Raw genomic sequence first — 57,671 nt, 5'->3', positions numbered from 1 at the left:
CCGACTTCTCGCGCGCCCTGAAGCTGCTGGCCAAGGAGCTGGAGGTCCCGGTGGTGGCGCTGAGCCAGCTCAACCGTGGACCCGAGATGCGCAACGACAAGAAGCCCATGCTCTCCGACCTGCGTGAGTCGGGATCCATCGAGCAGGATGCCGACGTGGTCTTTCTGGTCCACCGGCCGGACTTCTACGACAAGGAGGACCGCCCGGGGGAGGCCGATATCATCCTGGCTAAGCACCGCAACGGTCCCACCCAAACCTTCAAGCTGGCCTTCGTAGGCGAGAAGTCCAAGTTCAAGGACATGCCCCAGGACTACCAGCAGGGAGGGGTCTGAGATCATGCGTTCCACGGATTCCAAGGCGCAGCCTGCCGATCAGCCTGGTCGTCCTCGTCGGCCGTGGCGCTCCCTCCTGGCCCTTCTGGTCGGCAAGGCGGTGCGCCTCGTTTCGCGTCTATCCCATCACGGCGGTTCGGCCCTGCCCGGCAAGGTGGTGGAGCGGATCGATCCGGGCTTCCTGGCCAGGACTCTATCGGGGCTGCCCCGTGGAGTGGTTCTGGTCTCAGGGACCAACGGCAAGACCACCACCACCCGGATGGTGGCCTCCATGCTGGAGTCCTTGGGCCTCAAGGTCTTCACCAATCCAACCGGGTCCAACTTCACCCGCGGCGTGGTCTCGGCCTTGGTCTCTACACTGGGGCTGTCCGGTCGGCTGAATGCCGATATTGCCGTCCTGGAGCTGGACGAGGCCTATGCGGTCCACTTCGTGCGACAGGTCAAGCCCCGCTACGCCCTCCTGCTCAATGTCATGCGTGACCAGCTGGACCGGTTTGGGGAAATAGACACCACCGCCCGGCTGCTGGGTCAGGTGGCCCAGGCCACCACGGGTACGGTGGTCCTCAACCGTGAGGACCCGCGCATCGCCAGCCTGGCCGCCCAGACCCCGGCCCAGACCGGTGTGGCCTACTTCGGGCTGTCAGATGACCTGCTGACCTATTTCCCCACTGATGACGACATGCATGCCTCGGATCAGGATGCCGATGGTGCCGCTACGGCCAGCGCTTCCCGCCCGGTTCGCCCAGGTCACCGGCTGCCAGCCGAGGTGACCCTGGAACGGGTCATGGACCACAGGGCCGCCTTCCGCCTGGACGGTCGGCTTTTGGAGACCGATCTGCGTCTGGAGGGCGTCTACAACCTCTACAACGCCGCTGCTGCTCTGGCGCTGGTCAGGGTCGTTCTAGAGGACAGGGAGCCTGGTGATGCAGCGCTCATGGATGCCCTGTCCAAGGTGACTCCCGCCTTCGGCCGTGGGGAGGTCATTACCTACCAGGGCGCGCCGGTTGAGCTGGTCCTGGTCAAGAATCCCATGGGCTTCCGACTGGCCCTGTCCTCTTTCGACCCTGCCGGACAGGACACCATGATCGCCATCCGCGACGAGTATGCGGACGGGCGTGACATGAGCTGGCTCTGGGATGTGGACTTCACCTCGCTCAGGGATACCGGCGTGGCCATGGTATCCGGCACCCGGGCCTATGACATGGCCCTGCGCCTGGCCTATGATCAGGTGCCCACGGAGGCGATCGAGACCGACCTGGATCGGGCGCTGACAACTTTCCTTGAGGTGCATCCCGGCCGACCCAAGCGAATCTACTGCACTTACACCTCCATGCTTCGGCTCCGGTCTGCCTTGGGCAGGCTCACGAGCGTGGATGATGCTGGGGTGGGCGCATGAGCGAGCAAACCAGAAGGAGCGCAGGAATGCCGCAGACGCAGGATAAGGCCAAGGTCAAGGCCGTGGGAGACTATCCGCCGCTGCAGATCCTCTCCCTCTATCACCGAGACATGAACATTTATGGGGATTCGGGCAACATTCTCAGCGTGACCCGCCGAGCTGAATTGTACGGGTTCCGTCCCATGATCCGCTATTACGATCCCGGCGATGCCTGGCCGGAGCGGATTGATATGATTCTGGGTGGCGGCGGCCAGGACCATGGCCAGGAACGAATCATCGACGACCTGCTGGAGCGGGGCGGGCTTCTGCGCGATCTGGCCGACCAGGATGTGCCCATGCTGATGATTTGCGGGCTCTATCAGCTTTTCGGCCATTATTTTGAGACCTCAGACCATGAGCGCCTGGAGGGGGTCGGCATCCTTGACGTGCATACCATAGCCAAGTCTGAGCGGATGATCGGCAACCTGGTGGAGCAGGCAGAGGACTTTGGCAGGGTGGTCGGCTACGAGAACCACTCGGGCCTGACCTACCTGGGGGAGGGGGCCCAACCCCTGGGCAGGGTGGACGAAGACGGTCGCGGCAACAACGGCAAGGACCACACCGAGGGGGCCCGATGGAAGAAGGTCATCGGCACCTACATGCATGGGTCGCTGTTGCCGAAGAACCCGGCCGTCACGGACTTCCTTATCGAAGGTGCAGCCGAGAGGCGGTACGGCCAGGGTACTTTCGCCCAGATGAAGGAAGCCATGGACCAGAAGAGCCGGAGCGAGTTGGAGCGTCTGGACTCCCTGGCCGATCAGGCCAGCCGTATCGCTGCCTCCAGGCCCAGATGAAGAGGAACCTACGGTTCCGTCTGCGGGTCCTGCACAGATTTTGATGAGTAATGCCAGGGGAAAGATGTTGCGGTTCCTCTTGCCACGGTGTCGAATCGGATTGGTCAATGATAACCAGCTAGACTGTAAACAGAGACGGCCGCTCGTCTCTTGGCGGTCTAAAGGGCCCGGTACTTCAAGGGCGTATGAATGCTGGGAGGCATATCATGTCGGATTTGCATATTGGTGATGGATTGCACAAGGTGCTTCTGGCTGGCATCGGAGCGCTGGCCACAGGCGTGGAGAAGGGCCAGGAGGTCATTGACAACCTGGTCAAGAAGGGCGAGCTGACGGTCGAGCAAGGGAAGATTCTTAATACTGAGCTCAAGCGCAACAAGCAAAACCGTCCCGCTCCAGCACCCGCACCTGCTCCTGCTGACAATGCACCTGCTGCTCAGGCCCCGGCTGCTGGCGCGCCCAGGTCTGCGACTCATGTTGCTCCTGCTCCCCGCCGTCCCGACCATGAGCCCCTGGCGCCAATGCCGGATCGTCGGTCCGGGTCCATCCCCATCACTTCCAATGATCCCATCGCAGGTCAGCAGGGCTGAAAGCAGTCAATTACTGTCAGCGTCGGTCGTTTGCGCCGGAATGTCTGCCGCTGGTCGGCCATGCGGATAAAGGACACAGGTGAGTGGTGAGTATGGATGCCATGAACGGACATGATGCCCCGGTACAGACCATTGGCCTCTTCGGAGTCGGCACGGGAGAGCGGCAGGGGGCAGCAGGAAGGATTCGTCACAGGCGTGGGAGGGCTCGCCGACTGGCCGAGATGATCCGCATCGCCAACCGGTTCGACATCATCCACGGCCTGACCCCGGTCACCATGCGCCGCATGTTTGAGGCGCTCGGGCCCACTTTCGTCAAGGTGGGCCAGATTCTCTCCATGCGTTCGGAAATTCTGCCGGAGGCCTTCTGCCGTGAGCTCTCCAAGCTGCGCGCCGACGCGGATCCCATCCCTTATTCTGTGGTGACCGGAACCCTGGCCGCCGAGTATGGCCGTCCGCTCGACCAGATCTTCTCCTCCATAGACCCTGTTCCGCTGGGGTCGGCTTCCCTGGCACAGGTACACCGGGCCCGCCTGGTCAGCGGTGAGGACGTGGCCGTCAAGGTCCAGCGTCCAGGGATTCAAGAGACCATGGCCCAGGATATTGACATTATGCGCAGCATGGTCAAGTGGGCCTCCCGGTTCATCCGCAGCACCCAGGTGATTGACATTCGCGGGGTGGTCGAGGAGCTCTGGGAGACCTTCCAATCCGAAGTCGACTTCCAGCAGGAGGCTGAGAATCTGGCGGAGTTCAAGGATTTCTGTGACTCATACGCCTACATCGACTGCCCGAAGCCCTATCCCGAACTGTGCACCAGGCATGTGGTGGTGATGGAGTACATCGACGGGATATCCCTCTCACGGCCTGCCCAGTTGGTGGCCAAGGGCTATGACCTGAAGGAGATCGGCACCAAGCTGGTCGACAACTATGCCACCCAGATCATGGATCAGGGCTTCTTTCACGCCGATCCTCACCCCGGCAACATCATCATCCGCGATGGCTGCATAGTCCTGATCGACCTGGGGATGGTCGGTCGCCTGGACAAGGTGACCAAATCGGCCTTGAAGGATATGATTTTCGCAGTAGGCCGCGAGGATTCACCAGCCCTGGCCCAGGGGCTGCTCCGCTTTGCCGGTACGGGAGAGGCTCGGGCCGAGGATTACCCCTATCTCCTGGCCGACCTGGATGCGGTCGTCCAGCGGTTCGGCAAGCTGGACCTGGCCGATCTGGACATCGCCGAATACGTCAATGCCGTGATGAAGCTGGCTGCCCGGCATGGCATCAAGGTACCGGGGTCGGTGACCATGGTGGCGCGGTGCCTGGTCACCCTTGAAGGACTCTTGGATGAGTTCCTGCCTGAGGCCAACATCGTGCAGATCATCACCGATCATGTCGTCTATAGCTTGGGCACGGGATCCATCCTCAAGGAGGAGACCCGGAAGCTTGGCATCCAGAGTGACCTGGCCCTGCATGGCCTTTTGGGCGCCCTGGCTGAGTCCCAGACCGCAACCAAGATGCTGACACGGGGGCAGCTTCGGGCCAATGTACAGCTGGTAGGCTCCGAGGAGCCCTTGCAGCAGCTGTCGGACATGGTCAACAGGCTGACCATGGCCCTGATCGTCGTCGGCCTCTATGTGGGCTCTTCAATCGTCTACTTCGCCCGCATCAAGCCGGTGGTCTTCGGTATCCCGGTGGTCAGCATGCTGGGCTATGTGGTGGCTTTCATTCTTTCGGTCTGGATAGTCCTGGACATCCTGATCAAGCACCGGGTCCTCAAGCGTCGGCGACGCAACGGCGAAGCCTAGACTGAGAGCCCGTCCATCCTGCACAGATATGGATATAGAACTGTCTGATGCTGAATCAGCCGGCGAAGTCCTCCACGGTTTCAGGTGATTCGTGGTTCATGAAGGCGGATTTGCCGGTGTCCATGGACCGCAACCGGTCCATCTCCTGGTCGCTGAGCTGGAAGTCCCAGATGTCGAGGTTCTCACGCATGCGCTCGCGGTGGGTGGTCTTAGGGATGACGATGACCCCGTCCTGAACCAGGAAGCGCAGGGCCACCTGGGCCGTGGTCCGGCCGTGAGCCTGCCCGATCTCGGTCAATGTCGGGTTGGTGAACATCCCCTGACGTCCCTCGGCGAAGGGCCCCCAGGATTCGATCCGGGTGCCGTACTTGTCCATGTAGGCGCGTTCCTGGGGGCGCTGGTGGAAGACATGGGTCTCCAGCTGGTTGACGGCAGGGACGATTCTGTTGAACTTGACCAGGTCCACATAGCGGTCGGCATAGAAGTTCGAGACTCCGATGGCCCGCAGAACACCCTGGTCATAGAGATCCTCAAGGGCGTGCCAGGCTGCGTAGTAGTCGTTGAAGGGCTGGTGGAGGAGGACCAGGTCCAGGTGGTCCGTGCCAAGCTTCTTCATGGACTCCTCGACCGAGGCCTTGGTCTTGTCGTATCCGTAGTTGGTGATCCAGACCTTGGTGGTCAGGAAGACCTGGTCGCGGTCGAGGCCGCTCTGGGCCAGGGCATCTCCGACGGCTTGCTCGTTTCCATAGATTTGGGCCGTGTCGATGGCCCGGTACCCGGTCTCCAGGGCATCCAGCACCGAGCGGCGGCACTCGTCCAGGTCGACGATCTGGTAGACGCCGAAGCCTTCCATGGGCATGAGGACGCCATTGTTGAGCTTGACGGACGGGACAGTGGTGGAAGAATCATTCTGCATGGTTTCTTGCTTCTTTCTTGACAGATTGCTTGATTGGGCTGGCTGAAGGGCAAAGCATGCCTCTATGTTCTGCCGGTTCAAGGATAGGAACTTGAAGCAGCTTGAAGTCAAGCCAGCAAAGCGCGTTCGGTCCCCTGCGATGCTAGCGTGGACAGTGAAGTAGCTGATGGCTGGAGGCGATGATGGGGTCCAAGGCACGATTGGCCGGCAAGGTCGCACTGGGTCTGGGATTGGGGGTTTTGGGGGCCTGGAGCTGGGCTCTGGCCCCCGGCCTTTCGGTGGTTGCGGGCCGAAGAAAGCCTGTAGGCCTGTCGCTGCATCCATATGCTCATAGGGGTCTGCACGATGCTGGCTCGGGGATGGAGACGACCAATCCTAACACTGAACAGACCGCCTACTTGCACCGTATTCATGATTGCCTGAAGGTTGCGTCTGTTAAACCCCTAGGTAGGCACGCTTCGGCTCCGGCCAACCCCCATCGGGTGGTAGCGCCCGAAAATTCGCTGGCTGCCTTCGAAGCGGCCTGTAGGTCCGGCTATGGGATCGAGCTGGATGTCCATCTGAGCCGGGATGGCCAGGTGGTGGTCATTCACGATGGAGACCTGCAGCGGGTCGCTGGCGTCAATCGAGCAGTGGCTGATCTGACTTACGATCAGCTGCGGAGAATCCCTTTGTGCCCAAGCCCAGCCCAGGTTCTCGAGTCCGGGGAAGAGATTCCGGGCTCTGTCGACCACGATGGCGGTCCCGAAACGGAGGGCGAGGACGGGATCGTCAACGATCCTGAATTGCAGCATGTGCCTCTTCTGTCCGAGGTGCTCGCTCTGGTGGATGGCCGGGTACCTCTGGTCGTCGAAATCAAGATGGACCGAGGCTTGGATCGGGAGCTTATGCGTCGGACCGATGCCCTCCTGTCTAAATACCAGGGCCCCTATGTAATTGAATCATTCAACGTCCTGGCCCTTGCCTGGTATCGGGTTCACCACCCAGGCGTCACCAGGGGGCAACTGGTCGCCCCCTATCACGGCCGAGTGGATACCTGCTCCTCGGCTCTGCGCTGGATGGCCGGGTCCCTCCTCTTCAATTGGCTTGGGCGGCCGGACTTCGTGGCCTGCGAGTGGCACAGCGGGCACTCACTGCCCATGCGTCTCTACCGCTTCCTGGGCGGCACTCCCATCGCCTGGACCGTCCGCTCAGAGCGTGCGCAAAAGGCGGCCAGCCCGGACTTCGACGGGATCATCTTCGAGTCGTATCTGCCCGAGAGCTGAACCAGCTGTACAGCCCGGAGGCTGCAGCGGCCAGGCCTATCGCCCAGAGTGCCATGATCAGGAAGTAGCCGTAGGGGAGGGGCACGACGCTCATGTCTATCTGGCCGGACAACTGGTGGAAGATGACGGCCAGCACCCCCGCCATGGCCAGGGCTGAAAGAAGGATGGCCGAAAGAGCATCGATCACTGACTCCCAAATCGAGGAGCAGACCAGAGTTCCACGTGAAACACCGGCGGCCTGCATTCTACGATTCTCCTGACGACGCTCATTGACCGCGATGGCGCATGCCTGGATCAGAAATATGGCCGTCAGGACGATGGCCCCGCTCGCCATCTGGGGCATGGCTCGCTGCGTCTCCTGTGACCTTTGGATGTCGGAACGAATGTACTCCTTCTTGGTGCAGGCCTTGATGCCCTTGCTGTCCCATGAAGCGTTGAGCTTCCTGATCAAATCGTTTGTCTGGACTCGGGGAGCGGTCCTGACCAGGGTGGTCAACCCCCTGTTGTCGGGAGCCAGTTGTGACAGGCTGTCATCCATGATCAGGTAGTCGCCGCTTGTCTGCCCTGTCGGTGTCATGTCAACAATGGCGGTGATGGTCAGCGTGTGACGCTTTTCGTTTTTGTCGATTAAGGTCAGCGTGCGTCCGAGGGGATTCTTTTCCTGACTGTGGCCTTTCGATGTGACGGCGACCTTACCTGGTCCCAGGTCTGCAGCCGAGCCTGTGATGAAAGCAGGACTGATCGTGTCAAGCGCCTTGCCGCTTTTGTTGATGTGCATGGCGCTTATGAAAGGTGCATCGCTTTTGCTGTCTGTGTTGCCCGCTCTTCTCCAAGATTCTTTGCTGTAGGTGACGGCGGATCCTACATCTGCGGACGAGCGAAGTTGCCGGTCCAAATCCCTGGTGTCTTTGGTATCTGTTGTGACCATGACTTCGGCAGCAACCGGCTTGGTTCGGCTGAGGGATAATTGCGCCCAGCTGGACCGTCCCAGGGCTATCAATCCGGTCACGATGACCAGCATCAGTATGATCGGCACCGCGATGGCAGTGGAGCTCCGATTTTCCTTCCGCGCCCTTTGCCGCGCCAGGAGACCTGCACCTCGGAAAGCCAGTTGGAAGGGGATGCCGATCAGATTGGCGCAGGCCGGAACCAGGACAGGGGCCAGGGCACCGATGATGACCAGCAGACAGCCGGTCGTGGCCAGGATCTGGATTTCAATGTCCATGCCATTGAAGCGGTGATAGACCATGGCCAGTCCTCCAGCCAGGCCAACCAGGGCGATTATCAGGCGAAGAGGGCCGATTGATTTGGTTCCCGACCGATTTTCTGAGTCCTGCAAAGCCTCGATGGGAGAGATGGCGGTAATCCTTCTGGCGGCGAACCAGGTTCCTAAGAGGCCTGCCAGGAGTATCCCAGCGAAGGCGAAGATAATTCCCATGGGGTGGGGATGCGCATTCATTTGCAGTGCTTCAAGACCTGAGTTGATCAGGGATTTGGCAAATGCGGGTACCAGCAGGCATCCCGCCGAACTGCCCAAGAGGGCGGCCAAACCCACCGGAATCATGAATTCCAACAGGGAGATGAATCTAACCGTCCTGGGAGAGGCGCCTGAAAGCCGCATCATGGCATACTCGCGACGACGGCGCTCGATCAGGAACCCCACAGAAGTGATGACGAGGAAGATGGAGACGAATCCGCATATGCAGGCGTACATTATGGATATTTGTGAAGCGCCGTCTTGTAAGGACAGGGTCATAGCACGGTCATAGGAATTCATTCCGCCTGTATCCGGCATCCCGTCGCCCTTCCGAGCGGCTATGGCTACCTGGGTCCAGGCGCTGGTAAGAACCGAAGCGGCCATGACCGCCAGGACCATGACCGTGTAGGAGGACCGATGCTCATGCAGAAAGGATCGCACCAGGGAGGCCAGGCCAGGAGTGCGTGCCTTGGTCCGACCTGCGGTGTGCGAGCCACCCCCACCCATCGGTCCTGAGGCCCCGGTTCCTGCCAGTGATCCACCTAGGGAAAGGGACTTGCCCTCCATGGTGTGCTCCTTTCTCGCCCTTGAATGCTGCTGCTGTTCTTATTGCAACACCGGGAGATAGCCCACTCAGGGTGTTTTCAGGGTCAGACCAGGGGAGAACCAGGGTGGCAATGAGTGATTGTGTGCTTGACAGGGGGGGGCGAGAGGGCAGGAGGAGCACGGACGGAGTGGCCACCCTGCCAAGTGCCGTTAGCAAGTGCTGTCATAGAAGGCTATTGAAAAAAGGACCCGAACTGTGCAAAGTTCGGATCCTCGGCAGATTTGGGGTTTGTGCCCCAGTCGATTTAGTGGCTCAGTCGATGACGCCGTAAAGGCGGTCGCCGGCATCGCCCAGGCCTGGCACGATGTAGGCGTGCTCGTTCAGCTTCTGATCGACTGCGCAGACCACCACCTTGAGGTTGATTGAGGGGTCCATCTCCTCCTTGAGGCGGTTCAGGCCCTCGGGAGCGGCCAGAATGTTGATGGAGGTCACGTCCTTGGCGCCGCGCTCGGCCAGGTATTTGGTGGCGGCGATCAGGGTTCCACCGGTGGCCAGCATGGGATCCAGCAGGAAGCACTGACGGCCGGAGAGGTCCTCCGGCAGGCGGTTGGCGTAGGTGATGATGTCCAGGGTGTTCTCGTCGCGCTTGAGACCAAGGAATCCGACCTCGGCCGTGGGCAGCAGCCGGGTCATGCCGTCAAGCATGCCCAGTCCGGCGCGCAGGATGGGGACCACCATGGGGCGCGGGGAGCAGAGCTTCTTGCCCACCATGGGAGCGACCGGGGTCTCGATGGGATGATCCTCGATGTCCAGATTGCGGGTGGCCTCGTAAGCCTCAAGCATGACCAGTTCGCTGATCAGCTCGCGGAAGGTGTTGGAAGGAGTGTTCTTGTCCCGCAGTACGGTCAGCTTGTGCTCGATCAGCGGGTGTTCCAGTACGTGAAGTTCCATACCTCTCAGCGTAGCTCAGCGGGTCGGCTTCTGGTAGCGACCGGCAAGCCATGCTGTCCTTGATTTGGGAATGAAAATGAAAACGCCGAACCATGCAAGCGCCTGTCGGCGCAAACGCCGCTCGCAGCGGCAACAAACGGAGCCCGGGGCTTAGCCATGGTCCGGCGCAGTCCCCATTGTAGGGCATCCCGGGCCTGATCTGCGCTCACGGCGCGCTTACGCTTCCGGCTTGAAAGGGTGGCGGGTTCTACTCCAGCCGTCCTCGCCGCCAGAGTGATGCGCCCCGCATGAAGTCACGGGCCGTCTGATTGAGTGAGTTGACGGTGCGCTGTGCTGCGTCCACCTCCTTGGCCTCCTGACCGTCCAGCTGCCGGCTTTGAGCATCCCGGATGGTGGTCTTGATGCCGCGGGCGATCACGTCGCAGAAGGCTCCGGCCCGTTCCAGGGCTATGGCGAAGTCGCCGGTGAAGGCTCCGGAGAGGATGGAGTCGGCGGTTCGGATGATGTCGTCGGCCTCAGGGGCTTGGTCGACACCGGCTATAGCTGATGCAGCGGTGTCGGTGGGTTCGCCCAGCCGCCACAGCCGACTGATTCCATCGGCGTCCTTACGCATCCAGCTGCGAAGCATGTAGAGTCGCCAAAGAATGCCGGGCAGGGAGTCGGGGTCGCTATCGCTCCAGAGCTCGGCCACGACATCCACGCCCTCGCGGTCCACCAGGGTCAGAACACGTTTTACGATGACGGGGTCGGCGCTGTGGTGGACCCGGTCCAGCAGGGAGGCGGCCGAAACGTGGCTCATCTCGCTGATCTGCTGCGGGTCCATGCCTCCGGAGAGTTGGTCGGCGATGGCCGGATCCAGCTGGCCCGGGCGTGAGGGTCGGGATGCTCCGGTGCCGGACGCCACGAATCCCGTGCGAGAGGACCGGATTGAGGATGAGCCGATTCTGGAGTTGCTGTCAGTAGACAATGGGAGTCACCTTCTGTATGTCGATGATGGTCGGATGATTGGGGTCGCCGGTCAGACTGAGGACGACGGCGTTGCCGGTGGGCATGAAGGGGGAGTCGTCGGGCAGCCGTTTGGACAGCGATCCGCTGGAGCACAGCCCGCGCAGCTTTTCGAAGATGCCGCCCAGAACCGGGCGATGCATGCAGATCATTGTGGTTCGGTTTCCTGTCAGCAGATCGGCCATCTGCCTGTCCAACCAGCTGTGGGCCTGTTGGGGGCGGCGATGGTAGGAGGACTCCGTCAGGCAGGCCACCATCTCCATGGGCAGGCCTACCTCGTCGGCGTAGGGTCGCAACGTCTGCACACAGCGGATCCAGGGGGAGGACAGGAGGCGGTCGGGCGCGAAGCAGGCCAGCTCCCGAGCCAGGGCGTAGGAGGTGCCGGCGCCCCTGGGGGTCAGAGGACGATTCGCGTCCTTTCCTGTCCACTCCTTGCGTGCCACTGCCTTGCCGTGGCGGACGATGATCAACTGACGAGCCCGGATGCCGCCCTGCTCCACCCTGTCCACGAAGGCATCCAGTATGGTTCTGTCGCTGGGGTGGGTCAATAGTTTGCGGGCTTCGGAGGCTCCGACCCATCGTATCTGGTCGACTTCCCTGGAATCAGGCCGGTGGATGGGTCCCAGCAGTGCGCTCTGACCGGCGGCGTGTTCCGAGTCGGTCAGCGTGGCCATCCAGTAGCAGATATGTTTGAGCCTGCCGCCCTTGCCGCCCCGGCGTCGGCCCTCGTTGTTCAGGGGATATTCGGCATCTCCCAGGTATGGCCCCAGCCGGACAAGACAGCCTGTCTCCTCGCCCACCTCGCGCACGGCTGCCCGCATGTGGGTCTCACGATTCTCCAGCTTGCCCTTGGGCCAGCTCCAGTCGTCGTACTTGGGACGATGGACCAGACAGAGCTCCAGCTCGTCAAGGTCGGAGCGTGGGCTGGCTCCCGGGGCCGCCCGGCCGTCGTCGCTGAATTTCATCCATCCCTGGAAGCTTGTGCGCCACCGGTAGAGGATGGCTCCGGCTGCCTCGACCGTCCTGCTCATGGCCGGGTGCCATCCCAATCGTCTGCCTTGGCGGCAGCCCTGCGGGCCTGGAGGCGTATCATCATCGCCTGGCCCTGGGGGTTCGTGCGTGACGGTCGATCAGGTACTCCTGCGAGTCGACCAGAGGCTTGCCCTGGTCATCGCGGCTGTGGCGCACGTAGGTGCCGTCGGGCTGCATGTGCCAGGAGCTGGTGGTGTCGGCCATCTGTAGATCCACATAGTCGATCAATCCCTGCACCTGCTCGGGCGCAGTGATGCGAACCAGCGCCTCCACACGGCGGTCCAGGTTACGGTGCATCAGATCGGCAGAACCTATCCAGACTTCAGGTCCGGCCAGGGGACCCTCGCCGATCTGAGGGCCTTGGGAGTTGGCGAAGGCGAAGATGCGGCTGTGCTCCAGGAATCGTCCCAGGATGGAGTGGACTCGGATATTCTCGCTCAGTCCGGGCACACCTGGTTTCAGGGAGCAGATGCCGCGCTCCACGATGTCGATGCGAACCCCTGCCTGGCTGGCCCGGTAGAGGGCATCGATGATCTTTTCGTCCACCAGGGAGTTGACCTTGATCCGTATCCACGCAGGCTTGCCGTTCAGGGCGGTTTCTTCCTCACGGGCGATCCGCTGCAGCAGCCCGGAGCGGACCGTGCGCGGGGCTACCAGCAGGCGGTGGAAGGAGGACTTGGGCGCATAACCTGACAGCTGATTGAAGAGCCGGGTCAGATCCTGTCCCACCACCGGGTCGCAGGTGAGCAGACCCAGGTCGGTGTATTGGCGGGCGGTCTTGGGGTTGTAGTTGCCGGTGCCTACGTGGCAGTAACGACGCAGGCCGTCCTGCTCCTGACGAACCACCAGGGAGAGCTTGCAGTGGGTCTTCAGCCCCACAATGCCGTAGACCACATGGACGCCGGCCCGTTCCAGCTGACGCGCCCAGGCGATGTTGGCCTCCTCATCGAACCGGGCCTTGATCTCGACCAGGGCCAGGACCTGCTTGCCGGCGTGTGCGGCATCCACCAGGGCATTGATGATGGGCGAGTTGCCCGAGGTCCGGTAGAGGGTCTGTTTGATGGCCAGTACTCGCGGATCGGCCGCCGCCTGCTCCAGGAAGGCCTGAACCGAAGTAGAGAAGGAGTCATAGGGATGGTGAAGGAGGATGTCATGCTCGCGGATGGCGGCGAAGATGTCCTGGGCTTGGCTGGATTCCACCTCGGCTATCTGTCGGTTTGTGGTGGGGATGAAGGGGCGAAACTTGAGGTCGGCCCGGTCGATGGACTGCAGCTCGAACAGGACCGTGCAGTCCAAGGGGGCAGGCAGCCGATAGACCTCCTCCTGGTTGACCCGGAGCTTGCTGGCCAGCAGCTGGGAGAGGAAGGGAGAGGCGGAGTCGGAAATCTCCAAGCGGATGGGCGGTCCGAACCGCCGCTGCAGCAGCTCCTTTTCCATGGCATTGAGCAGGTTCTCTGCGTCGTCCTCTTCTACGTCAATGTCTTCGTTGCGGGTGACGCGGAAGGAGCGGGCCTCTTTGATGATCATGCCTGGGAAGAGGTATTCCAGGTGGGCGATGATCAGGTTCTCCATGGTGATGAACCCGTAGCGCTCCTCCCGGCCCTCCTCGTCGGTCAGATCGTCCACAGGAACCAGACGGGAGAGGTTGTCGGGAATCTTGACGCGGGCGAAGTGGGTCTTGCCTGAGGTCGGGTTCTCCACCAGGACCGCCAGATTCAGGGAGTTGCCTGAGATATAAGGGAAGGGGTGGGCCGGGTCGACGGCCAGCGGGGTCAGGACCGGAAAGACCTGGTTGCGGAAGAACTTGGTGAGCCGTTCCTGCTCTTGGCTGCTCAGCTGTGGCCAGCTCAGCAGGATGATGCTTTCGGCGGCCAGATCCGGCAGGATGTGGTCGATGACATAGTGGGCATGCTCGTCTTGGAGCTTATGCGCTTGTTCGGAGATGGCCCTCAGTTGCTGGCGGGGACTCATCCCGCTGGCGGCCGTCACAGCGATGCCAGTGTCCACGCGACGCTTCAGACCTGCCACGCGGACCATGAAGAACTCATCGAGGTTGCTGGCAAAGATGGCGGCGAAGTTGGCGCGTTCCAACAGGGGCACGCTCTCGTCCTCGGCCAGTTCCAGCACACGTTTGTTGAACTTGAGCCAGCTCAGCTCCCGGTCAAAAAAGCGATCCTCAGGCAAGGGCGAGACCGGGTGATCCGAGTGCTTGGATACGTGCCGTGCCTGGCCGTCGGTCTCGGCAATATGCTCCGCGATCTGGCTGCGTAGCAAGGCCTTGGAGGGTGCGTCAAATTTCTGAACCATACCATAGCACTTTATTCGCAGGTGCCGTCCTCTGCAATCGTTGATAACGCTTGTGGATAAATAGGAACGGCCCCCCGCAGGAGGCCGTTCCCACAAGGTCGGTCCAGATGGAATCTCTGCACAACATCATCGTTGCAACGGTCAAGTCTTATACACCCGTTCAACGTATCGGTCCTAGTGGCCATACACTTTGTGGGCTTCCGTATTCTCGAACCGTCCTTGTATATGCCATTATGCCAGTTTTCAGGCCGCTGGCAAGCATGCCTGGCAGTTGGGGCGAAGAAAGTGGTCTGCTTGGTCTTTTGTGCGATTGCGTGCATTACGGCAGGCCGAATACACCAAGTTTGGAGGAATCTGTTGCTTCCCTGTGATTATCTGAGGCCTTTCATGGATACGGGCTCAATAATACTGCAGTTTCAGGCGTGTCGTGACCACGATGAATTCGTGCACAGTGAGGGCGAAGCGATGTGGAGGCATAGGGTCATTCGACCACATAAGCCCGGGGAGCTGGTGCCGATGCCAGGGGGCGGATGTACTGGTAGCCATGACAGCAATGAGCATAGATAGACCGCCGATGATGGTAAAAGGCGGCATGGAAGGGCGAGAGCCTGACTGGGCCCCGCATTCCTTAAATTCAGTTGGGTTGCCTACTGAACACCGACCAGGGAGAGTGATGGGCGCGGTCCGACAGTTTGATTTTCCAGAGTCCCCAGGATCGGGTCGCCTGCAAGACGAGGATGCCGTTCGGTTCAAGCAACCCAGTCTGTCCAATCGGCGGATTGCGGGTGATGATGCTGAATATGAGTCCGCCGTGACCGGTCTGGTCTTTCTCTCGGCCTCGGGAGGAATCGGGCTGACAACCATGACGGCTCTGATGGCCAAACAGCTTCGGGACATGGCCTTGTCATGCGCTCTGGTGGATCTGGACCTGGATGGCGGAGGGATGGATGTTCTGGTCGGCATCGAGGGGGCGCCTGGCATGCGGCTTGGGCGAATCCACGCGCCCCTGGGTCGTGTGGATCCTCAGGCACTCCGTGAAGAACTGCCGATCTGGGATGGCATCCCGCTGCTCAGCAATGATCCTTGGAGTGCTCCGCCACAGGGCTGGTGGGACCTGGATGCGGCAGTCAGTGCAATGGCTGGATTTGCTGATCTCTTGCTGATTGATGCCGGTCGGGGCCAGGGTCTGGGTAATCTGCGCTCGCTGAAAGGGTTGCCTTCGCTGTTGATGGTGGACATGACCGTGCTGGGCCTTGCACGGGCGAAGGCGCTTCTCCACGCTCTGAACGGCCGAAGAGGTGCTGGTGATCGCGTCCAAAACAGTCCATTGATTTCATGCAGGCCCCCCATGGCTCTGATTGGCATGATGCCCACACAGCACCGAGTCAGTCATGGCGTCGACCCGGAACAGGCGGAGGATTTTCTGGGCCGATCGGTGGACGTGGTTCTTAAGCCGCAACCGAAGCTGTCGGCATCCGTTCTGGATGGGCGTGGCCTGGAACGGGTGCCGCGTGCCTACGCACGTGCCCTTCATCCTTTGGCTGAGCGGATCGCAGGGATGATCGTCGTCGGGGAAAGAAAAGGAGAACGGATCTCTTCGCGCGAATCGGTTCGGTCTGGAGCTGTCAAATGATCATAGGAAGTGGGAAAAGCAATGAAGATTCATTCCCTGACGACGATTCCGATCAGCCGCCCACTTTCGGGTACTTGGACGGGCTGACGAACGATCCTGCGGTGACCGACATCGCAGTGACCGGTCAGGGCCATGTCTGGATCGACCGAGGCGCGGGCATGGAGGAGGTTCTGCTTCGGCCTGGATTCGCGGGCCCTCGAGCTGTGAGGGACTTTGCCGTGCAGCTATGCGCTCAGCTGGGACGTCGCCTGGACGATGCCCGGCCTATGGCTGATGCTTCCAGCAGGGAGGGGATCAGAGTCCACGCCGTGCTGGCCCCACTCGTTCCCGAGGGTGCCGCCATTTCCATCAGACTGCCCAACAGACACCCGCCAGGTCTGGAGGAGCTGGCGGCTGCCGGGCTGTGTCCCGCCAGCTGGCTCTTCATCCTTCGGGCGCTGGTGGTCAATCGGGCCAGCATTCTGGTAACCGGAGGCACGGGTGCCGGCAAGACCACACTCCTACGAGCCCTGCTTGGCATGTGCCCGCAGGAGCAACGGCTGGTCGTCGTGGAGGAGGTCCGTGAGCTTGGACGTATCGCCGGCCACAGGAATATGGTTTCCCTGGCTGTCAGAGAGTCCAACGTTGAAGGGGCAGGGGGTGTGGGGCTGGTCGATTTGGTCAAGGCCACACTGCGCATGCGGCCCGATCGGATCATCCTGGGCGAGTGTCGGGGTGAGGAGATAGCTGATCTGCTGCGGGCTTTCAATTCCGGTCATCGGGGTGGCATGGCAACGCTGCATGCCGACAACGTGGAACGCGTCCCTGCCAGGCTGGCGACTCTGGGGTTGCTGGCGGGGTTGCAGCCGAGGGCCCTGGCTGCTCTGGCGCAGGGGGCGTTCGATGCTGTTATCCATCTGGAACGTTCCGGCGGCCACAGACATATCGCTCAAATTGGTCGACTGACAACTGCAGCCGATGGCCGGCTTCTTGGGGAGGCCGTCTGTACATGGACGGGCCGAGGGGCCGCTACATATGGAACGGCTTGGTCGAAGTTCGCCAGGCGGTGGGGCATTGTGACCAGCGCCCAGGCGAGCGTTCCGTAGTTGAGGTGGATGATGAATGATGAGACTGCGGCCTGGCTGGCTGCAATGATGACGGCTATTGCCTGTCTGGTCTTGCTTGCGCCTAACGGCAGCGCAGCCGCACGACTGAAGGCCATGTCAGTCAGGCCCTCGAGACAGTCGGATCGGCCCGGCCTGGCGGTGCTGGTCACTTCCCTGCTGGCTTATGTCGACAATGGAGGCGGTCTGGTAGAGGCTTTCGAGGAAGCATCCGGGCGGCGGTTCGCCACCCAGGAGGTCACACGGGAACGTGTCATGGTCATGTTGGAGAACCGATGCTTGCCTCAGGAACGGGGGCCGACTTTGACAATCATGGCCCAGGCTCTGATGGCCTGTTATGGGCTCAGCGCCATCCTGGGCTGCCGGGCTTCTGATGGGCTGCGGACCGTGGCAGCTATGCAGAGGCGGCGGGCGGCTCTGGATGAGGCCCGAGAAAAAGCCTTTGCTGTGCCCAGGGCCACGATCCGCCTCCTGTCGACCTTGCCGGTGTTGACCATCATCATGGGAGAGTTCATGGGTGCGCGACCGTTGTCCTTCCTATGTCGCCCAGGCCTGGGAACTATATGCCTGATCCTTGGGGTGGCCTTCTATGTTCTCGGTCTGGTTTGGATACATCTGCTGATGAACGATCTGGGCAGGGAGGACTTATGGATCTGAAACCACTGATTGCTGCTCTGTCGAGCATGCTGGCCTTGCTGTTGGTGGAATCCGACGGCCCGGGTGATCGATTAGCCGATGAGCAGGTCTCCACGCCATCCTTGAGCCTGGTATTGGCCTTGTTGGGAGTCGCTGTTCGCCAGGGGGCCTCCCTGCCCAGGGCCCTGGATGTGGTTGGCGGGCTGCTGCCAGGCCCTTATGGGCTTCGGATGGTTCGCGTGGCTCACCTGCTCGGACGTGGCAACGGATGGGATCTGTCCTGGTCGGGAGCGATCGGGGATTCTGATTATGGGCAGTCCATGCGAGTCCTGGCTGACTGTCTGGAGCCGTCCTGGCGTTTGGGATCATCACCTCTGACGCGGATCGAGACGACCTTGCGCCAGTTGGATCACCATGCCCGCAGCGTGCTGGCCCGGGCCACGGCGACGATAACCGTCAGGCTGCTGGTGCCGACCGGGCTGTGCATCCTGCCGGCCTTCGTGCTGATCGGAGTCATCCCCTGCATTGCGGCCTTCGTAGGCGGGATGTCCTGAGGGCGTGGAGTCCATGCTGACACAGTTGTCCACAGGCTGCCGATGTAGGTCCACTCGTCCACATGCATCTGACAAGGAGACAGAAAGGGTCTGGAACGGGCAGAGTGAAAGGTATCGGATGCCGATTCTCTGAGGAACGGCCATTCGCCAGGGCGGGGAAGACCAAGAAAGGCAAAGGTGAGAACGATGACATATTCACAGGAGGTTGCGACGGTCTTCCATCTGCAGACCAGACAGGCAGGAGGGCAATTGGTGCCAACTGAGACATGGCCTGCTACCAGTGCCGGATCCCGGTGGCTGCAAAGAATGAGGCAGCGTTCCAACCGGTTCATGACGGCTCTGTACATTCGCATCAGCCAAGCTATGGACTCTGCAGCGAGTGCTCTGCGTGCGCGGATGGGTGTGGTGCTGGCCAGGCCTGAATCGGGGGCCATCACTGCTGAATACGCCGTGATCATGGTGGCAGCTGCCACGTTGGCTGGCGTATTGCTGGCCATTGTCAAATCCTCTTCCACGCGTACTTTGCTGATGGGTTTGGTGAAGAAGGCGCTCAGTGCCGCTGGCTGAAAGACGGTCCGAGTGGAGACGACGGTGGCGATCCGATGACGGTACGGTAACGGCCGAGTTCGCCATCGTTCTTCCCGCCGTCATGGTTCTGGCTCTCTTACTGCTGACGCTGACCCAGACGATCAGAACCGGCATGGTTTGTCAGGATGCGGCTAACGCGGCTGCCAGAAACCTGATCGTCACCCGGGGCAAGGGTGATCCCCAAGGGCTGGTGCATCGGATGGTCGGCCCTCATGCTCAAGTGAAGTTGAGCCCATCGGCCGGGCAGACGGCAGTCAGGGTGTCATGCCCAGTGGTTTCCGGCCCCATGGGCGTGCTGCCTGCGCAGGTCCACGGCGATGCCGTGGCCATATTGGAGGAATGAGTCATGTTCGGACATGTCAGAAGGACGCGCGTAGAGCGTACCGGTTCGTGGCTAGGAGGTTCGGATCCTGGCTCTGGTACGGTTTTGGGCATCATGCTGATGGCTCTGGTTGGCCTGGGTCTGGTTCTGGCCGCCCTGCTGGGCAATCTCATGATCTGTCGGACACATGCACGCACCGGTGCCGATGTCTCGGCTCTGGCTGCAGCTTCCGCCCTGGACGAAGGGCAGGCGCAGCCCTGTACTCTGGCCTCCCGGGTCGCCCGTCTCAACCGCGGGGTCCTGACAGACTGCCAGGTGGATGGGAGCGACGTGAAAGTCTCGGTGGGGGTAGACACCGGAATCTCGATGATGCCGCGTCTGGTCCAGTCTGCCCGGGCAGGGCCTGAGCCCTGTGAATGAGAAAAGGAAGCGTGGTCGGAAGCCTTAGGAAGGAAAGCGAACGTGTCTAAAGAAATGGATAGCCTTAAACCATGGCACTAGCACTCTATCGGCGGTATCGGCCTGACACTTTTGACGGCATCATCGGTCAGAAGCAGGTCACCGTGCCCCTTACCCGAGCTCTGGATGAGAACCGGCTGACCCATGCCTACCTCTTCTCCGGTCCCAGGGGATGTGGAAAGACCAGCAGTGCCAGGATTTTCGCCCGCTGTGTCAACTGCGCCAAGGGACCGACCAGCCATCCCTGCGGCGAATGCGACAGCTGCAGGGATCTGGCCACGGGAGGCCCCGGTTCCATCGACGTGGTGGAGATTGACGCCGCCAGCCATAATGGCGTTGACGATGCAAGGGAGCTCAGGGAGCGGGCAGGCTTTGCCCCTGTGCGTGACCGCTACAAGATCTTCATTTTGGACGAGGCCCATATGGTCACCCAGCAAGGATTCAATGCCCTGCTGAAGATCGTCGAGGAACCGCCGGAACACGTCATGTTCATCTTCGCCACCACAGAGCCGGAGAAGGTGATCGGCACCATCCGCTCCCGCACCCATCATTACCCCTTCCGTCTCGTGCCTCAGGAAGTCATGGGGCCTTATCTAGAGGGCATATGTAAAAAGGAGGACATCAAGGCCGAGCCCGGTGTCCTCAAGCTGGCCATGCGGGCTGGAGGCGGATCGGTGCGTGACACCCTTTCTGTGTTGGACCAGCTCATGGTAGGCGCTGACGAGCACACCATCACCTATGATGCGGCTGTAGCTCTGCTGGGGTTCACTCCTGCCGCACTGATCGGCGAATCTGTGGATACACTGATCAACCACGATGGTGCTGGTCTCTACGGGGTCATTCAAAAGGTGGTCGTCGGCGGGTTCGAGCCCCAGCGCTTCGTTGAGGATCTGCTGGCCCATGTCCGCGACCTGCTGGTTCTCAAGCTGGCGGGGGAACGGGCTGAAAGCGTGCTTAGCGAAGATGCCGACGACGACCAGGTGGCCGATCTGCGTCGGCAGGCGGATGCGTTGGATCTGCAGGTCCTGACCAGAATGGCCGACATCATCAACGATGCGCTGGCGGGAATGAACGGGGCCACTTCGCCCAGGATGCGCTTGGAGCTGCTGGCCGCCAGGCTGCTGGCAATTGGCTGCGAACCTATGGAGCAAGCAACGGTTGCAGGGGGAGCTTCCACCAGTGGCGCGGCCCCGGCGCCCACCCGCAGCGGGTTCATTGGCGCTGACAGGTCTCAGCAGAACGGTCGGCCGTCCAAGGCATCACAATCTGGTCGTGCTGACGGTGCTGTTCGTCCTGAACAGTCTGGCGGGGCGGGTTCGTCGTCTGCTGCGATATCTACCACCTCGGCCGGGTCGCGGAACATGGCAGGTTCCCATTCCGATTCCCCGGCTGAGGGAAAGCAGGAAGGCGAAGGGCAGCCTGATCATTCCGGCTCTGCCCAACCCGTGCGGAAGGAAGTTCCTTCCTCGCCGGCTCAACAGCCTGTGGCGCAGCATGATACTTCACGAGGACAGGAAACAGAGGTTCCGACCGGCACAGAGCTGGACAAGCGCTGGGATGCACTGGTGGCTGCCCTGCCGGATGAGGTACGTCAGTATGTGGTGCGGGACCGTGTGCCTACCGTGGCCATGAAAGCAGACCCATCCGGACGCAAGAGACTGTCTATGACCTTCGACCGTCCACTCAGCCAGCATGCTTTCGCTATGGCTGTGGCTGCACAGTCGGTTGATGGGGAGACCAAGGTGCCGCGTATCGTCATGGTCCGCGCTCGCCAGGAGTTCGGACAGTCCACCATGATTGCTCCATCGGGGACGGCTGCCAACGGTGAGACTGTGGAGTCCGTCAACAGGATGTCTCCCCAGCGTCGTGCAGAGGTCAAAAAGGAGGTGGCTCTAGCGCGAGCTGGATTGGCCACCATGAACCTTGGAGCGGCGGTTATGCCTCATGCGGCCACGGAACAGGGGCATGCCCCTAGGAAGATGACGGCATCTGCTGGTCATGAGGGTGGGGCCGGAGCATCGGCATCGGAGGGAAGGTCCACCTCTGGAGAAGCTGTAGGAGACGGGAATTCCGACGACGCACACCACCCAGTCGGCGGTCCGATCCAGTCGTCTCCGGAAGCGTTGCCGTCGGCAGGCTTTGGCTCTACTGCTTCGACGGTATTGCCAGACGATGATCCCTGGGCCCACCCCATGCCAGCGACTCATGCGCCGCAAAAGGTCTGGCAGCCCGGTGAGGGCAGCGACGGATCCAATGGTCAGAAAGACCATGAATCCAAAAAAGTAGCTCTGCCGGACATGAGCGACGACACGGATCCTTGGGCCGTGCCCGATTCCGGGACCAGCGCCGCAGCCTCTGCAGTGTCCTCCGACAGTCAAAGCCATGAAGTTTCTCAGTCGGTTGATTCATCCGGTCAGGGAAGCGCCTCGAGTGCAACCTCGGATCCGACATCGGGAACTGGAGCGGTTTCCGATGAAGGGGTCATGGCGACTGGCGTATCAGTCTCGTCGGATGCGCAGAGCAACGTTCACAGTTCCGAGTCTGCCGGCGGCTCGGGTGGCCCCCAGGCAATGGCAAAGGCTGCTGGAGCTGAGAGCAGGAGAGTGCCGGCAGGCTTTGCTGGTTCGTCCTCCAGTGGTTCCGATCAGGACGGGGCCTCGCCTGCTGCAGTCTCCTCCCAGGCTTCAAGGCCGTCAGTGGATCCTGAGGACGATGTCTATTCCATGGACGATGCCAGGCTCGGGGCGGACAATGCCATGAACCAGGATGAACTGACAAAATTGTTTGACGTGACCAAGGTGGAGGACTTTGCTGCTGACGACCCCCAGAATCCGATCAACGTCCAAAAGCGCCGGCAGGAACAGGCGCAGCAACAGGGAGGTGAATGATGGCTGCTACCTATGATGGAGCCATTCAAGAGCTGATTGATGCCTTTGCTCAACTGCCGGGCATTGGCCCCAAGGGTGCGCAGCGCATCGCCTTCTACATTTTGGGAGCCGATCGGCGTAGCGCTCAGGATTTGGCCGATGCTATCGTCGCCGCCAAGGAGAAGGTTCGGTTTTGCGAGATCTGCGGCAATGTCTGTGAGACCAGCCCGTGCCCTATCTGCCAGGATCCGCGTCGTGACCGCAGCATCATCTGCGTCGTCGAGGAGCCCAAGGATGTCATGAGCATCGAACGTACCGGAGAATATCGGGGCCTTTATCATGTTTTGGGCGGGGCCATCGACCCTATGTCCAACGTCGGGCCTGGCGATCTGCGCATTCCCGAGCTCTTGAAGCGGTTGGGGACGGATCAGGTCAAGGAGGTCATGCTGGCCTTGGATCCTAACATCGAAGGCGAGGCCACCACCACCTACCTGGGAAGGCTGCTGGGCCCTCTGGACCTGCGGGTCACCAGGCTGGCCAGCGGTCTGCCCGTCGGCAGCGATCTGGAATATGCCGATGAGATCACCCTTGGCCGGGCAATATCCGGCCGTCGCGATCTGTAAGGCCTGCGGTCACTGATTCACGGGTTCCCTGGCTGCCGTCAATGTTTCGCATATTGGTGGAGGGGGTCTGATAGAACGGTGTCGTTCGTATAATCCATGTAATCAACATGTTGCAGATGATGGTCTAGTGGCTTAACCGTCGCGGGATGGAACAGCAGTGGCACTTATCGTTCAGAAGTATGGCGGGTCCTCGGTGGCGGACTCGGACTCCATCAAGCGTGTGGCCAAGCGCATCATTGACACCAAGCGCGCTGGCAATGACATCGCTGTGGTGGTTTCCGCTATGGGGGACACCACTGACGATCTGATTGACCAGGCCATGGATGTGGATTCCAATCCTCCCGCCCGAGAGATGGACATGCTTATGACGGCGGGGGAGCGCATCTCCATGAGTCTGCTGGCCATGAGCATCCATGCGCAAGGCGAGCGCGCCCACTCCTTCACCGGTTCGCAGGCGGGATTCATGACCGATGCCCGCTACGGCGCAGCCCATATCCGCCATGTCCGACCTCAGCGTGTCATGAAGGCCCTGGACCGAGGCGAGGTGGGAATTGTGGCAGGCTTCCAGGGGGTCAATCCCGATGGCGACGCCACCACCCTGGGTCGTGGCGGCTCGGATACCTCGGCTGTGGCCCTAGCCGTGGCACTCAAGGCGGACGTCTGCGAGATCTATACCGATGTGGATGGCGTCTTTACCGCCGATCCGCGCATTGTGCCCACCGCCCGTAGGATCGCCCGCATTTCATATGAGGAGATGCTGGAGATGGCGGCCGGCGGATCCAAGGTGCTGGCCCTGCGCTGCGTGGAGTATGCCCAGCGCTTCCGCATGCCCATCCATGTGCGCAGTTCCTTTTCCCATCGCCCAGGCACGCTGATCATGCCCGACGATGTCGATGCTGACAAGATTCCCAATTTGGAGACCGGCCAGCTGCCGGATCGCCCCGCCGCACGCGCTGACAAGTGACGGGATATGACGGAAGGAAGGACATGACCAACGGCGAATCCATGGGTGACTTGTTCCCGGACCTGAACGGCCCTGAGTCACCCATCATCTCAGGGGTTGCCCACGACCGCAGTGAGACTCAGGTCAGTCTGCGTGCCGTGCCCGACCGACCTGGCGTGGCCGCACAGCTCTTCACCATCCTTGCCGAGGGCGGCATCAACATCGATATGATCGTCCAGGCTGGGGCGGCTACCGGTACCGTGGACATCTCCTTTACGTTGCCGTCCGCTCAGGCTGATCAGGTGGTTCCCATGCTGGATGACTCCCGCGAGCAACTGGGGTTCCGATCAGTGGACATCAATCCCGAGGTGGGCAAGGTGACCCTGGTGGGCGTAGGGATGAAAACCCATTCGGGCATCACCGCCACCTTCTTCCGGGCCTTAAGCGACCGACATATCAACGTGCTCATGATATCGACCTCCGAGATCCGCATCTCCGCCTTGGTGCCTATCCAGGACCTGGACGAGGCGGTACGGGCCATCCATACGGCCTTCCACTTGGATGCTGATCAGGTCGAGGCGGTCGTTTATGGCGGCACGGGTCGCTGAGCGGAGAGGAGAGAGCAATGACGAATAAGGCTGATTTGGCGGGCAACGGACGTCGCGGCATCAATGTAGCCGTTCTGGGTGCCACCGGCCAGGTAGGCATGGTCATGCGCCGCATGCTGGACGAACGGAACTTCCCCGTGGCCGACCTGCGATTCATGGCCTCGTCCCGGTCGGCCGGAGAGCAGCTGCGCTGGCGTGACAGGACCATCACGGTCGAGGATGTGGAGCAGGCCGACCTGAGCGGGATCGATCTGGCCATCTTCTCCGCCGGCGGCTCGACCTCAGGAACCTGGGCTCCTCGCTTCGCTGAGGCCGGGGCCTACGTGGTCGACAACTCCTCCCATTGGCGGATGGATCCCGAGGTTCCCCTGGTGGTGTCTGAGGTCAACCCCGAAGACCTGGATCTTATCCCCCGTCGGATCGTAGCCAATCCCAACTGCACCACCATGGCCTGCATGCCGGTGCTGAGCCCCTTGGCCAAGGCATACGGTCTGCACCGCCTGATCGTCTCCTCATACCAGGCCGTGTCGGGGGCTGGGCGTGCCGGCGTCCTTCAGCTGCGCGACGAGGCGAAAACCGCCGTGGAGCAGGGCGCTGACCGACTGGTCTTCGACGGATCGGCCATCGAGTTTCCCCCGCCCACCAAGGTGGTGCGCACCATTGCCTTCAACGCCGTACCTTTTATAGGCGACTTGGTCGATGACGGCAGCGGGGAGACCGACGAGGAGCAGAAGCTGCGCAATGAGAGCCGCAAGATCCTGCACCTGCCTGATCTGGCCGCCTCCTGCACCTGTGTGCGGGTAGGAGTCTTCACAGCCCACGGCATGAGCATCAATGCCGAGTTCGAGCACGATGTGACCCCTGATCAGGCCCGTGACCTGCTATCCAAGGCCCCCGGAGTAAGTCTGGCGGAAATACCCACCCCTCTGGATGCAGCCGGCAAGGACCCCAGCTTCGTGGGACGTATCCGCCAGGACCAGGCTGTGGAAGGCAAGCGGGGATTGTCCATGTTCGTGGCCAACGACAACTTGCGCAAGGGGGCAGCCCTCAACGCCGTGCAGATCGCCGAGCTGATCGTCCGTAAGCATTTCGCCGACAGGATCTGATTGTGCATCTGGGCTGATTGCTTGGCAGATCTAAAGTATCCCGCATATCTCTTGGGTATGGGAACATCGGCTCTACCAGGCCTTGTCAGCCTGATGGCTCTCATATAGGGTCAGCCCTGTTTGGCCTTTGCTTGGCTCGGAGCTTGTGAGGCTTGTCTGCCCGATCTTCTCTGCTGTTGATCCAGATCAAGTATTCCCTCGGCCGTGTCGCGGTCGGTGGCCAGTGCCGAGATAAGCCCGGCCCGCAGACAGGCGAGGATGCTGGCAACTTTTTGCGGTCCCCAGGCCACGCCTATGACCAGGGGTATCCGCTTGAGACGTTCGAATTCAATCGATATAGTGCGTTCGCACAGGCTGGTTTGGATGTGGCGGCCCTGGGCATCAATGTGGTGTCCGCAGATGTGTCCCACCGCCTTGAGCTCGGTCACCTCTTTGACGAAAGCCGCATTCTCGTAGTCCTTGAAAATGTGCCCTGATCTTCCCTCCTTGACCGACCCGACTCCTACCACCGCAACGTCGGCATGACCGCCCAGGGACAGGGTGTCGGCGATCTGGCGTTCTTTGCGCATGGCTTCAGCCACAGGGGTTGAAGACAGGATCATGGGCACCGGCAGCGTCGAGTAACTGCCGCCCAATCGTTGGGCCAGCATGCGGCATATCTCCGGTGAATCCGTCATGGGATTGGTTGGCGACAGGGAACCGATCATCTGCACGACCTTGGATTTTGTCCAGTTTTGCAGGGGAACTTCACGAACCGTGTAGGCGACCGCGTTGCCATTGGAGACGGTTATCAAAGAGTCGGGCCTGGTCTGCTCAACCAGGAGAGCCGCCGCGCTTCGGGGTACGACATCATACCCGGTGCATCCTTGCGGTGGCTCCGAGACCCGAGCACAACGGATGTTGAATTGCCGGATCAGCCTGGACTCCAGGTCTTCAAGCCGTTCCAGTGGATTCTCAATGGAGATTTTTACCAGTCCTCGCTCTTGGGCCTCCTTCAGCATCCTGGAGACGGAGGGACGGGAATAGCCCGTCTCTGTGGCGATCTGGGACTGCAGCATGTGGTCCTGGTAGTACATGCGGGCTACGCGAAGAAGCAGCTGGACCCGCTTGCGGGCATCCGAACTGGTCATCATCTGTAAATCGCTGAACATATGTACATGTTATCAGAATCAATGAAAAACTGCTTATCTGCTCTTGAAGGTCGAAAAACAGCTGTTCCAAAGGTAAAAATGCAATCTATATGCGTTTAAACCTGTAGTTCAAGTACATATGTTCACCAATATCCTTGTTGTTTATTGACTGTTCACATAGTCTGTCTCCTGTCAAAGGCACCGAATGGAAAAGCCTAAAGACCGGTGCCGCGAAGTCGCAGAGCACAAACAACAAAGGAGTTCACATGGCATTCGCACGAACCATTCTGGGTGATGTCGATCCGAGCACGCTTGGCGTAGTCAACAGCCACGACCATCTGATCCGGGTGGGAGCCGGTGAGGTCTACCTGGACAAGGACCATCAACTGGATTCAGTCGAAAAGGCAGAGACCGAGGCCGGCTATTTTGCCAAGGCCTCGCTGAAGTGGAGTAAGCAGGGCGGCACTGTGGTGGATATGTGCCCCATCAACTGTGGCCGTGACATCGAGAAGCTGGCCGAGGTGGCCCGCTCGGTGGAGAACCTGCAGATCATAGGGGCCACCGGCTTCCACCGTGAGCATGTCTACCTGGAGACCCAGTCACACTGGATCAACCGCTACAGCGTGGATCAGATCGCCGACCTGGTCATCGCCGATATCCGTGAGGGCATCGACCGCAACGACTACACCGGCCCCCTGGTGGATCGCAGCCCCTATAAGGCAGGTGTCATCAAGATCGGCACTGCCTACGGCGAGATCACTCCCTTCGAGCATAAGTGCATGGAGGCTGCTGCCAAGGCGGCCATCGAAACCGGCGCTCCCATCAACACACACACCACCTATGGAACCTGTGGCCTGGAACAGGCACAGACCCTGATCGGACTGGGGGTTCCCGCCGACCAGATCGCCATCGGCCACATTCAGCGCAATGCTGATGTCTACTACCTGGAGGAGATCCTGGATCTGGGCGTCTATCTGGAGATCGACGGCACCAACAGGATCAAGTACCAGCCCGATTCCAACAGGATGATGGAGCTCAAGGCTTTCAAGAAAGACGGCTATGAGGACCGGATCCTTTTGGGCACGGACTCCGGCAAGCGCTCCTACCAAAAGGTCTACGGCTCTGTGAGTGGTGTGGACTACAACCCGGCAGTGGACGGCCCCCGCATGATCGCCGAAGGCTTTGATCCTGACTACGTGGACAAGCTGCTCATTCGCAACGCCCACAACTTCTTCTCCTTCCGTAAGGAGGCCTGAGCGCGATGGCAGCAGACAAGACCCTGGAACGCCCCCAGCTGCAGATCGCGCTGGACACCTTTGATATGCCATCGGCCCTGAGGCCTCTGAATGCGGCCGTGAGCCAGGTGGATGTCATCGAGTGCGGAACCGTCCTGATCATCGCCGAAGGGCTGAGAGCTGTGCGCGAGATCCGTGCCCTCTATCCCAATAAGACCATCCTGGCGGATGTCAGGATCGCCGAGGCTGGAGCGGTCATCTCCCGCGCCTGCTTCGAAGCGGGTGCCAGCTGGGTCTCGGTGGTCGCCGGGGCCAGCATGACCACGGTCGAACAGGTGGTGAAGGTGGCCCAGGAGTTCGGCGGCGAGGTCCAGATTGAGCTGGGCGAAACCTACGATCCTGAACAGGCGCGCGAATGGCGGCGGCTTGGAGCCACCCAGGTCATCGTCCATCGTTCTCGCGACGCAGAAGCGGCCGGAAAGCTGACCTGGGGGGAGGACGACAAGGATCGCATCCGCCAGCTGCATCAGATGGGCTTCAAGGTCACTGTGACCGGCGGGGTCACGGCCAAGGACCTGCCCTTCTTCCAAGGAGTTCCCGTCGGAGTGGTGATTTCGGGTCGAGGCATCGTCAAGGCTGACGACCCCCTGGCCGCTGCGACCGAGCTGCGGGAGACCATCGGCAGGGTGTGGCCGCAATGAGTGGCAGTGTAACTCTGGGCATCTATGAGAAGGCCCTGAAGTCCCCCGCCGAGCCGGATGATTGGGATGCGTTCATGTCTCAGGTGGCGGCCAATGGGTTCACCTTTATGGATCTGTCCATTGACGAAAGTGACAAGCGGATGGCTCGCTTGGACTGGACGGCTGCCCAGGCTTCCGCCTTCCGTCAGGCTGCTGACCGCCAGGGCGTCCAGGTAGGAGGAATCTGTCTAAGCTGCCACCGCAAGGTGGGTCCTGGCTCGGCCGATCCGGCTGTTCGCCGTCAGGCCTACGAGATCTTCCTCAAGGCGATCGATCTGGCTCATGAGGCGGGCATTCCCCTGATTCAGGTAGCCGGTTACTACGCCTACTATGAGGACCCTGATCCTGACCAGCGCGCCAGGTATGTGGAGGTTCTGGCCAGGGCGGCTGAGTATGCGGCCCAGGCCGGTGTCATGCTGGGCATAGAGAATGTGGACGGCAATGACATCACCTCCATCACCAAGGGTCTGTCCATCTGCGATCAGGTCGGATCCTCCTGGTTGAGCATGTACCCGGATATCGGCAACCTTTATGAGCAGGAGCTGGATGCCGTGGCTGAGCTCAGGGCTGGAGCCGGCAGAATGCTGGCCATCCACGTCAAGGATGTGCTCCCAGGACAGCCCCGTCGCATCACCATGGGCGAGGGCTGCGCAGACTTTCCCACGGCTTTCGCCGAGCTGGCCCGGCAGTCCTGGTCGGGGCGGATCATGCTGGAGATGTGGAACGATGATTCGGACCAGGCCGATCAGATCGTCATGAATGCAAGGAAGAAAGTGGAAACCTGGTTGCGAGGGGCCGACATAGAGGTGCTCGATCCCAAAGGCTGAGGTAAAGGTCGCAGCCGTCACGGTTGCGACCCGGGGGTGGTTGTGCCGGTCCTCCACCCCCTTGGCATCGGCAGGGAGGCAATGATGCCAGCGGTCGCCCTTGATGGGTCGACCCGATCGGTGCGAGTTTGAATGTGACAGGTCGTAATACGGACTGAAGCGGACGTCGTGGTCCATCCTAGAAAAGCGACCGTGTAGACAAGGAGCAAGTGATGGCAGAACATGCATATGACCTTTCGACCATAGGAGAGGGGCAGATCAGGCTCACGGTCAGGAGGGGGGAGCGGCTGATGAACGCCCGGTCGGTCCTGATGAATCCCGCCTGTTCCGAGGCCAACGTGGCTGGAGTCCTGGCTCAGCTTCAGCGCAAGACCCTGTGGACCTCCTCACTGCCGGAGGGGGACTTGGGTGAATACGTCCTGAGCGAGTACAGGTCCGTGGGCGTCGATCTGAGCACCATGGTTCGCAAGCCGGCCAGCCGAATCGCCCTCTACTTCATGGAGCCGGGCGAACCCCCCATGCCGGCCAACGTCATCTACGACCGCGAGTACACCCCCTTCAGGTCGACGGGGATTGAGGATTACGACTGGGACCGGATGCTGGACACCCGCCTGCTCTTCCTGACCGGGATCACGGCGGCCCTGACCGATACCACGGCCCAGGTGGTGACCTATGCGGCCGAGCAGGCGGAGAAGCGCGGCATTGACATCGCCCTTGACGTGAACTTCCGCAGCAAGCTCTGGTCCGGTGACCAGGCCAGAAAGGTTCTGGAGCCCATCGCTCATAAGGCCCGCATTCTCTTCTGCTCCATCAAGGACGCCAAAAGCGTCTTCGGAATCGAAGGGACCGGCGAGGAGGTCTGCGAGCAGCTCTACCAGCGCTTCGGCAATGAGTACATTGTTTCCACCAATCACCTGGACGGTCCTTACCTGAGGACCTCCAAGGGAATCAAGAAGTACGTCACCACTACGGTTCCGGTGGTGGATCGTCCCGGCGCCGGGGATTCCTTCGTGGCCGCCACCCTCCATGGCTTCCTCTCCGATGATGTGGAGTGCGGTGTCAGGTGGGGACAGCGGGCCGCCGAGTACGCCCTGACGCATATGGGCGATCTGACCCGTATCCGCGCCCAGGAACTGGATATTCCGCTGGGCGGGGATATCAATCGTTGACCCTTCCTTCACGATTCAGGCTCGCCGCAGTATTCTCCAAGGACGGAGAAGGCAGCCTGGATCCTTCGGTCAGACCCCTACCGTGGTCGGGCCGCCATCATCATGATCATCCGAGAAAGAAAAGCACCCATTATGAGTGATACACATGTCACACAGGCTGGGGACGCGCTGACCGCTTACGAGCAGATAGACTCTCGTCCCCTGACCGGACATCAGAAAAGCATCATCGGCCTGGCCATAGCCGGCAACATATCTGAATTCTTCGATATGTTCCTGATTGGTTTCGTGGTCTCCCTCCTGACTTCGGCCTGGCACCTGACCGGGGTCTCCGCTGGAATCATCCTGGCCTGCTCCGGGCTGGGCACAGTCATCGGATCCATCCTCTGGGGGCGTTTGGCCGATCGCTTCGGCCGCAAGCATGCCTTCCAGTGGTGTGTTCTCTGCTTCGTGGTCTTCACGGCCCTGTCGGTCTTCCTGCCTGACGGTGCCTGGATCCTGCTGGCCATCCTGCGCATCGGTGTGGGCATCGGCGTAGGCGGCCTTAACATCATCTCCATCCCCTATGTCCAGGAGTTCGTCCCGGCCAAGCAGCGTGGCATGCTCTCCGGCCTGGCTTCGGTCTTCATTCCTCTTGGTCTGCTCCTGGGATCCGTCTCACAGAGCCTGATTGGCGACAATTGGCGCGTGCTGGTGGCCCTGGGCGTTATCCCTGTCCTTCTTCTGTTCTGGTTGGCGACGGTGCCCGAGTCCCCCCGTTTCTATCAGAGCGTGGGACGTGACAATGATGCCCGCAAGGCCTTGGCATGGGCTCTTGAGCTTCCCGTGGACCAGGTCGGTGCCCTGCCCAAGGTTGAACAGGAACAGAAGGCCAGCTATCGCCTGCTTCTGTCCAAGCATCTAAAGCCGCTGGTCATCATTTCAGTCGGGTCCTTCTGCTTCATTCTGGGTTCCTTCGCCATCCAATCCTGGGGTCAGACGCTGATGAAGGATGCCTTCGGCTTCTCAACGCAGATGGTGGCCTACCTGTTCATGGGCGTCTCCGTGGCCGACTGCATCGGCAGATTCGGCTCTGCCTGGCTGGCTGACATCATCGGTCGGCGTTGGACCATGTTCTCCTTCGGCATCATCGGGGCTCTTGGATGCTTCTACGCGGCCTTCTTCCACAATTCCGGCTGGCAGTTCTACATCGCCGTCCTGGTCATCATGACCTTCGCCGACGGTGTCTTCGGCATTCTCAACGCTTTCGGCGGCGAGCAGTTCCCCAACGATGTTCGTTCCACCGGACTGGGGCTGGGATACGGCATCGGCGCCACGGCCAAGATCGTAGGCCCTATATTCATGGGGCTCCTGGTGGGCGGCGACTATGTCTCCCAGCACATCAACATCGGCGTTGTCACCACGGCATTCACCTTCTTCGGTGTCTGCCTGGTCATCGGCGCTGTTATATATCTCTTTGCCCAGGAGACCAAGGGCAAGGATCTGGAAAGCCTGTGAGGATGCGCAGCAGGGTCTGTGCATGCAGGTAAGCAAACCGGGCCGGCTTTTTCGCAGGAAGGGCCGGCCCCATATTGGGAATGGTGGTGGTTCGTATGACGTCCTTGGCTGATTTTCCTGATGAGGTACGCGTCGAAGTGGGGTTGGTTCGTGAGCATGTTGCCGCCCTGCATGAGCAGTTGATCAAGTGGGGGCTGGTGGTGTGGACGGCTGGGAATGTCTCGCAACGTCTGCATTCGGCCGACTTGCTGGTGATCAAACCATCCGGCGTGCGCTACGAGCAGTTAACGCCGGAATCAATGGTGGTCACGGATCTGGAAGGGCATGTGGTGGACGGGTCTGCCGCACCCTCCTCGGATGTGTTTTCGCACGCCTACATCTACCGGCACATGCCTGAAGTATTTGGCGTGGTGCATACGCATTCGACCTTTGCTACGGCCTTTGCTGCAGTGGGCCGGTCAATTCCATGCGTACTGACGATGATGGGTGACGAGTTCGGCGGTCCGGTGCCGGTGGGTCCCTTCGCCTTGATTGGTTCGGACCAGATAGGTCGTGGGGTGGTCGAAACCCTGGCGGAGCATCCGGGCTGCCCGGCAGTGCTCATGCGCAATCACGGCCCCTTCACGGTCGGTGCTGATGCTGAGGCTGCGGTCAAGGCGGCGGCGATGACGGAGGAGGTGGCGCGTACGGTGTGGGCTGCTGAGCAAATCGGTACGCCTGTGCCACTGTCCGACGAGGATGTGGCCAGTCTGAACGACCGCTACCAGCACGTGTACGGCCAGCACTAAATCGGAATACGATACCTCGCCCTGGCAGGTGAGTGTCGAGAGTGTAGGTGCTCGCGGGGGCAGATTCGAATTAGACTGGAGGCCATGACCAGATCTTCCCAAGAAGTGCAGCGGCAACTGGATCGGATCGTGGCCTTGGGCTATCCGGATGTGGCGGACATCAGCGCCGCCGCCTTCCGAGCCTTGGCCCAGCCCCTGATCTCCGCGCTGGAGTCCACCGAGCTGGGCGAGCAGATCCTGCTTATCCCCACCAGGGAGCTGGTCTCGCCTGAGTCGCTGATCGCTCGGACCAGCATCAATCGCATGGCTGGCTTCACCACCATGCCGCCGCGCGACATCGCCAGCTTCCTGCCTCAGAACGGGTTCGAGCCGCCCGAGGGGCCCTTTTACATCGTTCTGGAACCGCATACCGGCACCTGCTACACCAACCGCGAACCCGATGTGGCCCGCAAGCTGATCGACTCCGACGACCGCCTTCCTCTGACCTTGGAGGAGGGGCTGGCCATCGCCACCCAACATCCCGACTGGCTGGCGGTCAAGAACGGCTTCAACCTGCTGGGTTCCCACAGTGCTGATGGACGTGTGCCCAGCATCTGGATGAGCCAGAATGCCCCCCGCCTGGGCTCGGTCTGGCCCAACTCGCGGCACACCTGGCTGGGCAACGCCTACTGCGAGGGTCGTCGCGGCGTCTCCCTTTTCCAGTGAGCACTCCGTCAGTGCTTGCAGCGTGTGGCGTTTGCATTCTTGGTAACCCAGCGGATTATGCCATGTCCTAGGCGCTCGCCTCCCACTGCGTCGTAATGCGGACCCGGACCGCATGTCCTGGCTCTTCTCCGGTAAGATAATGGCACCCCCGGTGCGGCTTCGGCATACCGAACCCATGGCCGGGCGACATTGTGGTTTCCGACGAACGAAAGAAGGAGGAGAGATGGATCAGGATCGTGCATCCGTGTTTGATCTTGCGGCCCAGGCCGCGGCGTCCAATGGAGGGAACAACGACCTGCTGCTGCCTCCCCCCAGGTTTGTGGGTTCGCCACAGAAGCCCAGCGCCATGCCCTACACCAAGTATGTGGCCTACAACAAGCAGGTCCCCTTTGACTATCCGCAGCGCACCTGGCCGGGCAAGACCCTGAAGCGGGCACCCCGTTGGTGCTCGGTGGATCTTCGCGACGGCAACCAGGCCCTGGTTGACCCCATGGATTCCGAGCGCAAGCTGAGATTCTGGAATCTGTTGATCTCCATGGGCTTCAAGGAGATCGAGGTGGGTTTCCCCTCGGCCTCCGAAACTGACTATGACTTCATCCGCCTCCTGATAGAGCGCGAGCTGATTCCTGACGACGTGACCATCGTGGTCCTGACCCAGGCCCGCGAGCACCTGATTCGCCGTACCTATGAGGCCCTGCGTGGAGCCAAGAGGGCTGTGGTCCACTTCTACAACTCGGTCTCGGTCCTGCAGCGGGAGGTCGTCTTCCACAAGGACAAGGCCGGGATCAAGAAGCTGGCCACCGACGCAGCCGAGCTCTGCCGCTCCCTGGAGGCCGATGCCAAGGGCACCGATCTCTACTACGAGTACTCGCCCGAGTCCTTCTCCGGTGCCGAGCCTGAGTATTCCTTGGAGGTCTGCAACGCAGTCATCGACGTGATCCGGCCTACGCCAGAGCACCCTATGATCATCAACCTGCCCAACACGGTGGAGATGACCACCCCCAACGTCTTCGCTGACGAGGTTGAGTACATATCCACCAACCTCAAGGACCGGGATGCGGTGGTGCTCTCCCTGCATCCTCACAACGACGAGGGCATGGCCGTAGCCGCCACCGAGCTCAGCCTGCTGGCTGGGGCCGACCGGGTGGAGGGTTGCCTGCTGGGCAATGGCGAACGCACCGGCAACGTCGACATTTGCACGGTGGGGCTGAACCTGCTGGTCCAGGGGATCGACCCCCAGCTGGACTTCTCCGACATGCCCGGCATCCGTCGGACGGTGGAATACTGCAATCAGATCGCCGTCTCCGAGCGGCACCCCTATGTGGGCAACTTCGTCTTCACAGCCTTCTCCGGCTCCCATCAGGACGCCATCAAGAAGGGGTTGGATGCCCGGCAGCAGGCGGCTCTTCGCGCCAACGCCAACCCCGACGACTTCCTCTGGCTGGTGCCCTACCTGCCCATCGATCCCAAGGATGTGGGCGGCAACTACGAGGCCATCATCCGGGTCAATTCCCAATCAGGCAAGGGTGGCATGGCCTACCTGCTCAAGGCCAACCACCATCTGGATCTGCCCAAGCGCCTCCAAGTGGAGTTCGAACGGCTGGTCCAGAGCTATGCCGACAGCACCAAGCGCGAGGTCAAGGATGCCGACATCTGGCGGCTCTTCAAGGACGAGTACCTGCCCGTGGAAGCCGGCGGGAGCGTGGTCGGTGGCGAGTCCATGGCCGACCAGCGCGACGAGACCCTGCGCCAGTGGGGACGCTTCAAGCTGCTGAATGTGGCGGTCACCTCCGGCGAGGATGGCTCCGACACCGTCCTGGATGCCACCCTGCTGGATCGGGGTCTTGCCCCGGGTGATCCTGAGGAGCGCCGTCGTGTTCAGGGACATGGGAACGGCCCTATTGCGGCCTTCCTGGATGCACTCAAGTCCTTGGATCAGACCGTTTCGGTCCTGGATTACGCCGAGCATGCCATGACCGCCGGCACTGATGCCCTGGCGGCTTCCTACGTGGAATGCCAGGTAGGCGAACCAGCCAGGTCCCGGGTGATCTGGGGCGTTGGTATCGATTCGTCCATCTCCACCAGCTCCCTCAAGGCCATCATCTCGGCCCTCAACCGCTTCCAGCGGGGCTAGAGGTTATAAGGGGGTAACAACCCCCGGCCAGCCTTATGGTCCGATCCGAACGCAACTGAGTTGTTCGGATCGGACCGGTTTGTCATGATCGGTTTACTGCTGGGATAACTCTGACTCGGAGTTGCCTTCGGTGGTTCCGCCGTTGCCGCCTTCGGCCCCGCCCCCATTGCCTGAGCCCGAGCCGCTGCCGGCTCCTGACTCTTCCTGCGGGATGGTCTGCTGCTGGGTGCGTTGCTGAGGCGCGTATCCGTAGTTGTAGTTGCGCTTGGGCGTATAGGAGTAGCTCTGCTTGTACCCGGTGCCCCAGCTGCCGTCCGGTCCGCCGATCTTGCCATGGTCCTCGGCCGCGGGGAACCGCTCCACCGGGCTGTTACCCAGGGCCGACTTCATGTACTGGGTGAACAGCTGGACCGGATAGAACTCATTCTGATAGACATCAGGCACCTTGAGGGCACTGCCATCCTGTCCTTGGTTCCAGACGGCGAAGGTGGTCAGAAGCGAGGGGGTGAATCCGATGAAGGAGATGGCTGTCTGGTCGTTGGCTGTACCTGTCTTGCCGGCGATGGGCCGGCCCAGGGAACGTGCGTAGGAAGCGGTGCCGTACTGAACCGTGGTGGTCATGGCCTTCTGCAGCAGGGCCACCTGGTCGGCATTGAAGACTTGGTCCGACTGGATGGCCGCGGTGTAGAGCTCCTGATCCTTGGTATCCTTAACCTGGGCTACCAGATGCAGCAGGGGTCGTTTGCCCCCGTTGGCCAGAGTGGCGTAGCCCTGGGTCACGTCATAGACCGAAAGAGCGTCCAGACCCAGGGTGTCGAAGGTGGTCGTGTCGTCGATCTTGCCGGTAATGCCGGCCGTGTGGGCCAGCTGGGCCGTCTTCTGCGAGGTCACGTGCTCGCCCAGATCCATGAATACTGTGTTGACCGAGTTGGCGAAGGCCGAGTAGAGGTTGATGTACCCGTAGCTGACCTGCCCGGCGTTGGCAACGGATTTGCCCACGCTAGAGAAAGTTCGAGGGGAGTTGCCGTTGAAGACCGTATTGAGGCTGACCCCATCCTGGATGGCTCCTAACAGGGTGTAGGCCTTCATGGTCGAACCCACCTGGAAGGTGGCCTGGTCCACATTGTTGAGCTGGTGGGTCAGATAATCGTCCCCCGCGTACAAGGAGATGATGGCACCGGTCTTGGGGTCGACCGAGAGTCCTCCGGTCTGCAGGGTGGGTGGCTGGTGCTTGTTGCCGGTGGTTGGACTGGCCACCTGGAACATCAGATCCTGTTTGTCTTTCTGAATGGTGGTGATGATCCGGTAGCCGCCCGTGTCCAGGTCGTCTGCGGTGAAGGGGGCCTTTTTGCCGGAGGACAACTCGTTGCGGACCATACGCAGCAGGTAGCCGTTGGGCCCCTGGTAGACGTTCTCCGGCGAGTACTTGATGGTCTGCGGCATCTGGGCACCGACCCGGTCCTTGTGGCTGATGTAGTGGTCCTCCTCCATGATGCCCAGCACCCGGTGGAAGCGCGATTCGGCCTGCTTGGGGTTGATCGCCGGATCCCAGGAGGCCGGGGCGGGGATGATGCCGGCCAGCATGGCCGACTCGGGCATGGTCAAGTCCTTGGCGTCCTTGCCGAAGTAATTCTGGGCGGCGGCCTGGATCCCGTAGGCGCCGCGGCCGAAGTAGATGGTGTTCATATAGTTGCACAGGACCGTGTCCTTATTCTCGGTCCTGGAGATCTTCAGGGAGAGGATGGCCTCGCGGAGCTTGCCCTTGTATGAGGTGGTCTCGCCCAGATAGTAGCGCTCGGCGTACTGCTGGGTGATGGTGGATCCGCCCTGCCGGGTGCCCTTGGTCACGTTGTTGAGCAGGGCCCGGCCGATGCCCTTGAGGTCGATGCCGTTGTCCTTATAGAAGGAACGGTTCTCCGAGGCGACCACCGCATTGCCCACATACTTGGGAAGGACCGTGCAGTCGATGATTTCCCGATTTTGGTCGGCGTAGGTTCCGATGGGGGTGGTGCCGTCCGCATAGTAGACCGTGGTCTTTTGCGCCAGGGCCTGCTTCTCCGGTGGGATGATCTCGGTGGTCAGATACAGGTAGGCGAAGGCCGCCGCCCCGGCGACCAGCACCAGTCCCAACAGGGCCAGGATCCACTTAAGCACACGATGCGACTTGCGACGTCGTCCCCGGCGGGGCCCGTTACCCCGGGGGTTCCGGTCGGCATGCCGCGAGGTGGGGATGTCGGTGCGATTGCCGCCCCCGCGCGACCCGGACTGGGCCCTGCGGGTGGGCGAGGTCGAACTGACTGAACGAGTCTGATTGGCCATGCCAACCACGCTATCCGGCAGGGCTGAAAACTGTTCGACCTAGGGCTGAACGTTCATCATTTTCGTACGTTTGTGCCCTCCCTGGAGGTCTGTCCTGCCAGCTGGCACGCATATGAGGCTCTATTCCACCATGCAATCCACCGGGAGAAGGTATGCTTAGGTTGGAAATAACTCAGTAAATCAGAGGAGTTTGTATGAGCATCCGTGTAGCTATAGCGGGCGTGGGCAACTGCGCTTCCTCGCTGGTACAGGGAGTCGAATATTACAAGGACGCCAAGGATGATGATAAGATCCCCGGCATCATGCACGCCAACTTCGGAGGCTACCGCATTCGTGACGTGGAGTTCGTGACCGCCTTCGACGTGGATTCCCTCAAGGTCGGCAAGGACCTGAGCGAGGCCATTTTCGCCTCACAGAACAACACCTACAAGTTCTGCGACGTTCCCAACAAGGGCGTGGAGGTCCTGCGTGGGCCGACCGGCGATGGACTGGGCGAGTACTACAGCAAGATGATCACCGAGTCGGATGCCGAGCCCGTGGATGTGGCCCAGGTTCTGCGTGACAAGAAGGTCGATGTGCTGGTCTCCTACCTGCCCGTCGGCTCCGAGCAGGCTGACAAGGCCTACGCCACCGCCGCCATCGAGGCCGGGTGCGCCTTCGTCAACTGCCTGCCTGTCTTCATCGCCTCTGACCCCGAGTGGGCCCAGAAGTTCCGTGATGCCGGCCTGCCCATCGTGGGCGACGACATCAAGAGCCAGGTTGGTGCCACCATCACCCACAGGGTCATGGCCCGCCTCTTCGAGGATCGCGGCGTGCGCCTGGACCGGACCTACCAGCTGAACGTGGGCGGCAACATGGACTTCATGAACATGCTGCAGCGCTCTCGTCTGGAGTCCAAGAAGGTTTCCAAGACGCGTGCAGTCACCTCCATCGTTCCTCACGATATGGATCCCCACAACGTCCACATCGGGCCCTCTGACTATGTGGCCTGGCTGGATGATCGCAAGCTGGCCTTTGTGCGCCTGGAGGGCACCACCTTCGGTGATGTCCCGCTGAATCTGGAGTACAAGCTGGAGGTCTGGGATTCGCCCAACTCGGCCGGCATCGTCATCGATGCCCTGCGTGCCGCCAAGATCGCCCTGGACCGCCATCTGGCCGGCCCGGTGCTGGCGCCCAGCTCCTACTTCATGAAGTCCCCCGCTGTCCAGCATGAAGACAACGAGGCCCGCCAGCTGGTCGAGGATTACATCGCCGGCAAGGTGGAGGGCGACGAGAGCGCCCTGGATGCCGATGTCAAGGCCGCCAAGGAGAACGGCAAGGACGTCTGGCACGCCTGAGCCCGCAGATTCTGCCTGATTGATGTCTGGGGCGCCTCTTCCAAGGTCGCCCCGGAGGCATGAATAGCAGATGCTTGGTCTGGAAAGAGGCCGGTCGCTTTTCATAGGCGGCCGGCCTCTTTGTAATCTGAACGGAACAGTGCTTTCGGATTTGCTGGCTCAACCTGGCGCTGGACTCTTCAGTCTCAGGCTCCCTTCAAGGATTTCCTCTGAATTGCCCCTGGAAGATCGTCAGGAGTGCAATCAGGGTTTCAGTCCTTGGTGTGGCCTACCAGGGGAGCGATCCGCTTATCCCAGGCATCCAGAGCTGAATTGATGACCTGGTGCATGTCGTAGTAGGCGTAGGTACCCAAGCGGCCGCCGAAGACCACCTTCGGCTGCTGGGCTGCCAGCTGCTTGTACTGGGTGTAGAGGGCGCGGTCGTCGCCCGTGTTGATGGGGTAGTAGGGTTCGTCGCCCTTGCCGGCGAATCGGCTGTACTCCTCCCAGACCACGGTACGCTCATGGTTCTGCCGGTCGTAGCGCTCGGGGTTGAAGTTCTTGAACTCGATGGCGCGGGTGTAGGGCACGTCAGGATCCGAGAAGTTCATGACCGGGCAGCCGAAATGGTCGTCCTCGTCATAGCGGCGCTCCTTGAAGTCCACGGTCCGCCACTTGAGTTCGCCCAGGCAGTAGTCGAAGTAGCGGTCGACCGGGCCCGTGTAGACCACGGGGACCTGCCCCACCAGAGCATCCCTGTTCCAGGGCTGGGAGTCGTCGAAGAAGTCATTCTTCAGGCTCACCTGGATGTGTGGGTCGTCGATCATCCGCTCGAACCATGCCGTGTAGCCGTCCTTGGGCAGGCCCTCCCAGGTGTCCTTGAAATAGTGGTTGTCGTAGTTGAATCGCACTGGCAGCCGCTTGATGATGGAGGCGGGCAGCTGGGAGGGGTCGGTCTGCCACTGCTTTGCCGTGTAGTTCTTGATGAAGGCCTCATAGAGGGGCCGGCCGATCAGGCTGATCCCCTGGTCGTTCAGGTTGCCCGGGTCGGTTCCGGCAAGTTCGCCAGCCTGCTCCCGAATCAGTTCCCGAGCCTGCTTGGGGGTGTAGTGGGCGTGGAAGAACTGGTTGATGGTGCCCAGGTTGATGGGTAGGGGATAGACCTCGCCCTTGTGGGTGGTGTAGACCCGATGGGTGTAATCGGTGAATTCGGTGAAGCGATTGACGTACTCCCAGACCTTGCGGTTGGAGGTATGGAAGAGATGGGCCCCATACTTGTGGATTTCGGCCCCCGTCTCCTCATCCATGTAGGAGTATGCGTTGCCGCCGATGTGGTCGCGCACGTCGATGATCCGCACCCGGGCTCCACTGTGCTCGACCGCCTGCTGGGCCACGGTCAGGCCAAACAAGCCAGCGCCTACAATCACCAAATCAGCATCCATGTCGGCCATTCGCCTTCAGCCACCCATCCCTTGTCGCTGTGATGCCGGGGTGCCTATTGTCTGTTGTCAGGGTCCGGCATGATCCGTGATCAACCGCTGGAGTACGGCGATCCTGTTGTTTACATGCTAGCGGACGGGCCTGGTTGGGGAAACGGCGGGCGGTGATGTCGACTGGATGCGCACCTGGCACGGAGGGTTCTGTGCTTCTTGGTGGACAAGTGGAATCTGTCTGCTATAATGGTGACTTGCTCTCACGTGGCGTTATGTCACCCAATCCCCCCAGGGCAGGAATGCAGCAAGGGTAAGTGGCCTCTGGCGGGTGCGTGGGAGTTTTCCATAGATGTCCTGCCTGGGTTGGCTGAAGTCGTGAAAACAACGCGTTCGTCGGACCAGGTGTCGGCTGTCGACCCAGGGGTTGGTTAGAGTCTTGAGGTATGACCAACAAGCACAAGCAGGGCGAAGCACAGGAAACCTGGTACCGGGATCCGAATGAGCAAACCGAAGCGGACGGCAGCCATGTTGACCGGGATCCTTTGACGTCTCGCCCCCGGATTTCAGCCTTAGTTCTGTGCCTGGTCGCCGGCCTGGCCTGCCTGGGTCTGGCGGCTCTGGTCTGGTGGGCAGCTGTGTGGACTGTGCCCGGGCAGACCTATGATGACATGGCCCTGACCAACTTCCGCGGTTTCCTTGATCAGACGCCCCTTCTCGAGGCTTACCTGGGACTGTTCGCCATGCCTTATGTGACTGTGGTGATCTGCGTGGTGCTGGGCCTTGTAGCCCTGGCGGTTGTTCTGGTTAGGCGCCGGTGGTGGCTGCTTGGACAAATTGCCGTTTATGCTCTGGTGGTCTACGGGGCGGCGCGTATACTCAAGCGCTTCCTGCCTCGCCCGGTGTTGATCCATTCTCAGGCTTCCACAGCCAATTCTGCCCCCTCAGGTCACACCATCCTGGCTCTGGCGGTGGTCCTGGCCCTGCTCTGTGTGGTGCCACGTGTTTGGAGGGCCCCGGTCGCCTTGGTAGGGTTCGCCTTTGACCTGTCTGTGGGCTGCTCGCTGGTGCAGGGAGGTTGGCACCGACCCTCAGACGTGGTCATGGGCATGCTTATTCCGGTCGGTTTCTGTCTTATTGCTCTGGCCGTCACTCGCGGCACCGGGATGGACGTTCCTGGAACCAGGATGTCCTCGGCTTCGATCCAGATTGTCGCCACCTTGATGCTGGTAGCAGGGTTCCTGGGGATGCTCTATGCCTGCTATATCATTTGGCAGGTCAGCCCTGGTCTGGAGATCGGCGCCCGGTGGACGGCCTACGGGGTTCATTGCTCGGCCGTCATAATGATGGCCTCCCTCCTGTCACTGACCTTGGGGCTGGTCCTGGCGCTGAGGCAGATTACGGCCTCGCCACTGACCAGAATGGGCCTTGTCGGTCGGCCCCCGGCTCCTCCTCAAAATGACTGAAGTCAGTCGCTGAGCATACTGAACGTCTCTGATCCATCCACCATGGACCCCAGGGATCCACACCCATGCACAATGACCCCTTGATTTGCATGGTGACGGAACCTCGTGAGTAAGATGGCGTGCGAAAGACCACAATATAAGGAGAGGCCATGGCATCCGGCAATAAGCTCGTCATTGTTGAGTCGCCAACCAAGGCAAAGAAGATCGGCGGGTACCTGGGCAAGGGCTACACGGTCATGGCCTCGGTGGGCCATATCCGCGACCTGGCCCAGCCATCGCAGGTCCCGGCCTCCCAGAAGAAGGCCTACGGCAAGTTCGGCGTAGACGTGAACGATGGCTTCAAGCCCTACTACATCGTGGATGATAAGAAGAAGCACACGGTGTCCGAGCTCAAGAAGGCGCTGAAGAACGCCGACGAGCTCTATCTGGCCACTGATGAGGATCGGGAGGGGGAGGCCATCGCCTGGCATCTGGTGCAGACCCTTAAACCCAAGGTGCCGGTAAAGCGCATGGTCTTCCATGAGATCACTCCGGAGGCCATCAAGAATTCGCTCAAGCACACCAGGGACGTAGATGCCCACATGGTTGATGCCCAGGAGACTCGCAGGGTCCTGGATCGGCTCTATGGCTATGAGCTTTCGCCGGTGCTCTGGCGTAAGGTGGGCCCGGGGCTGAGCGCCGGGCGTGTCCAGTCTGTGGCGACTCGGCTGATTGTGGAGCGTGAGCGTGAGCGCATGGCCTTTGTCAAGGCCTCGTACTGGGACCTGCTGGCGCGCCTGGTGCAGGAGGATGCAGGGGAATCGGCATCGTCAGGCGGTTTTCAGGCGCGGATGATCAGTCTGGGCGAGCGACGGCTGGCAGTTTCCAAAGACTTCACCTCCAAGGGCCAGCTGACGCAGGCTGCAGCCAAGGAGCAGGTCCTGCAGCTGGATGAGCAGCACGCCCGGGGCTTGGCTGAGACGCTGAAAAATCAGGACTTCATGGTAACGGGGATGGAGACCAAGCCCTACCGGCGGCGTCCCCAGCCCCCCTTCACCACGTCTACCCTGCAACAGACGGCAGGCAACCGACTGGGTATGAGTTCACGGGCCACCATGCGCGCTGCCCAGGGACTCTATGAGAACGGGTTCATCACCTACATGCGTACCGATTCGGTCACCCTCTCCCAGGAGGCCATTGCTGCTGCCCGCAAGGGGGTCGAGCGTGAGTACGGGGCCGAATACCTATCGGCCGAGTCCAAGCAGTATGTAACCAAGACCGCCGGCGCCCAGGAGGCCCACGAATGCATCCGGCCAGCCGGTTCTACCTTCCACAGGCCTCAGGAGCTGGCCGACCGTCTGGCCCCTGACCAGCTCAAGCTCTACACCCTGATCTGGCGGCGCACCCTGGCTTCGCAGATGGCCGATGCCACCGGGTCCACAGCCACCATTCGCCTGTCGGCGCAGGCGGGCAAGGAGGGCACAGCCCTCTTCCAGGCTTCAGGCACCGTCATCAAGTTCCCTGGCTTCCTCAAAGCCATGGGTTCAGGCTCTGAACAGACTGATGAGGATTCTTCCCTGCCTCCGGTCCAGCAGGGGGACGTGCTTCGTGCCGCCTCCCTAGAACCTGAGGGGCATGAAACCCAGCCGCCTGCACGTTACACCGAGGCCTCCCTGGTCAAGACCCTGGAGGCCAAGGAGATCGGCAGGCCTTCCACCTATGCCAGCATCATCTCGACCATCATCGATCGCGGATACGTCTACGAGCGCGGCCGTGCCCTGATCCCTTCCTGGCTGGCCTTTTCGGTAGTCAGGTTGCTGGAGACCAATTTCCCCAAGTATGTGGACTATCAATTCACGGCGCAGATGGAGAACGGCCTGGATATGATCGCCCATGGCAAGGAGCGAGGCAAGGACTGGCTGACCCGGTTCTACTTCGGCTCGGGCCCTGGCGCCGCTCAGAACGCTGACCAGGCTCATCAGGGCTTGCAGGAGCAGGTGGCCCAGTTGGGAGACATCGACGCTCGCAAGATCAACACCATCGAGATAGGCGATGGCCTGCAGGTGAGGGTCGGCCGCTACGGTCCCTACCTTGAGGATACGGCCGACTTGGATGCCGACGGCAACCCCAAGCGGGCCTCGTTGCCACCAACCATGGCTCCGGACGAGCTGACTGTGGCAGCGGGCCATGAACTGATCGCTGCCAATGCTGGCGGTCCCCGTCAGCTGGGCAAGGATCCGGAGACCGGCGGTCGGGTCGAGGTGCGCAAGGGCCGATTCGGGCCCTATGTGGCCCTGATCAGCCCCGAAGAGGAAGCGGCCGAAGAGAAGAAGCCGACCGGTAAGACTGCACGGACGGCCAAGCGAACAGGACCCAAGCCCAAGATGGCCTCGCTCTTCAAAACCATGGATCCAGACACGGTCACCCTGGAGGATGCCCTGAAGCTGCTCAGCCTGCCCAGGACGGTGGGCAACATCGAGCTGACCGATGCCAAGACGGGAGCAACCAGCCAAGCCACCGTCACAGCCAGCAATGGCCGCTATGGCCCCTATCTGACGGCCACCAAGGTCGACGGTGGCACCGAGACGCGTTCTCTGACCGACGAGGGGCAGATTTTCAGCATTGACCAGGCTGGGGCCAAGGCGCTCTTCGATCAGCCCAAGTACGGCAGGCGTTCCCGGAGCGCGGCCAAGCCCCCTCTTCGTGAGCTGGGTACGGACCCTGACAGCGGCAAGCCCGTCACCATCAAGGACGGATTCTATGGTGTCTACATCACCGACGGGCAGACCAACAGGACCCTACCCAAGCAGTACACGGCCCAGTCCATCGAACCGGAGGTGGCCTTCCGTCTGCTGGCAGAGAAGCGCGCGGCCGGACCCACAAAGCGGCGCGGCCGGACCACTCGCAAGTCGACCGCACGAAAGTCGACTGCCCGCAAATCGGCCGCTCGCACCCGCAAAACTACTAAGAAGGCCAAGGCCACCAAGACTTCCAAGAGTACGGAGCATCAGGCATGAGTGATGGTTTGTTCATTTCCTTCGAAGGCGTGGATGGGGCAGGCAAAACTACCCAGGTCCAACGAGCACACGACTATCTGCAGGAGTGCGGCCTGCGGTCCCAGGTCACCCGCGAACCAGGCGGGACCCCGGTCGGATTGACCATTCGGGAACTCGTTCTGCACGGATTGGCCGCCTTTCCCTCGGTTGCCGTGACCGGGGGCACCGACGTGGTTGACGCCTCCGACGATCTGGCCCCCAGGACCGAGGCTCTGCTCTATGCGGCGGATCGGGCTGAGCATGTGGCCCAGGTGGTGCGTCCGGCTCTGGATCGCGGAGACATTGTGCTCTGCGACCGGTATCTGGATTCCTCAGTGGCCTATCAGGCCGGAGGCCGTGATCTTTCGGCGGATGTGATTCGTCGGCTGAGCCTGTGGGCCAGTCAGGGTTTGCTGCCCAAGCGCACCTACCTGCTGGATGCGGACCCGTCTCAGTCCAAGTCGCGTCTGGATCATGAACCGGATCGGCTGGAGTCGGCTGGTGAAGACTTCCAGCAGCATGTGCGTCAGGCATTTTTACAGCTGGCTAAGAATGAGCCCGACCGATTCCTGGTTATCGATGCCACCCAGTCCATCGACCAGGTCTGGCAGATCATCCAAGATGATTTGGACAAGCTGATTGAGGGGCGCGAGCCTGATCTGCCTCAGGTCGACGATGAGAATGATGACGCTGACGCTCAGGACGATGCCGACGATGACGAATCGACTGCAGGATATGAGGACGACGAGCAGGCTGCGGATACGCCCGATCAGGCACCAGAGGCTGATGATGATCAGGACGATCAGTCTATGGATGCGGGAACAGTCGGCGGGGATGTCGATGGCGATTCGATTCCTGTGGATTCCCCAGCTCGCTGGCTGCTCCGATCCCGGCTCCTGCGGAAGACCCGATGAGCGTCTGGGGCGCCATTGTGGGCCAGCAGCCCACGGTCGACTTGCTCAAGCGGACGGTGGCCGCTCAAGCGCAGGGTCATGACGAGGTGGCGCAGTCCTGGCTGATCTGCGGCCCTCCTGGATCGGGGCGTTCCAATCTGGCCCGGGCTTTCGCGGCGGCCCTGATCAGTCCTGACCAGGGACTGAGCGACCAGCCCACCCGCGTCACTCAGCAGGTCCTGGCAGGAACCCATCCGGATGTGACCATACTGTCCACCAACAAGGTCACCATCGGCATCAACGAGGTCAGGGAGCTGATCATGACCTCGGAGCAGATGCCTTCAACCTCGCGCTGGCGGGTCATCATCATCGAAGACGTGGACCGGATGCTGGAGCGGACCACCAATGTGCTGCTCAAGGAGATCGAGGAGCCGGCTGAGCACACCATCTGGCTCCTGTGTGCACCCAGTGCCCAAGATGTGCTGCCCACCATCCGCTCGCGGACCAGGGTGCTCAACCTGGCGGTGCCGTCCAACACTGCTGTGGCCGATTTCCTGACCGATCAGGTGGGTGTGGACCGGCCTCTGGCCTCCAAGGCCGCCCGCTTGGCTCAGGGACATATCGGCATCGCTCGTCTCTATGCCACCAAGAGTCAGGTCCTGGCCGACCGCGATGAGTTGGTGGTAGGTCTGCTGGGTCTGCGGCGCGCCTCGGATGCCGTGATCCTGGCCGCTCGGGTGGTTGATGCGGCCCGCGATCAGGCCACCGCCACCGTGGACGATGAGGTGGCCAGGGACGAGCGCGAGTTTCGGCAGATCAACGGACTCAGGGACAAGGAGCGCATTCCCCGGCAGCTGCGCGGGGCCTACCACGCCTTGGGGGGCAAGGATCAGGTCCGTCGGCGGGTCACCAGACTGACCCGGGATGTGCTGGATCGCAACCTGAGCACCCTGGCCAGCGTCTACCGGGATGTGGGCGTCCTGCAGAACGGCGCCGAGGAGAAGGCCGGCTTGGTCAATCTGGAGAATCGGGCGGCAATTGCCGATCTGTCCGTCAGACTCTCCAGGCAGGGGGCTATCGACCGCATTCAGCTGATCGCCCGGGCTCGCAGGAGACTGGCTGCCAACGGTTCGCCGCTCCTGGACTTCGAGGCTCTTTTCTGTACCCTGCTGGTCTGAGCGCAAACCCAGGGGTTCATCAGGCGAAAGTGCCTGGCGAGGTCATGTCGCTGCTGCCGATCCTTGGCGACCAGGTTGATTCCCTGCACTCCAGTGCCGGCGGCAGAGCCACGTGGGATGGCAGAATGGACTGTCCCTTGGCGTCGACCAGCCTCAGGGCCTCCTGGACGATGCCCTCCAGGGGGGTCTTGACTGCGGTCAAGGTCGGACTGCAGACCAGGCAGGCCGGGCTGTCCACGAAGGCGGCCACCTTGACTTGGTCGGGAACCCGGAAGCCCAGTTGGTTGCAGGCCATCAGAGCGCCCAGAGCCAGCGAGTCATCCCCGCAGATGATGGCGTCGGGACGGTCGTTTCCCTCGCTGAGCATGGTTTTGACGGCGTCGTGGCCGCGCTGCATGCTGCATGGACCGAACTGGACCCAGTCCGGCTGAGGAGTCATCCCCAAGGTGTTGGTCAGGGTGGAGAAGGTCGTGAAGAGTTCGGTGGCTGCGCTGGTGCTGAGTTCGCGGCTCAGATAGGCCACGGCGTGCGCGTTCTGTTCGGCCAGGTGGGCGATGATCAACCGCATGGAGGCGGCCTGGTCTGTGCCGACCCAGCTAGTGTGGTAGGAGACCGGTCTGCCGCCGACCTGAACGATGGGCAGCCCGGATGGCAGGTCGGCGGGCATGCCGACCGGATCGTCGTCCGGCGAAGGAACGACGATGATTCCTTCGACCTGTCGGGCCGCCATGGATCTGATGGCTGCCTCGCGCTCCTGGTCGCCCCTGACGGATATGACCAGCAGGTAGCGACCCTGTTCGGTCAGCCTTCTGCTGAGCAGATCCAGGATGGACCCGTCTAGGCCTGTGGAGGTGCCGCACAGAACCAGCCCTATGGTTCTGCTGCGATCCGAGCGGAGCGCGCTGGCAGCAAAGTTGGCCGAATAGTTGAGCTTCTCGGCCGCAGCTCTGACCCGGCGGCTGATGTCGTCATTCTTGCTTCTATGGCCGGAAAGGACGCGGGACACAGTCGCCGTCGAAACTCCGGCCAGAGCTGCGACGTTGGCAATGGAAGGCTTATTGTCCGCCGTGTTTCCCATTGGTTCCCTCGAAGGTCCTCTCCACGGATGTCGGCTGCGGCTGGCGGTGGCGTTACTCGGCCTGGGTCAGCTTGGTGACCAAGGAATCGGCTACGGACTCGGCATCGTCACCATCGACGGTCACGGTGACCTTGTCGCCCTTGGCGATGCCCAGGCTCATGACCATCAGAATGCTGCCGGCGTCCACGGGATTGCCCTCGCCCTTGGCTATGGTGACCTTGCATCCGCTGGATGCGGCAGCCTGCGAGAATTCCGAAGCGGGCCTGGCGTGAATGCCTACAGGGTCGGTGATGACGGTGGAACGTTGTGCTGTTGCCATGATGACCAGCTCTCCTGAAGATATGGCCGGTCTTGTCGAACCGGCATGTCGAGTGATGAATACGCTGGTTATCTTACCACTGCATAAAAGGAATTACAGAAAACGATTACCGTTGAATAACAAATGAATATGTGTATACTGAACATCGTTGCTTAAAGAACGTTTCCACCGCCGTTGTGGAGTTCGCCTCAGGGGCGGCCTACACGCAGTGGCCAGGCACTAAGGAGTGCGACATGGAGATCCAAGGCGTGGGCATTGGCCGCGGCGTTGCCGTTGGCCCGGTTATCCATATGGCGGCCGGACTGGATGTGCCCGGTGATGAGACTAGGCCTAAGAACCTGACAGCGGATGCTGAATTCGGCAGGGTCGAATCCGCTCTGGCATCGGTCAACAAGGATCTGCTTGCGCGCGCCAAGGCGGCCCAGGACGGGCAGGGGGCCAAGGATGCCGCTCCGATACTGACCGCTCTGGCACAGATGGCCCAGGATCCGGCCCTGAAGACTTCGATCCGATCCCTGCTGGACGGTGGCAAGACCGCCGAGCGATCCGTCTATGAGGCTTTCGCCGACTTCGAAGGCAAGCTCCAGGCGATCGGCGGCTACATGGGGGAGCGGGCCAACGATCTGCATGACGTGGGCCAGCGTGTCATCGCCAATCTGCTCGGCGTACCGGCCCCGGGCGTGCCGGAAAGCGACAAGCCATTCGTCCTGGTCGCCCCTGACCTGTCCCCGGCCGACACCTCCAGCTTGGACATGACCAAGGTGCTGGCCATCGTCACCATCGAGGGCGGTCCGACCAGCCATACCGCCATTCTGGCCCGGTCCAGGGGGATCGTCGCTGTCGTAGGCGCCCAGGACGCAGCAGGGCTATCCGACGGACAGACGGTCATCGTCGATGCCGCAGCCGGTAAGGTGACGGCCGATCCCACCTCGGAACAGATCGAGAAGGCTGAGCAGGCCCGTCGTGAGGCTGATCAGGCTAAGGCTTTGCGAGGCCGTCCCGGTCAGCTCAAGGATGGAGTCAAGATCCCTCTCCTGGCCAATGTCGGCAAGCCTGCGGATGCTGATCCGGCCCTGGAGTATGGAGCCGAGGGCGTCGGACTCTTCCGCTCGGAGTTCCTCTTCCTGGGCAACGAGCAGGCGCCCGGCGTCGAGGAGCAGGCCAAGGCCTACCGTGCTCTTCTTGAACGTTTCCCCGGCCGCAAGGTGGTCATTCGCCTGCTGGATGCCGGCGCTGACAAGCCGCTGCCCTTCCTGACCCAGGCCGACGAGCCCAATCCCGCCCTGGGGCTGCGTGGTCTGCGCACGCTGAAGGTCCACAGTCAGGTCCTGGAGGATCAGCTGGAGGCCTTGGCCCGGGCCGATGCCGAGACCGATGCTGACCTGTGGGTCATGGCGCCCATGGTTGCCGACGAGCACGAGGCCGACTACTTCGTCCGTCTGGGCAAGAGCAAGGGGCTCAAGCGCGTGGGCGTCATGGCCGAGGTTCCCTCGATCGCCTTGATGGCCGACAAGGTGGCCAAGGTGGCCGATTTCGTCAGCATCGGCACCAACGATCTGACCCAGTACACGCTGGCCGCCGACCGCACACTGGGTTCGGTCGCCTCCTATCAGACCGCCTGGCATCCTGCCGTCCTGAGGGCCATCAAGCTCATCGCTGACGCCGGTCAGGCCAACAACATGCCTGTCGGAGTCTGCGGTGAGGCTGCTGCCGATCCGGACCTGGCCGTGGTTCTGGCGGGCATCGGCGTGACCAGCCTGTCCATGACGCCGGTCGCCCTGGATGATGTCCGCGCCGAGCTGGCCAAGCACACCATGGACGAGGCCAAGGCGCTGGCCGCCAGGGCTCTGGACGGAGAGTTCTATCATCCCCAGGGGTGGTGAGCAGTCGGCCGGATTCACACAAATCCACCGGATCCGGTGCAATCGAGCAAGTCAAACAGCACGAGCAAGGAGCAGACATGACGGATTTCCAAGCCTTCCTTCCCGACACATCCTTTGCCCTGGATGTACCGGCGACTGACTGGCGGGATGCCATCCGCAAGGCGGGCGATAGGCTGGTGGCCTCCGGGTTCACCACCGATGCCTACACGGATCAGATGATCGAGACCGTCGAGAAGATGGGTCCCTACATTGTTATCGCCCCCGGTCTGGCTCTGGCCCATTCCCGCCCTAGCGAGGCGGTCCTGGGAACCGGCCTGAGCTGGGTAAGGCTGTCCACGCCTGTCGAGTTCGGCAACAAGGCCAACGATCCGGTCTCCCTGGTGATCGGTCTGGCCGGGCGGGATGAGCAGGAGCACCTGCAGGTGATGTCCGCCATCGCCGGTGCGCTGACCGACGCGAAAAAGACTCAGCAGCTGGCCAAGGCCGGCACCCCTGGCGAGGTCCGCACCATTCTTCAATCGTGAACAAGAAGCAGTAAGAGCAAATAAGGAACAAAGGAGCAACTCATGGATATTCTCTGCGTATGCGGCAACGGCATCGGCACCTCGGTCCTACTCAAGGTCAACGTCGAGCAGGTGGCATCGGAGCTGGGCATGGATGTGACTGTGACCACCTCCGACGCAGGTAGCGCCAAGGGCACGGCCAACATGAACGACCTGGTGTTGACCTCACCTCAGCTGGCACCCGAGCTGGAGGGGACCACCACCCCGGTCGAGACCGTCCAGAATTTCATGGACAAGGACGAGATCAAGGGCATCCTGGAGCAGTACGCCGACTGATGCGCCCGGCGGGCATTCATCATCGCCAGGCCGATGGGACGCCCGCTCTTTCGAGTTGAGAACAAGAGAGAAATAGTAAGGACAAATAATGAATGTCTTCCTTGCGGTGCTGAACTTCATCAGCCAGGAGATTCTGAATGTGCCCGCCTATCTGATCGGCATTGTGGCGGCTATCGGCCTGATCGCCCTGAAACGGAGCGCGGGCCAGGTCATCTCGGGTGCCCTCAAGGCGGCCATGGGCTATCTGATTCTAGGCGCCGGCGCCACTGTGGTGACCAACGCCCTGGATCCCTTCGGCAAGCTGGTCTTCAAGGCCACTGGCGCCCACGGGGTCGTCCCCACCAACGAGGTGATCGTGGCCCAGGCCTCCAGCCAATTCGGCGCGGCCTCTGCCTACATCATCGTGCTCAGCTTCATCGTCATGATCCTGCTGGCACGGTTCACCCCACTCAAGTACGTCTTCCTGACCGGTCACCATATGGTCTTCATGTCCACCCTGCTGGCCCTGGTCCTTTCGATCGGGTTCGGCAAGGGCAACAACCTGCTCATCGTACTGATCGGCTCCCTGCTGATGGGCGTGATCATGGTGGCCATGCCAGCCTTCGCCCAGCCATACATGAACCGGGTGACCGGCAGCGACAAGCTGTCCATCGGCCATTTCAACACCTTGGGCTACGTGGTCTCGGGCGCGGTCGGCAGCGCTGTGGGCAAGAAGTCGCGTTCCACCGAGGACATCGACTTCCCCAAGGGGCTGAGCTTCCTGCGTGATTCCATGGTCTCCACCACCCTGCTCATGGTCGTCCTCTACCTGGTCTTCGCTGTCTGGACCGCTTTTGTGGTGCCGGCCAAGGCCGCCTTCGCCGTCTTCCCCACCCACCCGGCCAACTGGGGAGCCTTCTTCATGGCCGCTTTCGCCCAGGCCTTGCAGTTCGGCATCGGTGTGAGCATCATCCTCTACGGCGTCCGCATCATCCTGGGCGAGCTGGTACCCGCCTTCCAGGGCATCGCCAACAAGGTGGTCCCCGGCGCCCGTCCTGCCCTGGACATCCCCATTGTCTTCCCCTACGGTGCCAACGCATCCCTGATCGGCTTCCTGTCCTCCTTCGCCGGTGGTCTGGTGGCTCTGGTCATCATCGCCGTCTGGCTTGGGCCCGTCTGGGGTCTGGCCCTGATCCTGCCGGGCATGGTGCCCCACTTCTTCGATGGCGGCGGTGCCGGCGTCTTCGGCAATGCGACAGGCGGCCGTATCGGGGCTGTGGTCGGCGGCTTCATCAATGGTCTGCTGATCACCTTCCTGCCGGCCATCCTGATGACGGTTCTGGGCAGCTTCGGCCTGTCCAATGCCACCTTCGGCGATGCGGACTTCGCCTGGTACGGCACCGTGGTCGGCAAGCTGGCCCAGTTGGGTATCCCTGCCGGGGCCGTGGTCCTGGTGGTCCTGGCTGTGGTGATCTTCGCCCTGGCCTGGATCTGGCAGGTCAAGGTGGTCAACACCGGATGGATGCCTGCCACCAAGCATGCTGAGTTCATCGCCAGTGTCGAGGCTGAAGAGAAGGAGGCCAAGGCTCAGGCTCGTGCAGCCGCCAAGGCCGCCCGTGCCCAGGCCAAGGCCACCGAGGCTGCCAAGGCCACCGAGGCTGCCAAGGCCGAGTAGGCATGTGCAAGCGCGCCCTACAGGCGCCAGGAGAGAGGTCCTGTTGATTCCTTTCTCCAGTCCGACCTAGAGCCGCCCGGATCATTTCCACTTGGAAGGGTCCGGGCGGCTCTTCCACTTTTTGCGCAGGTTGGTGTGCTTGATCATCTCAAATATCTTCCACTGATGAACTTGACCCCGTCACTGGAGCGGGCGAGAATCGAACCATGAGGATTATCACAGATTTCGGCACCATTCCCGATCGGTACGCCAAGCGCGCCCCGCAGTCCCTCACGCGCAAGGGACGTCCTGTAGTCTCCTTCCCCTTCCGGCTTGAGGATGTACCGCGGGAGGCTCGCTATCTGCATTGGATGCTGGTGGATCCTGATTCCGTGCCCGTGTGCGGCTTCCCATGGATCCACTGGTCACTGGCCAACCTGCCCATCGAGGCCTTGCATGCCCTGCAGCCTGAGGGAAACGAAAGCACCGTTCTGGCGATTCCGGAGGACTTCTCAAGAAATCTGCCCAATCTGATCCCCGGCGTGCCCCAGGGCCGGACATCGGCTGCCTCACCCTTGGTCATGGAGGAGGAGATCGCCGACGATCCTGCCGTGCTCATGCGCTACAACGGCCCCACCCCTCCCGATCGGGTTCACGACTATGTGCTGTCGGTCTGGGCCACAAAGGAGGCTCTGCCGAATCTGGAGGAGGGGTTCTGGCTGAACGCCCTGGTTCATGCCGTTCATTCCGCCCAACCTGTGGTCGCGGCGGCCCGTGCCTGGCTGCCAGCTGATGCCTGAGCGCCTGGCTTAACGGACGCATCTGCTGGTATTGGGACGGTCTAGCACTAGAGTGAGGCCATGCCCAAAGTGCGCAGATGGCCGTCATCCCTGCCTGTGCACGCAGTCGGTTGGAACGGCATCCTCCGGCATTCGGACTGGTGATGACAGTTGACCGCAATCAGACAAAGGAAGACGCTTATATGCCCTGCACCACGCTTCTGATAGGTAAGCATGCCAGTTACGACGGATCCACCATCATCGCCCGAAATGAGGATTCAGCCAACGGGGAGTTCCGTCCCAAGCGCTTCGTTCTGGTCACTCCCGATCAGCAGCCACGGCACTACCGCAGCGTGATCAGCCACTTGGAGATGGATCTGCCCGAGGATCCCATGCGCTACACCTCGGTGCCCAATGCTGTGCTCGACCAAGGACTATGGGCCGAAGCGGGCGTCAACAGTGCCAACGTGGCCATGTCAGCCACTGAGACCATCACCACCAATGAGCGTGTTCTGGGTGCCGATCCGTTGGTGGAACTCACCCCCGCCCAGGGCCGTCCGGGTGATGAAGGCTACCTGGACGAGGTACCCGGAGGCATCGGCGAGGAAGACCTGGTCACCATTGTTCTGCCCTATATCCGCTCGGCGCGGGAGGGTGTCCTGCGGCTGGGCTCCCTGCTGGAGCGTTACGGCACCTATGAGATGAACGGCATTGCCTTCAGTGATGTGGACGAGATCTGGTGGATGGAAACCATAGGCGGCCATCACTGGATCGCCAAGCGGGTGCCCGATGACTCTTATGTGACCATGCCCAACCAGCTGGGCATTGACGAGTTCGATCTGGACGATGCTTTCGGAGATCAAACCGACCACCTCTGCTCGGCCGACCTGCGGGAGTTCATCGCCGACAACCACCTGAATCTTGCCGTGGAGTCGGCCTCGCCCTTCAATCCGCGTGATGCCTTCGGATCCCATAGCGATTCGGATCATGTATACAACACCCCCCGGGCTTGGTATATGCAGCGTTTCCTCAACCCCTATGACGAGATCTGGGACGGACCGGATGCTGATCATGCCCCCACCAGTGACAACATCCCCTGGTGCCGCCAGCCCGAGCGGCTGATTACCGTGGAAGACGTCAAGTATCTGCTCAGCTCCCACTACCAGGGCACGCCATACGATCCCTATGGGCGGACCGGCGACGAGCACACCAAGGGGCTCTACCGGCCCATCGGCATCAACCGCAACGACCAGCTGGCCCTGATCCAGCTGCGCCCCTACCGGCCTGAATCCTGCCGGGCCATCCAGTGGATGTCCTACGGGTCCAACGCCTTCAACGCTCTGGTTCCCTTCTATGCCAATGTGGATCGGACGCCCGACTATCTGGCCAACGCCACTGACCGGGTCTCCACTGACAGCCTCTACTGGTCCGACCGGTTGATCGCGGCCCTGTGTGATTCCGAATTCGCAGGCACCTCGGCGGCCGTCGAGCGTTACCAGCAGAGCATGGGAGGCGAGGGCCACCGGCTGATCGCCGCCGCTGACGAGCAGGTGGCACGGCTGGAGGGCGCTGACCAAGGTACCGACAACGCCGAGGTGCGCCAGGTGCTGGAGGCCGCCAACCAGGACATGGCCGACCGTCTGCGCAAGGAAACCGATGATCTGCTTGGCCAGGTGCTGTATACCGTCAGCATGGGCATGCGCAACGGCTACCACCTGTCCGACAACTGAGCCATCCGAATCTACAAGGACCGCAAAAGAAGGAGAGCCCCATGACCGACTTTGACGATTACGTCAGGCCATACGGCCTGTTTGACAAGATCGATGCCTTCGGCTACTTGAAGGATCTGCAGGAGCATCCGGATATGCCGCGCAAGCATGGCCGGGTGCTGCTGGTCACCGCAGATACCCCGCTCAAGGCATCACGTGGTGAGGGCAAGACCACGACTACCATCGCCCTGATTGACGCCTTGCGCGCCCAGGGAGTGGATGCCGCAGCCGTCCTGCGTCAACCCAGCATGGGCATTACCGCAGCCGGGTCCAAGGGTGGCGCCTCCGGTGGTGGCAAGTCTTCGCTGACGCATCCTGAGCTGGTGGACTGGGGTTTGTGCGGGGAGATGGCGGCTATCGAATCCGCACAGAACCTGTTGGTCTCCTTTGCGGAGAAGGCTGTGGACGAGGGCCGGCTGGACACCGTCCTGGTGCCCCGGGTCAGCGAGGTGCCTTCACGGTCCTTGCGGCAGATCACCGTGGACCGAGGCAAGGGCGATCTGCCCGAGCGGACCGTGCTGACCCCAACCTGCGAGCTCATGCAGATCGTCGTGCTCTCCCGGAGCATGGAGGAGATCGAACGGCGTGTGGCGGCCATGGTCGCGGGGACCCTGGATGGTCAACCGGTCACTTTTGGTGAGTTTGTGGAACTGTGGCGCATCACCGGCATCCTGACCGATGCGGTCAAGCCTGCCTTCACTCAGACCTTGGAGGGTTCACCGGTCTATGTGCATGGCGGGCCTTTCGCCAACGTCTCCATCGGCATCCCCAGCCTGGTGTCCGTGGAGATGGCCTGCGCCCGGCACGACGTGGTCGTCGTCGAGGCCGGTTATGGAGCTGATGCCGGTGCCCAGAAGTGGCTGGACATCGCCGCCCGTGAGTATGGGGCCCAATGGCCTGCCGCCGCGGTGGTCGTCACCCGTGCCACCACCTGGCGGGACGATCCCAAGCTGAGCTGGCGCTATCCCTTCCATGTGCATCGTCTGGAGGGACTAGGCATCCCCACCTTCCCACTGATCAACCTCTGGGAGGGCGAGGACGACCAAGTTGATTCCTTGCGGGAGACCGCCGACGGTCTGGGCTTCCGCAGGCCCATTGCGGGCAACCTCTTCCGTGACGGAGGCAAGGCCCTTGAGCCTCAGTTGGACGATCTGATCAAGGCCCTGCAGGAGCCTGCGAAGGGCCGGGCGGATACGGCCAGCCTGCATGATATGTCCGTGCCGGATCGGATTCGCTGGATCGCCCAGAGTGCCTACGGTGTGCCGGCTGATCGGGTTATTGAGCGTGAGGGCTTCCAGGACAGCCTCCAGTCGGCCTCCGACCTCTGCAACAAGGCAGGCATCTCTCTCGAGGATCTGGTGGTGGTGGCGGTCAAGTCGCCGGCCACCATGACCGACGATGACCGGGCCGACCAGGACAAGCGCACAGTTACTCTGAAGAAGGTTGAGGCCCATACGGGGGCCGGTCTCCTGCAGGTGAACCTGACCACCTCCCTGACCACGCCCATGCCCAAGATCGTCTGAGCGGGCTATACATGGGTTCTGCAGACCTGTGACGCGCCGTGTTGCGGGTCTGGAGAAACCGTGTATAGTATCTACTTGGCTCTTGAAAGTGCCCTGCCCCTATAGCTCAGTTGGCTAG

Annotated in this window: 48 protein-coding genes, 1 other RNA gene and 1 pseudogene (1 of these 50 running past the window's edge); 39 read left to right on the top strand and 11 right to left on the bottom strand. The window is 61.4% G+C overall.

Features of this window, described 5'->3' with window-relative positions:
* The 5 genes from dnaB to P273_RS0102885 form a co-directional block, all read left to right on the top strand.
* Nucleotides 1-332 carry the end of a replicative DNA helicase gene (dnaB, locus tag P273_RS0102905; protein ID WP_029676065.1) on the top strand. 1,009 nt of this gene lie to the left of the window's left edge, so the window shows 332 of its 1,341 coding nt (coding positions 1,010-1,341); its start codon lies off the left edge, out of view; it ends in the stop codon at nt 330-332.
* 4 nt (nt 333-336) lie between these two features.
* A complete protein-coding gene (locus tag P273_RS0102900) occupies nt 337-1,728 on the top strand; it encodes a Mur ligase family protein (protein ID WP_024626990.1) in 1,392 nt (463 codons plus the stop codon).
* A 26-nt stretch (nt 1,729-1,754) separates the two neighbouring features.
* Complete coding sequence (locus P273_RS0102895) at nt 1,755-2,561, top strand: type 1 glutamine amidotransferase (RefSeq protein WP_024626989.1); 807 nt, start codon at nt 1,755-1,757, stop codon at nt 2,559-2,561.
* Between the two features lie 206 nt (nt 2,562-2,767).
* Entirely contained in the window at nt 2,768-3,148 is a 381-nt protein-coding gene (locus P273_RS09205) for a phasin family protein (protein ID WP_024626988.1), read from the top strand.
* Between the two features lie 92 nt (nt 3,149-3,240).
* Nucleotides 3,241-4,950, top strand: a complete 1,710-nt coding sequence (locus P273_RS0102885; protein ID WP_024626987.1) for an AarF/ABC1/UbiB kinase family protein — start codon at nt 3,241-3,243, stop codon at nt 4,948-4,950.
* Nucleotides 4,951-5,005: 55 nt separating this feature from the next.
* Here the strand turns inward: P273_RS0102885 and P273_RS0102880 are convergent, their stop codons facing one another.
* Nucleotides 5,006-5,866: an aldo/keto reductase gene (locus P273_RS0102880; RefSeq protein ID WP_024626986.1), complete on the bottom strand. Its 861-nt coding sequence runs from the start codon at nt 5,864-5,866 to the stop codon at nt 5,006-5,008.
* A gap of 179 nt (nt 5,867-6,045) precedes the next feature.
* On the opposite strand from P273_RS0102880, the gene P273_RS0102875 reads away from it, so the two are divergent.
* A complete protein-coding gene (locus P273_RS0102875; protein ID WP_024626985.1) occupies nt 6,046-7,131 on the top strand; it encodes a glycerophosphodiester phosphodiesterase family protein in 1,086 nt (361 codons plus the stop codon).
* On the opposite strand, the gene P273_RS0102870 is transcribed toward P273_RS0102875, so the two are convergent.
* The 5 genes from P273_RS0102870 to P273_RS0102850 all read right to left on the bottom strand — a co-directional run bounded on the left by P273_RS0102870 (nt 7,100) and on the right by P273_RS0102850 (nt 14,450).
* Nucleotides 7,100-9,175 (bottom strand): ABC transporter permease, encoded by a 2,076-nt coding sequence (locus tag P273_RS0102870; RefSeq protein WP_024626984.1) that lies wholly within the window; start codon nt 9,173-9,175, stop codon nt 7,100-7,102. The genes P273_RS0102875 and P273_RS0102870 overlap by 32 nt on opposite strands.
* 292 nt (nt 9,176-9,467) lie before the next feature.
* A complete protein-coding gene (gene upp, locus P273_RS0102865; protein ID WP_015022561.1) occupies nt 9,468-10,106 on the bottom strand; it encodes a uracil phosphoribosyltransferase in 639 nt (212 codons plus the stop codon).
* A 247-nt stretch (nt 10,107-10,353) separates the two neighbouring features.
* Complete coding sequence (locus tag P273_RS0102860) at nt 10,354-11,049, bottom strand: hypothetical protein (RefSeq protein ID WP_024626983.1); 696 nt, start codon at nt 11,047-11,049, stop codon at nt 10,354-10,356.
* 13 nt (nt 11,050-11,062) lie between these two features.
* Nucleotides 11,063-12,142 carry an NUDIX domain-containing protein gene (locus P273_RS0102855; RefSeq protein WP_029676062.1) on the bottom strand — a complete coding sequence of 360 codons (1,080 nt, stop codon included), beginning with the start codon at nt 12,140-12,142 and terminating at the stop codon, nt 11,063-11,065.
* A 61-nt stretch (nt 12,143-12,203) separates the two neighbouring features.
* Entirely contained in the window at nt 12,204-14,450 is a 2,247-nt protein-coding gene (locus P273_RS0102850; protein WP_024626981.1) for an RNA degradosome polyphosphate kinase, read from the bottom strand.
* A 673-nt stretch (nt 14,451-15,123) separates the two neighbouring features.
* Here P273_RS0102850 and P273_RS0102840 point away from each other — a divergent pair.
* The 12 genes from P273_RS0102840 (at nt 15,124) to P273_RS0102785 (ending at nt 25,892) form a co-directional block, all read left to right on the top strand.
* Nucleotides 15,124-16,083, top strand: a complete 960-nt coding sequence (locus P273_RS0102840; RefSeq protein WP_024626979.1) for a hypothetical protein — start codon at nt 15,124-15,126, stop codon at nt 16,081-16,083.
* Nucleotides 16,080-17,168 carry a CpaF family protein gene (locus P273_RS0102835; RefSeq protein ID WP_024626978.1) on the top strand — a complete coding sequence of 363 codons (1,089 nt, stop codon included), beginning with the start codon at nt 16,080-16,082 and terminating at the stop codon, nt 17,166-17,168. The genes P273_RS0102840 and P273_RS0102835 overlap by 4 nt, the downstream gene beginning before the upstream one ends.
* 9 nt (nt 17,169-17,177) lie before the next feature.
* On the top strand, nt 17,178-17,843 hold the full coding sequence (locus P273_RS0102830; RefSeq protein WP_024626977.1) for a hypothetical protein: 666 nt from the start codon (nt 17,178-17,180) through the stop codon (nt 17,841-17,843).
* Nucleotides 17,834-18,376 (top strand): type II secretion system F family protein, encoded by a 543-nt coding sequence (locus P273_RS0102825; protein ID WP_024626976.1) that lies wholly within the window; start codon nt 17,834-17,836, stop codon nt 18,374-18,376. The genes P273_RS0102830 and P273_RS0102825 overlap by 10 nt, the downstream gene beginning before the upstream one ends.
* A gap of 186 nt (nt 18,377-18,562) precedes the next feature.
* On the top strand, nt 18,563-18,943 hold the full coding sequence (locus tag P273_RS09485) for a DUF4244 domain-containing protein (RefSeq protein ID WP_024626975.1): 381 nt from the start codon (nt 18,563-18,565) through the stop codon (nt 18,941-18,943).
* Nucleotides 18,930-19,307, top strand: a complete 378-nt coding sequence (locus P273_RS0102815) for a TadE family type IV pilus minor pilin (RefSeq protein ID WP_024626974.1) — start codon at nt 18,930-18,932, stop codon at nt 19,305-19,307. Before P273_RS09485 ends, P273_RS0102815 begins: the two co-directional genes overlap by 14 nt.
* Before the next feature lie 3 nt (nt 19,308-19,310).
* A complete protein-coding gene (locus P273_RS0102810; protein ID WP_024626973.1) occupies nt 19,311-19,706 on the top strand; it encodes an Rv3654c family TadE-like protein in 396 nt (131 codons plus the stop codon).
* 71 nt (nt 19,707-19,777) lie between these two features.
* Nucleotides 19,778-22,633 (top strand): DNA polymerase III subunit gamma/tau, encoded by a 2,856-nt coding sequence (gene dnaX / locus P273_RS0102805; protein WP_024626972.1) that lies wholly within the window; start codon nt 19,778-19,780, stop codon nt 22,631-22,633.
* A complete protein-coding gene (gene recR, locus P273_RS0102800) occupies nt 22,633-23,235 on the top strand; it encodes a recombination mediator RecR (protein ID WP_015022549.1) in 603 nt (200 codons plus the stop codon). The genes dnaX and recR overlap by 1 nt, the downstream gene beginning before the upstream one ends.
* A 157-nt stretch (nt 23,236-23,392) precedes the next feature.
* Nucleotides 23,393-24,199, top strand: a complete 807-nt coding sequence (locus tag P273_RS0102795) for an aspartate kinase (protein WP_024626971.1) — start codon at nt 23,393-23,395, stop codon at nt 24,197-24,199.
* Nucleotides 24,200-24,222: 23 nt separating this feature from the next.
* Complete coding sequence (locus P273_RS0102790; RefSeq protein WP_015022547.1) at nt 24,223-24,786, top strand: ACT domain-containing protein; 564 nt, start codon at nt 24,223-24,225, stop codon at nt 24,784-24,786.
* A 17-nt stretch (nt 24,787-24,803) separates the two neighbouring features.
* Entirely contained in the window at nt 24,804-25,892 is a 1,089-nt protein-coding gene (locus tag P273_RS0102785; protein WP_024626970.1) for an aspartate-semialdehyde dehydrogenase, read from the top strand.
* A 110-nt stretch (nt 25,893-26,002) separates the two neighbouring features.
* Here P273_RS0102785 and P273_RS0102780 read toward each other — a convergent pair whose 3' ends face one another.
* Nucleotides 26,003-27,025, bottom strand: a complete 1,023-nt coding sequence (locus tag P273_RS0102780) for a sugar-binding transcriptional regulator (RefSeq protein ID WP_253269557.1) — start codon at nt 27,023-27,025, stop codon at nt 26,003-26,005.
* 263 nt (nt 27,026-27,288) lie between these two features.
* Between P273_RS0102780 and P273_RS0102775 the strand changes: the two genes are divergently transcribed.
* From P273_RS0102775 to leuA, 8 genes are all read left to right on the top strand, one after another.
* Nucleotides 27,289-28,278: a phosphotriesterase gene (locus tag P273_RS0102775; protein ID WP_024626968.1), complete on the top strand. Its 990-nt coding sequence runs from the start codon at nt 27,289-27,291 to the stop codon at nt 28,276-28,278.
* Nucleotides 28,279-28,283: 5 nt separating this feature from the next.
* Nucleotides 28,284-28,958 carry a 3-keto-L-gulonate-6-phosphate decarboxylase UlaD gene (locus tag P273_RS0102770; protein WP_024626967.1) on the top strand — a complete coding sequence of 225 codons (675 nt, stop codon included), beginning with the start codon at nt 28,284-28,286 and terminating at the stop codon, nt 28,956-28,958.
* Complete coding sequence (locus P273_RS0102765; RefSeq protein ID WP_029676052.1) at nt 28,955-29,824, top strand: L-ribulose-5-phosphate 3-epimerase; 870 nt, start codon at nt 28,955-28,957, stop codon at nt 29,822-29,824. Before P273_RS0102770 ends, P273_RS0102765 begins: the two co-directional genes overlap by 4 nt.
* 212 nt (nt 29,825-30,036) lie before the next feature.
* Complete coding sequence (locus tag P273_RS0102760) at nt 30,037-30,993, top strand: sugar kinase (protein ID WP_024626965.1); 957 nt, start codon at nt 30,037-30,039, stop codon at nt 30,991-30,993.
* A 132-nt stretch (nt 30,994-31,125) separates the two neighbouring features.
* The gene (locus P273_RS0102755) at nt 31,126-32,487 is read left to right on the top strand and encodes an MFS transporter (RefSeq protein WP_024626964.1); all 1,362 of its coding nucleotides are present in this window, start codon (nt 31,126-31,128) and stop codon (nt 32,485-32,487) included.
* Nucleotides 32,488-32,582: 95 nt separating this feature from the next.
* Nucleotides 32,583-33,275 carry an L-ribulose-5-phosphate 4-epimerase gene (locus P273_RS0102750; protein WP_024626963.1) on the top strand — a complete coding sequence of 231 codons (693 nt, stop codon included), beginning with the start codon at nt 32,583-32,585 and terminating at the stop codon, nt 33,273-33,275.
* Nucleotides 33,276-33,359: 84 nt separating this feature from the next.
* Nucleotides 33,360-33,980 carry a DUF5701 family protein gene (locus tag P273_RS0102745; RefSeq protein WP_024626962.1) on the top strand — a complete coding sequence of 207 codons (621 nt, stop codon included), beginning with the start codon at nt 33,360-33,362 and terminating at the stop codon, nt 33,978-33,980.
* Between the two features lie 223 nt (nt 33,981-34,203).
* Nucleotides 34,204-36,114 (top strand): 2-isopropylmalate synthase, encoded by a 1,911-nt coding sequence (leuA, locus tag P273_RS0102740; protein ID WP_024626961.1) that lies wholly within the window; start codon nt 34,204-34,206, stop codon nt 36,112-36,114.
* A 93-nt stretch (nt 36,115-36,207) separates the two neighbouring features.
* On the opposite strand, the gene P273_RS0102735 is transcribed toward leuA, so the two are convergent.
* Nucleotides 36,208-38,433 (bottom strand): transglycosylase domain-containing protein, encoded by a 2,226-nt coding sequence (locus P273_RS0102735; protein WP_024626960.1) that lies wholly within the window; start codon nt 38,431-38,433, stop codon nt 36,208-36,210.
* 194 nt (nt 38,434-38,627) lie between these two features.
* Here P273_RS0102735 and P273_RS0102730 point away from each other — a divergent pair, with 194 nt between their 5' ends.
* Nucleotides 38,628-39,770, top strand: coding sequence for an inositol-3-phosphate synthase (locus tag P273_RS0102730; protein WP_024626959.1), 1,143 nt, complete (start codon nt 38,628-38,630; stop codon nt 39,768-39,770).
* Between the two features lie 251 nt (nt 39,771-40,021).
* On the opposite strand, the gene glf is transcribed toward P273_RS0102730, so the two are convergent.
* Complete coding sequence (gene glf / locus P273_RS0102725; RefSeq protein WP_024626958.1) at nt 40,022-41,200, bottom strand: UDP-galactopyranose mutase; 1,179 nt, start codon at nt 41,198-41,200, stop codon at nt 40,022-40,024.
* Between the two features lie 236 nt (nt 41,201-41,436).
* On the opposite strand from glf, the gene ffs reads away from it, so the two are divergent.
* The 5 genes and pseudogenes from ffs (at nt 41,437) to P273_RS0102705 (ending at nt 47,730) form a co-directional block, all read left to right on the top strand.
* Nucleotides 41,437-41,527, top strand: an RNA gene (gene ffs / locus P273_RS09765) — signal recognition particle sRNA small type.
* Between the two features lie 98 nt (nt 41,528-41,625).
* Complete coding sequence (locus P273_RS0102720; RefSeq protein ID WP_024626957.1) at nt 41,626-42,645, top strand: phosphatase PAP2 family protein; 1,020 nt, start codon at nt 41,626-41,628, stop codon at nt 42,643-42,645.
* Nucleotides 42,646-42,794: 149 nt separating this feature from the next.
* On the top strand, nt 42,795-45,641 hold the full coding sequence (gene topA / locus P273_RS0102715; RefSeq protein ID WP_024626956.1) for a type I DNA topoisomerase: 2,847 nt from the start codon (nt 42,795-42,797) through the stop codon (nt 45,639-45,641).
* Nucleotides 45,638-46,297, top strand: a pseudogene (tmk, locus tag P273_RS0102710) (dTMP kinase); the annotation flags it as partial. The gene topA and the pseudogene tmk, both read left to right, overlap by 4 nt.
* Before the next feature lie 272 nt (nt 46,298-46,569).
* Entirely contained in the window at nt 46,570-47,730 is a 1,161-nt protein-coding gene (locus tag P273_RS0102705) for a DNA polymerase III subunit delta' (RefSeq protein ID WP_024626954.1), read from the top strand.
* Nucleotides 47,731-47,749: 19 nt separating this feature from the next.
* Here P273_RS0102705 and P273_RS0102700 read toward each other — a convergent pair whose 3' ends face one another.
* Nucleotides 47,750-48,808 carry a LacI family DNA-binding transcriptional regulator gene (locus tag P273_RS0102700; RefSeq protein ID WP_024626953.1) on the bottom strand — a complete coding sequence of 353 codons (1,059 nt, stop codon included), beginning with the start codon at nt 48,806-48,808 and terminating at the stop codon, nt 47,750-47,752.
* A 52-nt stretch (nt 48,809-48,860) separates the two neighbouring features.
* On the bottom strand, nt 48,861-49,127 hold the full coding sequence (locus P273_RS0102695) for an HPr family phosphocarrier protein (RefSeq protein ID WP_024626952.1): 267 nt from the start codon (nt 49,125-49,127) through the stop codon (nt 48,861-48,863).
* 233 nt (nt 49,128-49,360) lie between these two features.
* On the opposite strand from P273_RS0102695, the gene ptsP reads away from it, so the two are divergent.
* The 7 genes from ptsP to P273_RS0102660 all read left to right on the top strand — a co-directional run bounded on the left by ptsP (nt 49,361) and on the right by P273_RS0102660 (nt 57,553).
* Nucleotides 49,361-51,010 carry a phosphoenolpyruvate--protein phosphotransferase gene (gene ptsP / locus P273_RS0102690; protein WP_024626951.1) on the top strand — a complete coding sequence of 550 codons (1,650 nt, stop codon included), beginning with the start codon at nt 49,361-49,363 and terminating at the stop codon, nt 51,008-51,010.
* Between the two features lie 77 nt (nt 51,011-51,087).
* Nucleotides 51,088-51,534, top strand: coding sequence for a PTS sugar transporter subunit IIA (locus tag P273_RS0102685; RefSeq protein WP_024626950.1), 447 nt, complete (start codon nt 51,088-51,090; stop codon nt 51,532-51,534).
* 42 nt (nt 51,535-51,576) lie between these two features.
* Nucleotides 51,577-51,849, top strand: coding sequence for a PTS sugar transporter subunit IIB (locus P273_RS0102680; protein WP_024626949.1), 273 nt, complete (start codon nt 51,577-51,579; stop codon nt 51,847-51,849).
* A gap of 88 nt (nt 51,850-51,937) precedes the next feature.
* Nucleotides 51,938-53,503, top strand: coding sequence for a PTS ascorbate transporter subunit IIC (locus P273_RS0102675; protein ID WP_024626948.1), 1,566 nt, complete (start codon nt 51,938-51,940; stop codon nt 53,501-53,503).
* Nucleotides 53,504-53,709: 206 nt separating this feature from the next.
* On the top strand, nt 53,710-54,282 hold the full coding sequence (locus P273_RS0102670; protein WP_024626947.1) for a YbhB/YbcL family Raf kinase inhibitor-like protein: 573 nt from the start codon (nt 53,710-53,712) through the stop codon (nt 54,280-54,282).
* A gap of 182 nt (nt 54,283-54,464) precedes the next feature.
* Nucleotides 54,465-55,991 (top strand): C69 family dipeptidase, encoded by a 1,527-nt coding sequence (locus P273_RS0102665; protein ID WP_024626946.1) that lies wholly within the window; start codon nt 54,465-54,467, stop codon nt 55,989-55,991.
* 41 nt (nt 55,992-56,032) lie between these two features.
* Nucleotides 56,033-57,553 (top strand): formate--tetrahydrofolate ligase, encoded by a 1,521-nt coding sequence (locus P273_RS0102660; protein ID WP_024626945.1) that lies wholly within the window; start codon nt 56,033-56,035, stop codon nt 57,551-57,553.
* The last annotated feature ends 118 nt before the right edge of the window (nt 57,554-57,671 follow it).

This window comes from Bifidobacterium sp. A11 (assembly GCF_000499185.1).
Taxonomy (GTDB): Bacteria; Actinomycetota; Actinomycetes; order Actinomycetales; family Bifidobacteriaceae; genus Bombiscardovia; species Bombiscardovia mizhiensis.
The sequence above is the reverse complement of the archived record's forward strand: the minus strand, read 5'-3'. Positions and strand labels throughout refer to the sequence as shown.

What these genes read in the sequence shown, in the direction of transcription:
- P273_RS0102685 (WP_024626950.1), top strand. Translation starts at nt 51,088, where the DNA reads ATGACGGATTTCCAAGCCTTCCTTCCCGACACATCCTTTGCCCTGGAT.
- P273_RS0102835 (WP_024626978.1), top strand. Translation starts at nt 16,080, where the DNA reads ATGATCATAGGAAGTGGGAAAAGCAATGAAGATTCATTCCCTGACGAC.
- P273_RS0102855 (WP_029676062.1), bottom strand. Translation starts at nt 12,142, where the DNA reads ATGAGCAGGACGGTCGAGGCAGCCGGAGCCATCCTCTACCGGTGGCGC.
- P273_RS0102720 (WP_024626957.1), top strand. Translation starts at nt 41,626, where the DNA reads ATGACCAACAAGCACAAGCAGGGCGAAGCACAGGAAACCTGGTACCGG.
- P273_RS09485 (WP_024626975.1), top strand. Translation starts at nt 18,563, where the DNA reads ATGACATATTCACAGGAGGTTGCGACGGTCTTCCATCTGCAGACCAGA.
- P273_RS0102765 (WP_029676052.1), top strand. Translation starts at nt 28,955, where the DNA reads ATGAGTGGCAGTGTAACTCTGGGCATCTATGAGAAGGCCCTGAAGTCC.
- P273_RS0102880 (WP_024626986.1), bottom strand. Translation starts at nt 5,866, where the DNA reads ATGCAGAATGATTCTTCCACCACTGTCCCGTCCGTCAAGCTCAACAAT.
- P273_RS0102895 (WP_024626989.1), top strand. Translation starts at nt 1,755, where the DNA reads ATGCCGCAGACGCAGGATAAGGCCAAGGTCAAGGCCGTGGGAGACTAT.
- P273_RS0102830 (WP_024626977.1), top strand. Translation starts at nt 17,178, where the DNA reads ATGATGAATGATGAGACTGCGGCCTGGCTGGCTGCAATGATGACGGCT.
- recR (WP_015022549.1), top strand. Translation starts at nt 22,633, where the DNA reads ATGGCTGCTACCTATGATGGAGCCATTCAAGAGCTGATTGATGCCTTT.
- P273_RS0102665 (WP_024626946.1), top strand. Translation starts at nt 54,465, where the DNA reads ATGCCCTGCACCACGCTTCTGATAGGTAAGCATGCCAGTTACGACGGA.
- ptsP (WP_024626951.1), top strand. Translation starts at nt 49,361, where the DNA reads ATGGAGATCCAAGGCGTGGGCATTGGCCGCGGCGTTGCCGTTGGCCCG.
- topA (WP_024626956.1), top strand. Translation starts at nt 42,795, where the DNA reads ATGGCATCCGGCAATAAGCTCGTCATTGTTGAGTCGCCAACCAAGGCA.
- P273_RS0102695 (WP_024626952.1), bottom strand. Translation starts at nt 49,127, where the DNA reads ATGGCAACAGCACAACGTTCCACCGTCATCACCGACCCTGTAGGCATT.
- leuA (WP_024626961.1), top strand. Translation starts at nt 34,204, where the DNA reads ATGGATCAGGATCGTGCATCCGTGTTTGATCTTGCGGCCCAGGCCGCG.
- P273_RS0102900 (WP_024626990.1), top strand. Translation starts at nt 337, where the DNA reads ATGCGTTCCACGGATTCCAAGGCGCAGCCTGCCGATCAGCCTGGTCGT.
- P273_RS0102700 (WP_024626953.1), bottom strand. Translation starts at nt 48,808, where the DNA reads ATGGGAAACACGGCGGACAATAAGCCTTCCATTGCCAACGTCGCAGCT.
- P273_RS0102825 (WP_024626976.1), top strand. Translation starts at nt 17,834, where the DNA reads ATGGATCTGAAACCACTGATTGCTGCTCTGTCGAGCATGCTGGCCTTG.
- P273_RS0102840 (WP_024626979.1), top strand. Translation starts at nt 15,124, where the DNA reads ATGGGCGCGGTCCGACAGTTTGATTTTCCAGAGTCCCCAGGATCGGGT.
- P273_RS0102885 (WP_024626987.1), top strand. Translation starts at nt 3,241, where the DNA reads ATGGATGCCATGAACGGACATGATGCCCCGGTACAGACCATTGGCCTC.
- upp (WP_015022561.1), bottom strand. Translation starts at nt 10,106, where the DNA reads ATGGAACTTCACGTACTGGAACACCCGCTGATCGAGCACAAGCTGACC.
- P273_RS0102875 (WP_024626985.1), top strand. Translation starts at nt 6,046, where the DNA reads ATGATGGGGTCCAAGGCACGATTGGCCGGCAAGGTCGCACTGGGTCTG.
- P273_RS0102770 (WP_024626967.1), top strand. Translation starts at nt 28,284, where the DNA reads ATGGCAGCAGACAAGACCCTGGAACGCCCCCAGCTGCAGATCGCGCTG.
- P273_RS0102750 (WP_024626963.1), top strand. Translation starts at nt 32,583, where the DNA reads ATGACGTCCTTGGCTGATTTTCCTGATGAGGTACGCGTCGAAGTGGGG.
- P273_RS0102670 (WP_024626947.1), top strand. Translation starts at nt 53,710, where the DNA reads ATGAGGATTATCACAGATTTCGGCACCATTCCCGATCGGTACGCCAAG.
- P273_RS0102785 (WP_024626970.1), top strand. Translation starts at nt 24,804, where the DNA reads ATGACGAATAAGGCTGATTTGGCGGGCAACGGACGTCGCGGCATCAAT.
- P273_RS0102660 (WP_024626945.1), top strand. Translation starts at nt 56,033, where the DNA reads ATGACCGACTTTGACGATTACGTCAGGCCATACGGCCTGTTTGACAAG.
- P273_RS0102775 (WP_024626968.1), top strand. Translation starts at nt 27,289, where the DNA reads ATGGCATTCGCACGAACCATTCTGGGTGATGTCGATCCGAGCACGCTT.
- P273_RS0102745 (WP_024626962.1), top strand. Translation starts at nt 33,360, where the DNA reads ATGACCAGATCTTCCCAAGAAGTGCAGCGGCAACTGGATCGGATCGTG.
- P273_RS09205 (WP_024626988.1), top strand. Translation starts at nt 2,768, where the DNA reads ATGTCGGATTTGCATATTGGTGATGGATTGCACAAGGTGCTTCTGGCT.
- P273_RS0102810 (WP_024626973.1), top strand. Translation starts at nt 19,311, where the DNA reads ATGTTCGGACATGTCAGAAGGACGCGCGTAGAGCGTACCGGTTCGTGG.
- P273_RS0102675 (WP_024626948.1), top strand. Translation starts at nt 51,938, where the DNA reads ATGAATGTCTTCCTTGCGGTGCTGAACTTCATCAGCCAGGAGATTCTG.
- P273_RS0102850 (WP_024626981.1), bottom strand. Translation starts at nt 14,450, where the DNA reads ATGGTTCAGAAATTTGACGCACCCTCCAAGGCCTTGCTACGCAGCCAG.
- P273_RS0102870 (WP_024626984.1), bottom strand. Translation starts at nt 9,175, where the DNA reads ATGGAGGGCAAGTCCCTTTCCCTAGGTGGATCACTGGCAGGAACCGGG.
- glf (WP_024626958.1), bottom strand. Translation starts at nt 41,200, where the DNA reads ATGGCCGACATGGATGCTGATTTGGTGATTGTAGGCGCTGGCTTGTTT.
- P273_RS0102680 (WP_024626949.1), top strand. Translation starts at nt 51,577, where the DNA reads ATGGATATTCTCTGCGTATGCGGCAACGGCATCGGCACCTCGGTCCTA.
- P273_RS0102735 (WP_024626960.1), bottom strand. Translation starts at nt 38,433, where the DNA reads ATGGCCAATCAGACTCGTTCAGTCAGTTCGACCTCGCCCACCCGCAGG.
- P273_RS0102790 (WP_015022547.1), top strand. Translation starts at nt 24,223, where the DNA reads ATGACCAACGGCGAATCCATGGGTGACTTGTTCCCGGACCTGAACGGC.
- P273_RS0102780 (WP_253269557.1), bottom strand. Translation starts at nt 27,025, where the DNA reads ATGATGACCAGTTCGGATGCCCGCAAGCGGGTCCAGCTGCTTCTTCGC.
- P273_RS0102730 (WP_024626959.1), top strand. Translation starts at nt 38,628, where the DNA reads ATGAGCATCCGTGTAGCTATAGCGGGCGTGGGCAACTGCGCTTCCTCG.
- dnaX (WP_024626972.1), top strand. Translation starts at nt 19,778, where the DNA reads ATGGCACTAGCACTCTATCGGCGGTATCGGCCTGACACTTTTGACGGC.
- P273_RS0102705 (WP_024626954.1), top strand. Translation starts at nt 46,570, where the DNA reads ATGAGCGTCTGGGGCGCCATTGTGGGCCAGCAGCCCACGGTCGACTTG.
- P273_RS0102755 (WP_024626964.1), top strand. Translation starts at nt 31,126, where the DNA reads ATGAGTGATACACATGTCACACAGGCTGGGGACGCGCTGACCGCTTAC.
- P273_RS0102760 (WP_024626965.1), top strand. Translation starts at nt 30,037, where the DNA reads ATGGCAGAACATGCATATGACCTTTCGACCATAGGAGAGGGGCAGATC.